This is a genomic window from Roseibium sp. R5, assembly GCF_055755305.1.
This window is the reverse complement of the sequence record NZ_CM146910.1, coordinates 3,644,322-3,701,808: the sequence shown is the minus strand read 5'-3', so window position 1 is coordinate 3,701,808 and position 57,487 is coordinate 3,644,322. Positions and strand designations below refer to the sequence as shown.

Here is a 57,487-nt window from a genome sequence, read left to right as displayed (position 1 = left end):
TGCGGCTCAAGGAAAGCTTGATCCGAAATTGGCGGACGCGATTGAACGGGCGGCGTCGGAAGTTGCCGCCGGAAAGCTGGACGATCATTTCCCACTTGTCGTCTGGCAGACCGGTTCGGGCACTCAGACCAACATGAATGCAAATGAGGTGGTTGCAAACCGCGCAATTGAGCTGCTTGGCGGTGTTGTCGGCTCCAAAACACCAGTGCATCCAAATGATCACTGCAACATGAGCCAGTCTTCAAACGACACCTTTCCAACTGCCATGCATATTTCTGCAGCCACGGAAATCAAAGAAAAGCTGTTGCCCGCACTGGCACATTTGAAGTCCGCTCTTGAGAAAAAGTCTGAAGAATGGGCGCACATCGTCAAAATTGGCCGGACCCACACACAGGATGCAACGCCATTGACCCTTGGCCAGGAGTTCGGCGGGTACGCCGCTCAACTTGCCCTTGGAATGGAGCGTATCACCGAAGGGTTCAACGGGTTATATGCGCTGGCGCAAGGAGGAACGGCCGTCGGGACAGGCCTTAACACGAAAAAAGGCTTCGACACTGCATTCGCCGCCGAAGTGGCCGCGATTACCGGTCTCCCGTTTCGAACCGCATCCAACAAGTTCGAGGCGCTCGCAGCACATGATGCCTATGTCTACGCCCATGGTGCGCTCAATACGGTCGCAGTATCCCTGTTCAAGATCTCCAATGACATCCGGTTCTTAGGCTCTGGACCGCGATCAGGGCTTGGGGAGCTGTCGTTGCCGGAAAATGAACCCGGCTCCTCCATCATGCCGGGCAAAGTCAATCCGACCCAGTGCGAGGCCATGACCATGGTGTGCGCACAGGTTCACGGCAACCAGTCAACGATTTCGTTTGCCGGTAGCCAGGGGCACTTTGAGCTGAATGTCTATAAACCCGTGATGGCACATGCGATGTTGCAGTCGGTCAAATTGCTGGCCGATGCCTCCATCAGCCTCGCGGACCGATGCGTGTCCGGCATTAAGGCAAATGAGGATAATATCACCCGCCTGATGGAACGGTCCTTGATGCTGGTAACCGCACTCGCTCCCGCGATTGGCTATGACAAGGCCTCGGAAATCGCCAAGACAGCCCACAAGAACGGCACATCCTTGCGCGAAGAAGCGCTCAATCTCGGCTATGTAACGGAAACAGAATTTGACGCACTTGTGCGCCCTGAAAAGATGATCGGCCCGAGCGATTGACAGATATCGGCTGCGTCAGCAGACCTCGTCGCGATCACAATCAAAGAGAGTGGCGGAGGAGGTGGGATCACAACCGGATATTTCAGACACTTTCAAAGCGTGCCAAGTAACTGTTTTTAATATCTAAAAGAATAATCCGGTTTGACACGGCGTTTCAAATATGTTCAGCGTGGTTCCACCATTCGGCACCAATTCGGAACCGCACATGAGACTGACAGACAGCAAATGCAAGCGGCTGAGCTCCGGCATTCATGCGGACGGCGGAGGGCTATATTTCGAGATCTTGGCAAGCGGCTCAAAGCGCTTCATTTTCCGGTGGACTGACCCTGCCGGGAAGCGTTGCAAGATGGCGTTGGGCGCATATCCGGCGCTTACACTGGTGAAGGCGAGGGAGCGCGGCGCTCAGCTCCGGCAAGAGACCGCAGACGGCAATGACCCACGGCATATCAAGGCGAGCGCTCCCAAGGTCCCGACGTTCGGAGAGTTGGCGCTGGAATACATCGAAGACAACGAACCCGGCTGGAAGCACAAGGCGCACAAAGCGCAATGGCGGTTGACCATGTTAGGGCCATCGGAGACGCCAGCGAGGGGGCGTCAGAAGGCGCCGGACTATTGCGCGGCTATCCGGAAACTGCCGGTCGACAAGATCACCAGCGATCACGTTCTCGATGTTCTGCGACCGGTCTGGATGGAGAAGCCGGAGACTGCTAGGCGCATCCTGTCGCGCATCGCGAAGATCATGGATTACGCCAAGGCGCGAAAGCTCCGCGATGGTGATAACCCGGCGGATAAGAACGTGCTTAAACTCCTCCTGCCAGACCATAAGCCAAAGGACGGCCAGAAGCACCACCCGGCTATGCCTTTCGATCAGCTGCCGGGGTTTGTGGCTGAGCTGCAGCAAAAGGCCGGTGTGAGTTATCAGGCTCTGGAAATGCTCATTCTGACGTGTTTGCGCTCAAAGGAGATCAGGGAGGCGCGCCTATGCGAGTTCGATCTGGAGGCGCGAGTCTGGAGCATACCGGCGATCAGGATGAAGAAACCTGCTCCGCACACAATCCCACTGACTGACCGCATGATCGCCATAGTCGAGGAGCGCATCGCAGAGGGCGCGACGGATCTCTTGTTTGCAGGTCCGAGGTCTGACAAGCCGATCAGAGATGCGTCGATCTCAAAGCTTGTGCCGGGCGAGTACACCGTCCACGGGCTTCGGAGTACGTTTGCAGACTGGGTTGGGGATGCCACCGATTTTGACCCGTTTCTCGCTGAATATGCGCTTCACCATGCGGTCGGAAATAAGGTCATGCGGGCATACAGGCGCAAGGATGCGCTCGACCGGAGGCGCAGGCTTATGGAAGCTTGGGAGGCGTTTTGCCTGTCCGGCGTGAAGTAAAGCACAATATAATGTGCTGGTATTCTGTGCCAACACAACATGGTGTCGGGGGCGCCTTGATGTTCCGTTTGCAATCGGTTTCTAACAATTTGAATGAAACGCACGGAACCGAAAGGCAAATCAATGAAGCTCTTAACACTTGCACAAGTTGCCGAGAAATTGGCAATCAGCAAGACAACGCTCTGGCGTATGCGCCGAGATGACCAGCTGCCGGAGCCAGTCAAGGTGCGCGGTCAGATCCGCTACCGGGAAACCGATATCGAGGCGGCGTTTGGGGCATGACTCCACCCGAATCCTGATCGGTCTGGAGGGGTGGATCATTTCATATGCGCCGGGCGATTCTTTTCTGAGTTCAACACCAGAAAGGAGCCTGCCGGGCATGTCGGTTTACTGCACGTCAAAAAAAGGGTCGACTTAGACTCGTCACTGAGCCACCCGCAAACCCCGATGCGATCTTCTGGACACTGCCGGAGCCACCCGGCGCCAACCTGGAAGCGCTCCTGAAAGAGATCGATCTTGATCAGCCCGTGGGCGCGATCAAGCGCGCGTTGCGGGATCGGTCCCGGCCCTTGTGGGAAGCTCATAGGCGCGGGCGCAGGGACGCTCCTGAGACGATCTTCGAGCCGTTCAAGGAGGCTGCCGATCAGGTTGCTGACGCTTGGCTTGCGGGGCAGGAGCAGGGGCTTGTGATCCATACCATGCGCGCGATCGACTATTTCCACGTCGATAAAGACACCCTGATCTTGCTGCCATCTAAACGAGTGAAGAGCGGCGTTAAGCCCGCTGAGAGCCGGTTGCGCTGGAAACCCGGCGCGCAGTTGCGAGACCGCATCCTGATCGCATCGTGGGAAGATCTGCAGGCCATCGCATTGGACCGGCCGCTATCGCCCTATTGCGTGCTGGGAGAGGCCGCCACGGCCGCGCAGGAGGATCAACTGGTCGCGTTGTTCAAACGCTGCCCGGTCGCGGGTGCCTCTGAGTTTAGCTCATTTTTGGGCGAAAGCCGATCAGGAGAGGCAACTCCTGACCGGCCAGATCATCCAAAGTAAGGAACCATTTTGATGAACACTCAATATATCTCCGCAGCCGTGGAAGCGGCAAGCCCCTCATACGACACGCTTAGTGCCCTGATGGCGTACACTGTTTCAGCCATGACCGGCTATGGCGTCGGAGCCATGACGATCGCAAAGATCGGTTATTTGATGATGGAGTCATGTATAATTCCAGATTATTAAATATGGCAAAGTTATAACTTGTACTTATAACAAAGGGTTGGCCCCCTTCCGGTCGCTTGACCATTGTTATTCGCAACCCGCAGACTGATAAAACTTGATTGCGCGGTGGCCGGCAAAGCCCGTCAAAAGGAGGCAGCGCAGTCTCCCATTGGCCCTAAACGACGAAAGGCCCGCACATAGTGCGAGCCTCTCTCGAATAGGGTTCCTCGACAGCGTTGGCGCGCTTCAAGGAATGAGCCACAAACACACGGCTAAGACGTGACTAGAGAAATTATCGCTGACGGGACCGCACCCGTCAACCCCAACAAATCCGCCGATTCCTTCCTGTATCATTCCCGCGCTATGTTCGAAAACGGCTGGCGCGTTTCGCCGTTGTATCCGGGCAGCAAGATCCCCGGCATCTACCGGCGCGGTGAGTGGCAGAAAATGCCCCGCTGGGCGGATCACGCCACCTCGCAATCAGTCTATAAAGTCGAAGCCTTCCAGCGTATGGTCGAGTCCAGTGAGACTCCCGGCGTTGGGCTCTGCACCCTGATCACCCCCGATCTGGTATGGGTCGATCTCGACTCCACCGACACCAACGTTCGCGATGACCTTATTGGCGAGCTGCAGGAGCTTGACGGCGCTATCCTGATGCGCGTTGGCTCCAAGGGCTTCGCGATGCCGTTCCGGCTTGCAGATGGCCTTGAAGTCCCCAATGCAATCCACCTGGACGGCCATAAAGCGCTGGAGCTTCTGCAATACGGCAAGCAAGTCGTTTGCTATGGAGTACACCCTGACACCGGGCGGCCGTATGAGTGGCTTACAGATGCTCAGCCATGGAACACCCGCACCGATGAATTGCCGGTCTTCGATGAAGACGTTCTAGCCATCTGCGGCGACGTCTTGCGCTTCTATGGCAGCACCCGCACACCTGTCGCCCACCGCACCCGGCGCGAAGGCGACATCGAGGGTGATTACCATTACGCGCGCCTAGCAGACAAGCTCGACACATGGGCGCTCGATAACATTGGCGAATGGATTCATGGGTTGCCGATCCATGCCGTTGCAAAGCGCTCCGGTGGTTACGATTGCCTTGCAACATGGCGGCCATCGGAGAAGCCTCTAGCCCAGCGGCTGAGAGAGCCAAATCTTGGAGTCCACCGCAACGGCATTTCCGACTTTGGCGACAATGCCCGTGGTTACACGCCGATCGGTCTGGTGGCTGTGGCGTTGGGCGTCGATTACGAATCTGCGCTCTGGTGGCTGTATGAGGCCAAGCATGGGCCATGGCCGGACTTGCACCCTGATTTGCGGGGGCGGGGCTGATGGTTGCCATATCCCTGCAATCGGATCTCCTTTCCGGGGCTGCCGAGATCCCAAGCGTCAAGGCGCCTGATGCGCAGGCTCTGATCGGAGTCGCGCAGGCTCGCGAGGAGCTTGGCAGCGTTATCGAATCCGTTTTCTCAAGTGCATTGAACGCTTACGAGCGTCGCCAGATGCACTGGATCGAGGTCGGTGGAGTCCTGTCGAAGTATGAGCGGCAGGAGAGGGCAAGTCTTGTGCGTGTCACGGTCGGCACCGGCAAGACTCGCCAGACCGTCAAGCAGATCGTTCGAGCGCTGCAGGAAAACAAGTATTTTAGAGTCTTGATCCGCGTGAAGGATCACAAGATGGGTCGCGAGCTCGCAGCTGATCTTTCGGAAGCGATGTCCGCAGCCGGATTGAATCCAAAAGCCGAGCTTGCAGTCTGGCACGGAACGGATGCACCAGATCCTCGACCGACAGCGGAGGAGGGCGATCAGGCCTGCAAAAACCAAGAGCGGCTGAAAGAGGTCATCGAGGCGGGCGGCGGCGTTTCTGATGCCTGCAACGCTTGCGGCGGATGCCCGTTCAAGCCGGATCCGTCCGGCAATTTGAATTTGGGCTGTTATTACCGGCAACAGTACGCAAAGGAGTCGCGTGTCGTTATCGCTGCCGGGGATGTGTCGATCGAAAACTTGCCCAACTCCCTCCGGAAACCTAAGCCAACAAAGGAGGAAAGAGCTATTGCAAAAATGATGGGGGGCAAATTGCTCCGCCATATGGACTTTGATCTGATCATCCTGGACGAAACAAATCCAACTGATCTGATCAGTGGTCAGTCTTGGATTAAAGCTGATTGCCTTGTCACCGACTTGGGGCTGATGCACAAAAACGCAACCGGCCGTACGGTCGAGCTTGGCGTCGACACAAAGAAGAAGTTAGACCATAGCTCGATGCCGAGAATTCTAAGACATGTTCACACGATCATTCATGATTGCGCAGAAGCTGGCGAGCCGGTCACAGCTGGGCATTTCAAAAAGATCTTCATGAAGGCTGAAGAGCTCCGCGCTGCGATACGATATGCGCGCAAGCATAAGGTCGACATCAACAGTGATGAGCTCAAAGCGCTCCTCGCACCTGATGAGCTTTCTGCCATGCTGGCGAAGGCCGCGCCGGTCAATAATCTGATCAGCAATATTGTCCGGATCTTGAAAGCCTTGATCCAAGGGCTGGAGGATGCGGAGAAGACCCGCAAGACCGACGCGCCAATTCCGCAAATTTCATGTTACTTCAAACCAATCAAGGGCGAGAGGCATCTTGTATGCGTTCCGCGGCGGAGAATGGATATCTCTCCGCACCTGAAAACGGCGCCGATCTTGATCTTGGACGCAACGGCAGATGAGCAATTGCTCCGCCCATGGTTTCCGACGCTGGATCTGGTCGCTGACATCAAGGTCGAGGATGGTGCGGGCGTCTATCGCGTCCAACTGACTGACCGGGCCATGAGTTATCGCGAGCTCAAGCCTAAGACATGGGAAAAGGGAGAAGATCCCAGCGAGGCGCAGATCAAGGAGTGGCGCGCGAAGTACCGCAACGGCGGCCAGTCGGCAGATACTCCGGCGGAGAAAGAAGATCTCCGGCTCCTGAATAAACACGACTCCATTCGGGCGGCGGAGCAGAAGGTTAAAGATGTTGCAGCCTTGCAAAACTTTATGCGCGCTGTTTACGGCGGGCGGGTCGGTATTGTTGCGCCGAAAGGTATCGTTCCGATGCTCAAGCGGCTGGGCGTGGATTCCGATGACATCATGAATTTCGGAGCCTGTCGCGGTCAGAACCGTTTTGAAAAGGTTCGCGGGCTGATTGTTGCCGGGCGACCTTCTCCGCCAGTGGCAGATTGCGAGAACCTGGCAGCGATCATTTTCGGGCAGGATGTCAAGAGGCTTGATGGTCCCTTTGAAAGGCGCGCAGGAGCGATTTTTAAGCGGTCTGGAGTGCGTTCCATGCCTAACGTGGAGTTTCACCCGGATGAGCGCGTCGAGGCTGTGAGGCGTTCTATATGCGAGGCTGAACTTATTCAGGCGGTTGGCAGGGCAAGGGCAGTCAATCGCGGCTCCGGAGATCCGGTCACGATCGTGATCCTGACAAGCGTTCCGCTCGACGTGCCGGTCGATCAATTCATGAATTACGATTGCATCGACTCCATCGTGGGATGGCCCGGCGCTTGCGTGGCTGCAGGTATGTGGCCGAAGCAGGGAGTCTATGGTGCAAACTCATTGCGCGCTGAAATGATCCGCGCCACGGCAGAGGCGATGCCGGGCTATGGGGCTGCAATGGCGTTGGGTGACATCACAGACAGCCAATTGCGACAGCACGTAAAGGACACCCTCCGCAAAGATGTTTTCAAAGATCAGATCAGGGTGATCGATGATGAGTTTGGCGCCGGAGGCGGCGTCGACTTTTTCGGGCTGCCATTGTCGGCGGAGCGTTTCGAGCATGGTGAGGCGCAAACGCTGGATATGCGATCGCCTTGCGCTGCCATGTATGCTGGGAAGCCGGAAGCGTTTCAGGGCTCTGGCATCGAGGGCAATGGCTGGTCATGGGAGAAAATCGAGTTGGACTCCGCGAGTTGGACTCCAAAAAGCCGAACAGTGGAAAAGCTAATAGAAGAGTATACTAATAGCTATCCCACCGTTCGCGATGAGCCGGAGTCCAACTCAGAGTCCAACTCGCCGGATAGGGCGGAGCCTCTGGTCGAGTTGATGGCGGAGCGGGGGTTCATTCCGCTGAACACGTCGCACCTGATGGCGTTGGGCGTCTATGCCAGCAAGGGGGCGGCGAGCAAGGCGCTAAAGGATGTTGAGCCTGCAGAGGGCGAGGTCGAGGTCGCTTACAAATGGGGCGCTGGTCGGCAGAAGACCAAAGGCCGCGCCATCGTTCGTGCTGATAGCCTAGAAGCTGCCCGCGAAATCCTCCTCGACCAACTGCCCGGCTGCCAGCTGATTTGATGCCCGGCGCTGAGATGATCATCTGATCTCCTGATCGCTTACTGAATTTTTAGTAAGCGATGGGCTGAGTGGATGGGATTGCAATTTTAACGTTGTGGTATCATATTCTGATATCATATACAGGGTAGAGGGCGATGAACGGAAAGCAGCGCAGAACGCTCAAGGCGATTTTTGAAAAACCTAATCGATCGGATATCGCCTGGAAAGACGTGGTGACGCTGTTCGAAGCGATTGGCTGCGAAATATCTCAGGGAAGCGGTTCAAGGGTGCGTGTAAAGCTGAAAGACAGGAGAGCCGTTTTTCACGAGCCGCACCCCGATCGTGTTATCTGTAAGGGTGCTGTGGGCAGCGTTAGAAAATTTTTATTGGAGGCTGGCATATCGCCAGAATGACAATGGCCGGATTTGTGAAGCACAAAGACTATATCGGCGCGATTGATATCGATGTCGATGCTGGTTGCTTGTATGCGACCGCAATCGGGATGCGTGACGTGATCACCGCGCAGGGCGCGACAGTAGCTGAGCTGAATACCGCTTTTGCAGAGTCTGTCGAAGACTATCTTGCGTTTTGCGAGGAGGATGGAGTCGCTCCGGAGGCACCTGTATCCGGAAAGCTACATGCCCGCATTGGCGCGACTATGCACTACCGCCTGAAACGCATTGCAGGCGGACGTGGTGCGTCTATGAACGATGAGCTTGTGCGCCTGCTTAGGGCGCAGATAGAGCGCGAGGAGGATGATCTTGGAATCGGGCATGATGTGCCGGAATCGATCCTCGCCATGGAGGCTGCAAGAGCCTAACCAATCCTCTAAATCAGAAACGAAGACCCGGCCATCGTGCCGGGTTTTTATTGTTTGCTCTAAGTAGTTTAGTATTAATCGGATACCCGTTTTAGGGGATGTTGCTGAAGCATGAAGCTCAAGAACATTCTCAAACGTCGGCAGTAGCCGAAAACGACACTCGCCGACCTTGGCAGGCGTGGCCGCGAAGATACTGCAGACCGCGCGCCGGGGGAGGGGCAGCGAGCGCTGGTCAGTTGGCTAAAAAACTCGGGTCCTCCGCCCCGTACTGTTTTACTGCGGGCCGAACGAGCCGCTGGGGCTTGCTGCCGTATAGATCTTGAGAGTGGGTTGGCGGCTTGTTGCTTTCTGCTTTCAAAAAAATATGAAGTAAAATTTAAGCGGGGTTGTCGCATCCTCCGTTATCCATGCAGAAGCCTATGATAGCCACCAGAGCTTCCCTGATTGTCCTCCGAAATTCTCCGAAAAAACTGATCGGATAGCTTTCGAGGGTTAGTTTGTCGCGGCTTTCCAGGATAAACTGAAAGGAGGTTGGGGGTCTTATCCGTCCGGTGGTGGGAATCTAGGATCCGCGTTCCATACCCCAAGTTATGCGAGTCCGGCGTGGCTGATGGAGGCCTCTTTCGGCCCATGGCTGACGTTGGAGCGGATTGCGGCACATGGCCGAACCTGAGCCCAAAGTACTTCGTTCTGCGCGACGAACGAAGGCCGGCTTACCCATCGCAGCCGTTGTGGCGCCGCCACATAATTGGGTCGTGCCCTTCCGGGACTTTGGCACAGGGATCATCTGAGTAGCCGCGCAATATGCTGTATCTTCGGACTTGTTCATCGCTCAGAAGAGCAGGTGTTGCGAGATGTCTGGACAAATGAACCAACCGCAAAGCAGCTCTGGCTTTGGCAGCTGTATCCAAGAGCCTTGCGAGCTCTTCTTGCGACACTTCGGCATCTTCGAAAGCGGCGCTCACGGCTGCCTCAGCTGAAATAAAGCGCTCGCCTGCGGCGATGGCTTCCACTCGCATCTCTTCAAACAACTCGGTGATCGCAGCAACTTGGCCGCTCGAAAGCGCGAGTTCTTCCTGAAGCTCCAGCAGATGGGCCGGGCCGGGAAGGCCGTTTAACTCCGCAGGAAGAGCCAGTCCCCAGCCACCGCCACGGCGAAGCTCAGCTATGTCTTGATCGGACAGGCTTTTGATCTCACGTGCCTCGAACCCGGCATACGGTGTGCCACCATGATTATGCCCGTGATCCTGTGCGAACGCCGACACAGGCATGGCAAGCAAAACAACTGCCGTAAACAAAATATCCTTCATCAGCAGTCCACTCCAACGAGATCGCGGCATTGGCCATTCCAACGACAGTATCGGCTTTTCTGCGCCGCACACAAGCCGACCTTGGTGCAGCCGCAGCGAATGCCAACTTGGTCCCGCGGCACAGACCTTCGTCCACGCCGCGCAGGCCCGCTTTCCCGCCGATTCCGGGAGAAGGCACTTGCTGGCACTGCGGTCGTTGCTCATGGACGCATTCAATGGCCGTTTCGCGCCGGCATTCTTGTCGTTCGCTGCGTTGAACCATGAGCCCAACTGCAGACACCAGTCTGATAAGCGCCAAATTGGCAGGAACTTGAGTTAAGCGGACAGTCTTATGCAACAAAAGAATTGTCCGCTTTCCACCAAGAGCCGGAGCCTGCCTTCGTCGGTTGAACAGGCCCTAAACCCAAGTCTAAAACGACATGACGCGCGTGTTGTCTGCCATGATGGCAGCGGCCATTGCGGGCGGCTTGGCGACGGTGATCCCATCCAGAAGCGCGTCCGGCCCAGCCCCCTTGTTGGGAAGGTAGATCGCGCAGACTTCAACTTTGCCACCAGCTTGCATGATCTTCTGCATCAGACCCTGCGGGCTCATGTCTTTCGGTGCCAGACCGGTTGTCGCGCTTGCGGGGGCGTCCTTGAGGGCCAAATCGCCAGCCGGGCCACACAACAGGATCTGGGCAGATTTTTCTTGCTGGATTGACTGCATGGTCAGCACCATGGCCATCAGTTGGGTTTGCGGCTCGGGCGCGGTCAGGATCGTCACCAGTTTGTCTGGCCCCTCGGCCTTGACCGGTGCGAGGGCAAGCAGGAAGCTTCCTGCAAGAGCGGCTGCAAGAGTTTTCAGTTTCATCGGTTTCTCCTTTTTGAAAGACAGATTATTCCGGCAGGCAGATTTCTTTGCGGGCGATCGCTTTGCCTGTGCGCACCAAAAGAAGGGCAATGATCGCAACGAGCAGGACGAGCACCAGGGTTCCGAGCCCGCGGTAGGCGGCTGATCCCGTTTCCCCGGCATGGACGAAGCTCGCGATCGACAAGGCGGCAACGGGGAAGGACAAGGCCCACCACGACAGGGCAAACGGGATGTCTCGGAAGCGCTGCGCCTGCGTCACGACGATCAGGAAAAAAACATAACTGAGGCTGAGAAGGATCTGTCCGAACGGCCCTGGATCCGGCACCAGATGGCTCCAGGCCACGTAGGCGATCGCCGGCGGGGCAATCAGGATGGTCAGCGTTGGCACAAGCCGCCCGGGCAATGGATCATGAAAAACCAGGCGGTTCATGACCAGGGTCAAAAGCACCAGCCAGAACAGAAGGCCCGCCGAGAAGAACAGCCACGACAGGTCGACGTAGCCGAGTTCGACCCCGGCCACCGGCACCAGCACATTCCCAACCGCTGGGATGAACCAGGCCGGGGACAAATGCGGTGTCTGGAAGGGGCGATGGCTGATCCAGCTTCCAATCACGGCCAGCGACAGCCCCCCTTGCACACTCACACCAATCAGCCAAATCGCCGCGGCTGCGACCGGAAAAAGCGGCAGGAGCGCCGTTCCCAGCAGGATCGTCGAGATGGAGATGGCCGGGAAGAAGGCAATCTTGACGGGATGGTGCCACTCGGCAACCACGGCCGACGGCATGTGGATCGTCTTGGCCAGATAGCCTGCCGCAACAACGGCCAGCAGCAGACTGGAGACAACCAGCGCGATTTCGGCCAAGGGCAGCGTTAGGTCCCATGCGCGCTCTGCGCCGCGCAAGGCGAGCGTTAGTCCCAGCAGGCCCATGCCGATGGCAAAGAAGGTGACGGGATAATGCTCCAGACGGGTCAGGGCCCCGTCCGGAAGCTGGGTATTCGGGGTGGCGGCTGTCATGGTTCGCCTCACCAGCGCGGCTGGGGTTTACCACGGATCAGAGACTGAAGCGTGTAGACCAGGATTGCCATTCCGATTGCGCCAACCGCCCCAACGGCGAGATAGACAATCACGTCGATCGGGCCGCCCAGGTCGCTTATGCCCGAATGGGTCATCACCTGCACAAACCAGATCGCGGCCACGGCCCCGACCGGCATCGACAGTTGTGCAAGTAGAAACTTGCGCATGGACATCGACCGGTCGCGGATCAGGACATAGAAATAGGCGATGGTGATCGCGATCGCGGCAGCCACCATGGCCCAGAACACAATCGGTCCGAATATCTCCTCGAAAACGGCAATCATCATGCCGGGGGACAGTTCTTGCATGGGATCGTTCCTCCTCTACTCAGTCGGCTGCGGTCAGGCGCGGCCGCGCAGCATGGCGTTGTAGGTTGCCTTGAGCGCGACCTCCTTCATCAGCCAGGAAACCCACAGCTCTTCCAGCGGCGCGATAAGACCCGGAAAGGATGGTGTGAGATTGTTCTGGTAGTCGAACTCCACCAGCATGGCCCGGCCGATCTTGGTGATCAGAGGACAGGAGGTGTAACCGTTATAGGTTTGCGTGCCCTCTTTGCCCTGGATCTGCGCAACCAGGTGATCCTCGACAACAGGAACCTGCCATTTCACGCTGGCCGCGGTCTTCCCCTTGGGCACACCCGCCACGTCGCCGACGGCAAAGACATTTGCAAAGCGGGCATGGCGCAAAGTGGCCTTGTCGACCTCTACCCAGCCTTCTCCGACCCACTTGCCCGTCTTCCAAGAGAGCGGGCTGTCTTTGACCACGTCATGGGCGCGCATCGGTGGGATCACGTTGGTGAAATCAAAGCCGATTTCTTGTGGGCCGTCAGGGGTCTGGAAGGTCGCAACCTTCCGCCCCGGATCAATGGCGGTCATGACATGGTCGTAGACACTCTTGACCCCGCGCTCGTCATACAGCATCCGCACCTTCTCATTCACGATGGGAACAGAGAAAAAGCTTCCGCTGTGGGCGGCATAGAGCATCTCGACCTTGCCGCGATTGCCCTTGCGCCGCGCGTAGTCGTCGGTCAGGAAGGTGTATTTAAGGGGCGCACCGGCGCACTTCATTTCTGTTGCCGGACGCGTAAACAGCCCGGTGCCGCCTTCATCGGTGAAGCGGTCCATGGCTGCCCAGGTTTTGGCGGCGTACTCCGGCCCGGCATACACGGAGCCGATGCCGTTGGTGCCGATCAGATCCAGTGACATGCCGTCGATGGCATCGTAATCAAGCTTGAGCCCGGTCGCGACAACCAGATAGTCATAGGCGAGTGTCGTTCCGCCGGTCGTCGTCACCGTCTTGGCGTCCGGGTCGATCTCGACGGCGCTTTCTGCAATCCAGTTGACTGACCTGGGCAGCCAATCCGACGTCTTGGTCACGGAGTAGCCGGATGGCTTGAGACCGGCAGCAATCAGCGTGTAGCCAGGCTGATAGTAATGATCCTGACGCGGATCGAGCAACGTAATCTCAGCGCCATTGAGCCGGTCAGACAGCCGGTTGGCCAGCGCCGTCCCGGCAGCACCAGCCCCGAGAATGAGGATCTTGGCGCTCGTCTCAACCGGGGCGGCAGACGCGGATTTGGCCGTCAAACCAGCTCCGGTGCCCGCAGCACCGGCACCGAGCGCGGTGAGCTTTAGAAAATTACGCCGATCGATCGTAGTCTTATCCATGATGCAGCCTCCCATCAGCGGAGGACGCACCCTTTGACCGAGCGTTGGCGAAGACGGCATTGTCTTGTTGCAGCTCAAGCCACATCGCGTTTACGACGGCGAACATGGCGGCAGCGAACAACCCCAATATCCAAGCAAAATACCACATCGTTTTATCCTCCTTATTTAGTAAACGGTGTCCGTGTTCGACCGCACATCTTCCTCTGTGACCTTGCCCCACAGCACCTTGTAGACCCACGCGGTGTAGGCCAGGATCAGCGGCATGAAGATCACCGTCGCCACCAGCATGACAAACAAGGTCAGGTGTGATGATGAGCTGTCCCACACCGTGAGCGAGGAGTTCGGGTCGATCGATGAGGGCAGGATGAACGGGAACATCGTCAGCCCAACGGTTGAGATCATGCCGAGGATCGCGATCTTGGATGTGAGCAAAGTCGAGACTTCCCGGCCAGCCCGCAGACCCAGAAAGGTCAGGGCCGCGCCGGCAATTCCCAGAACAGGTGCGATCGTGATCCAAGGCCTGACAGCGTAGGCGGTCAGCCAGCTGCCGCCCTTTGCGACCTCGGAAAAGAGCGGGTTGGACGGGCCATCCGTCACGCTGGGGCTTGTAAACGCATAGCCGTCCAACCCGATGGCCAACCACAGACCGGCGAGGAGAAAGCCGAGCAAAGACCCGGCTGCCGCGTAGCTGCCATAAACACGCGCCCGCCCGGCAACGACACCGTCGGCCTTGAGCGACAGCCAGGCCCCACCATGCATGATCAGCATGGCCAAGGATGTGAGCCCGGTCAGAAGCGCAAATGGATTGAGAAGTCCAAAGAAAGAGCCCTCATAAAGCGGCATCAGATCTTCGGTGAACCGGAAGGGCACGCCCTGCAGGACATTGCCGACGGCCACGCCAAAAATAAGCGCCGGTACCGCACCGCCAATGAACAGGGCCCAGTCCCATGTCTGCCGCCATTGCGGATTGTCCCGCTTGGACCGGTACTTAAAGGCGACCGGCCGCAGGATAAGGGCGGCGAGCACAAGGAACATCGCCATGTAAAATCCGGAAAAGCTCACGGCATAGAGCGGTGGCCAGGCGGCGAAAATCGCGCCGCCCCCGAGGATGAACCAGACCTGATTGCCTTCCCAGACCGGGCCGACCGTGTTGATGGCGACCCGGCGCTCGAGGTCGGTCTTCGCAACGAAGGGAAGCAGGGCGCCGACCCCCATGTCAAAGCCATCGGTCAGGGCAAAGCCGATCAACAGCACGCCCAGCAACAGCCACCAGATGACACGCAGGACTTCGAAATCAATAAGTTCGTGCAAGATCATGGACCTTACTCCGCTGGCTGGAGACCGGCTGCCGGAGCAGACCGTGAAGCTGAAGGGGCGGAACCGGCGACCGCTGGCTTTTCCGGCACGTCGAGATAAGGTCCCTTGCGGATGTACTTGATCATCAGGCCCATCTCGATGAGGAACAGGACGCTGTAGAGGGCAATGAAGCCGGCAAGCGTCATGGCGACCTGGGTTATGCTCAGGTGCGAGACGGAGAGCGCCGTCGGCAGAACGCCGTCCACGGTCCAGGGCTGGCGGCCATATTCGGCAACGAACCAGCCAAGTTCCGCCGCGACCCAGGGCGCCGGGATCATGATGACGGCCAGATAGAGGGCGGGCCGGGGGAAGGTCATCTTCTTGAAGCTTGCAACATAGAAGAAATAGGCCATGACACCGATGAAGGCGAAGCCGAGACCGACCATGATCCGGAAGGCCCAGAACAGCGGCCAGACGGTCGGCACCGTATCTTCAGCCGCCTTGGCAATGTCGGCCTCGGTGGCCTCCCGCGGATCATCCACATAGCGTTTCAGGAGATAGGCGAAACCGAGATCTTTGCCGTGCTGCTCGAACAGGGCGGTCGCGCTGGCCGGCGCATGGTTCGGATCCTTGCGGATCTCCTTCAGCGCATCATAGGCAATGATCCCGGAGCGGATGCGTGTCTCCGCATCCTCGACAAGCTCGGCAATGCCCGGGATTTCATCGGTTAGCGAGCGCGTGCCGATCAATCCCATCGCATAAGGGATGTGCAGCGCATAATGCGTTTCGCGCGCCTCTTGGTCTGGAAAGCCGAAGGCCGTGAACGACGCGGGCGCTGGCTCGGTCTCCCACATGGCTTCAATGGCGGCGAGCTTCATTTTCTGGGAATGGGTTACCGAATAGCCGCTTTCATCCCCCAGCACGACCACCGACAGCGCTGAGGCCAGACCGAAACTCGCAGCCACGGCGATCGACCGGCGGGCCAGCTCCGAGTGACGGCCTTTCAGCAAATACCAGGCAGAAACACCCAGCACGAAGACGGCTGCCGTGACATAACCGGCCGACACCGTGTGCACGAATTTCGCCTGTGCCACTTCGTTGAAGACAACATCGTAAAAACTCGTCATCTCCATCCGCATGGACAGCGGATTGAACTGAGCGCCGACCGGGTTTTGCATCCAGCCGTTGGCGATCAGGATCCACAGGGCTGAAAAATTGGACCCGATCGCGACCAGCCAGGTGACCGTCAGGTGACCGACCTTGGACAGCTTGTCCCATCCAAAAAAGAACAGGCCGACAAAGGTCGCTTCCAGGAAGAAGGCCATCAGCCCCTCAACGGCCAGCGGCGCTCCGAAGACGTCCCCGACATAGTGGCTGTAATAGCTCCAGTTCATGCCGAACTGGAATTCCATCGTGATCCCGGTCGCAACGCCCAGAACGAAGTTGATCCCGAACAAGGTGCCCCAGAACTTGGTCATCTGCCGCCAGATGAGACGGTTGGTCATGACATAGACCGTCTCCATGATGGCGACGAGGATCGAAAGACCGAGGGTCAGGGGCACGAAGAGGAAGTGATACATGGCTGTCATCGCAAATTGCAGGCGCGACAGCTCGACGACATCGAGTTCCATAGAGAGGCTCCGCTTGAATATGTATTTCAAATACACCTTTAAGAGCTTTGCTAGCACTCACCCAAAATTTTGGCTATACGTAAAAACATTCATATCTACGAAAATATAAAGCCAAATTGACGCACTATGGCTTTGCGGTTGTTTTTATTGTTGAATATAAAATTTGGCGCCACCCTCTGGAAGGAGGTATATGTCGGCGTGGTGCCCTTCAAATATGTCAAGGGCTCTGGATTGTCTGAAATTTGCTTAAAATCCAGAAAAGATGTATCCAATTTATGCATTAAGGAGAGAGGGAAACCATGCGCTTGACGACAAGAACAAATCTGGCGATGCGCACCCTCATGTTTTGCGGGGTTCATCCGCAAAAAGTCGTGACAAAGGGCGAGATCTCCAGGGCCTGTCATGCCAAGGAAACCCATATCGCCCAGGTGGTGAACCTCTTGTCGCAAAAGGGCTATCTGAAAACGACACGGGGCCGCGGTGGTGGGATCTTGCTGGCGCGGACCGCTTCGGAAATCAATGTCGGTGAGGTGATCCGGGCCTTCGAAGACACCACGGCCTTCGCAGAGTGTTTTCAAGGCGCGCAAAACACCTGCCCATTGACACCGGCCTGCCGCCTTAAATCGGCCCTGTCGGTCGCGCTTGGGGCGTTTTATGGCGCGCTGGACGGTCTGACACTGGAAGACCTTGTGGGCGGCAACACCGCGCTTGCCGATCTGCTGGTCCTTAAGCCATCCGCAGGGGCGGCAGCCTGACAGCACTGCGCGCACGTGGCATTCGATCAGCTTTTCGCAGACCTTTGTGCGCCGAGAATCTCCGTCATTGCCGCTGCCAGGCTTGCGATATCCTGCTTTCGGGATGAGTGCTTGCGGCACGCCAGCGCAACCGTCCGGGGCAAGGCGCCTTCTAACGGCACAAGCCTGACATCATATCCCTGCGTGACACCTGCGCGGATCGCCAGATCCGGGAGCAATGTCGTCCCAAGCCCTTCTGCCACCATCGCAACAAGGGTAGGCAGGCTCGTAGCCTCGAAACTGTGGTCCTGCACCGGCCCGTCGTGACCGAACGCGGACAATGCATGCCGCTGTAAGCAATGCCCCTTTTCCAGAAGCATCATCTCAAGCTGAGAAAGGTCGTTCTTGGCAAGGCGTGCGCAAGCAGCCAGCTCATGTGATGCTGGCACTGCAAGTTGATAGCCATCGTCAAACATCGGAAAAACGGCCAAATCACCCAGATCATACGGCAAGGCAATCAAAATGGCGTCGAGCTGCCCACTTTGAAGTGCTGCAATTAGGTCATCTGTGACCGCCTCGCGGAGGTACAGGCGCAAATCCGGATACCGGTTTCGAATATCCGGCAGAACCTGCGGCAGAAGGTAAGGCGCCAGGGTCGGGATGGCTCCAACCCGGACATCGCCGGTCAAAGGCCCTTTCTGGCTGTGCGCATAGTCAACAAAAGCGCGGGCGTCGGACAGGATCGAACGTGCCCGGCGCGCCAACTCGCGGCCGACCGGAGTGAGTTGCACACTGCGCTTGGTTCGGTCCGCAACGCGGACACCGAGCCCAGCCTCCAGCTCCTTGATCCCCACACTCAAAGTGGACTGGGTCACGCGGCAGCGCTCGGCCGCCCGCCCGAAATGCGCCTCTTCGTCAAGAGCTGCCAGGAATTCCAAATGCCGGATGTTTGGTCGATACATGAGCTAACTAATCGAATAAATTGATCACAGTATTAATTTTAATTCGTTTCTTTTTATTTTCAAATTCCTGCAAGTTCAAGCCATCAATCACAAGTGATGGAGTCTCCCATGACGAACCAAACCGATATGCGTCCCGCGTTCCCGGAACTGAACAAGCCAGCTCCAGCGTTCACGGCCCCAACGACGCATGGGCAAATCAGCCTGTCTGACTATCGTGGAAAATGGCTGGTGCTGTTCTCCCACCCGGCCGACTTCACGCCCGTCTGCACCACCGAGTTCATTGGTTTTGCGCAGGCTAAGCCTCAGTTCGACCGGTTGAACTGCGCATTGCTCGGACTGTCGATCGACAGCCACTACGCACACATTGCCTGGATGCGGAACATTGCAGAAAAATTCAATGTTGAGATTCCATTCCCGATCATTGCGGATTTGTCCATGCAGGTCGCCAATGCTTACGGCATGATCCAGGTTGGCGCATCCGACACATCGGCTGTTCGTGCCACCTTCATCATCGACCCGGACGGGATCTTGAGAGCGATGGCCTACTATCCAATGACCAACGGCAGGTCTGTTGCCGAATTCGTCCGCCTGGTGGAAGCACTTCAAATTTCAGATGCCAATAAGGTCGCAACACCGGAAAACTGGCAACCGGGCCAAGACGTCATTGTTCCGCCACCGGCAACCGCGGATCTCGCGAAGACCCGGGCCGGCGAAGGCTACGACTACGTCGATTGGTACTTCTCCAAGCGGGCTCTGTAATCCCGCGACATCCCTATGCTTGGCTGACACTCAGGCCTAATGGCTGAGCGCGGGCATTCAACACTGTAACGTTGGGTGCCCGTTGCATGCCGCCATTTTCGGCAAGGGTTCTAAGACTTAACAGCGGCTATGCCGATCCTATAGCCAAAACCTTTCAGTCCGCTTCCCCCCATTCCGGGAGAAGACACTTCCGGCCCGCTCCGGTCATTTGAACGGACCGCAGCGAAGGACTGCTCCCCGCCCATTCCGCCTACAGCCGTTACCCATCTTAACGACTTGAGGGGCTCGTTTTCGAACTTCGTTGGCCTCATGCTGCACGCGTTCGGCTTCAAGGTGCTGGACAAACCGCGGCCGTTCGGTCCGGCTTCACCAGAATTTCAATCGCCTTTGAATGTCAGGCTGAACCCGCCGGGTCATCGTGGGCTGAAGGCCGGGCGGTGCGGTGTTGTTGCAGAGCTCGGAATACACTTCTTTAATACAAGTGTCTCAACACTGGTTACGCTACGTAATAAATAAACATCAAAACAAGAAGGCTTCCCATGAAGCTGGCACGACCCCAACGGTTCTTTGCCGCGCTTGCAGGCGCTCTCAGCGTTTTTGTTGCGGCACCGGCCGCTGCAAGCGAAGCGCGCCTTGCGTGCCCGCGGGAAATTTCCTTTATCGAAAAGCTGCCGATCGCAGAGACGGTGCTTGACCTCCTGCGCAGCCTTTACGCGGAGATCGGCTGCGATACGCAGTTTACCGCCTATCCGGGGCGCCGCTCTGTCCTAATGTTCAACGCCGGGAAAATAGATGGCCAGTTCGCCCGCCTGCCCATCATCGAGGCGGATTACCGACGCGCGTTTCTAAGATCAGCTCTTCCGGTCAACGAGGCACGGGCGATCGTTTGGCAGCGCAGCTATAGTCATGTGGGAGATGCCAAACCGATTGGGTACACGATCGGGGTCAAGTGGCAGGATGCCTATGACGTTCGCGAAGACGCGACACGCGGTTTTTATTCAACCGTCGAAAAGATTAGGGCCTACGAAAACGGAGCGATCGACCGGTTCATCGAGACGGATCAAAACGTTGAATTGCTGGTGGCTGAGGGGGTGCTCAAACGCCGCCCTGATCCAGTGACCGTGATCAAGGAATTCCGTGCCTTTCATTATGTCGGAGCGGAATTCTCCGAGTTCATGGAGCGCTTTGATGCCGCGCATGCCGCCCTTAAGAAACAGGATCTGGAACGCAGACTTACAAAATTGCACGCACGCCCGGAAAACCGATGAACCTTGCCAAGTGCTGCGGCCCTGTTCCTCCTATGAAAGCCAACCCATTTTACAAAGAGGTCCGCGCGCGGCGATTTAACCCGTCGGCGTCACCCGGTGGCAATTGCGGCCGTTTTCCTTGACCTTGTAAAGTGCCGCAACTGTCTGAAAGCAAACGGCAAGTCATGAAGTACTCCCAGTCAAAATACGTGTAGTCATTTAAAAACAGCCAGCGCCGGTTGCATTGGCTCATAAAAATAAACCCCGCAAATTCTGCCGATCAAAAAAGGTTTTGTTAGGTGGCTTATAGTATTTGAAGACATGTGAAGTCTGCGCAGTCCTGATCGGAGCGGTGGGCGGCCTTGTTTGGCCGGGTCTCGGATCTGGACATCCAGGCTTTCGTTCATCGGGTGCAACAACGGCAGGACTTAAAAACCATGTTCTTGAGGGTTCTTGACAGCAAATTTCCCTACACAAGTGCCCTTCGCCTGGTTGAAGACAGATACGGTTTCTTCGACATCGATATTGAAGACACGATCCAGACATCCGAAGCAGAATACCTCTCGCTTGTCGTCTTTGATCTCAAGATCAACTCCGACCATCAGCGCAGGCGTGTGCAGGACCAGTTGCGCGCGCTGGGAGACGTGCCGATCGTCGTCATTTGCGACGTGAAGTCCCAATCCGAATGCGCCTTCTGGAAAGGGGCGGGGCAGAACACTCTCATTCACAAGAATGAAAAACCCGCCAATATCATGGCCACCATCAGCAAGGTCATGGAAGACTACATTCACGGCATTCGCAACGCGGACAACGCGCCTGACATTGCCATGAAAGCCGCCAACGCCGCCTTGACGAGCATGGCGGAAAGCGTGCGGTCGCGAGAGGCACTCAAAGATCAGATGCTTGATGTTGCGGCCCAGCACATTGTTTCGCTGCTCAACAACAATCGAGCCAGCGACTGGCTCAGCATTGTGGAGATGCATCACAGCCAGACCTTTCAGCATTGCATGACAGTTGCGAGCAACCTCACGCTTTTTTCCATCGGGTTGGGCCTGTCGCCCAAGGAACATTGCCACATGACCAAGGCGGGTCTGATGCACGACCTTGGCAAACTCTTTGTGCCGCTCGATATCCTCGACAAGCCCGGGAAGCTGTCGGCCGAGGAATACAGCGTTGTCAAAGAGCACCCGCGCACCGGGGCCGACTTCTTGTCCGAACACAGCTGTCTGCCGCAGTCGATCATCGACATGACCCGGTCCCATCACGAGTTTCTGGATGGATCCGGCTATCCGGACGGGCTGTCGGCCGATGAGATTTCGCCCATGGTCCGGATGATGACGATTGCCGACATCTTTTCGGCCCTGACCGAAAAACGCGCCTACAAAGAGGTCTACAGTCCCCGGGTTGCCATGGGCATGATGTGGGACATGAAAGGCAAACTAGACCCCGAATTGCTCAAGCAATTTGCCAACATCGTCTGCGGGACACGGGTTGGCAAGGTTGGTGCGCGCCGCAGAGGCGCGGCCTGACGGGCGTTTTCCAGACTGTGCGGTGCCAGACGTTTCGGGCTTCGAATTGCAAGACCTCAGCGGCTCGGATGACCTGTGCGCAAAGAACGAGGACGCCCGCGTGTGACCCGGACATGTGACCAGGAGCTGGACACCATCAAGCGACAGGGGATGGCGCGCGACCCCGAGGTCTGTGCGTGTCCTGATTGTCGTTTGGCCGAACCGGCGTCAGACATCGCAGTGCGTTGCGGCTGCTGGAGGTCCGTGTTTGCCATCTTTGAGGACTGAATTGTCTATGGTTTCGCGTATGTTAGGCTAGCAAGGGTAAGAACACCGTACACTTTGCATCCAAGAGACTTCAAGGTCGGGGCACTCGAGACACTTCCAGCGCTGCCGCAACCAGCGCCTGTCGGGCGTCAAATGTAGATAGGCCTTTCCGGGGGAACAAATGAAAATCGGTCCATTTGTCGGCGCGGCCGTTGTTGCGGTCTTGATTTTATCGAGCACCGCTTCCGCTAAAGGAAAACTTAGCTGCAGTGACCTCACCACTGCAATCATTCAACTTGATGATGTCATTACGCAGTTGACTGACCGGGACATGGTGATCGAAGGCAGCGGCTATGACCGGTCCTTGCGGATCGCAGCTGAAACCGCGCTCCGGTTGGCACATATCGAAGGCAACAGCGCCCTTCAGCGCTATGCCCAAGGCATGATTTCAGGTTGGGAGCTGAAAGACATCGATCGATATATCGCCAATGGTGACGAGATGATCATTCTTTACGACCACCTCTACCGTCGCGATTGTTGAGTCGTCTCCAGCGACGTGTTCCGCTGGTGCGGATCGTAAACCGGAGTGCCGATCCGGCTAACGGCAGGCCCAGGCAGGAAAGTCTCACGAAGACGCATCAAAAACGCCAGTCTGTTCAATTCTTCCCAGCCCATCTCCAAACACCTTGAAAGGCGCCGTCACATTCGAAACACCATGTGTCTTACCTTTCCAAAGTCCAGGGTCGGCAGATGGAGCGTCCCAATTCAGCCGTGGTGCTTCAAACCCCTCTATGATGCACTCCGGTTTTCAGGCGCAAGATAAACAGTCAGTTGGCGACGCCGACGAGCCGAACGGGGAGGGCGGCAAAGGCTTGTCAAACTCCAAGACCACAGATGACAGCTCACAGCTGCTTATTCTCAAATCATACCCAATGGCGGCCGAGTGCGTCGGCTCAGCCGAAAAAAATGAGGTTCTGGAGGTCGGCCTGCACGTTGCCCATGGTGGATTTAATCGAGCGGGTTTCCGACTTCAGGACATTTGTCGAGGCCTTGATGCTGTCGGTCTCGCAGGCGAGCGTGGTGATGTCGTTTTTCAGAGCTGCCAGTTTTGCATCCACGGACACAGCGCCAAACACCGTTTCGTTCAGATTGATTTCCTTGCCGGTCAAACTGAACTCGAACGCGGTGATGCCAACGTCAAAGAGGCCGATGTTGATGTCGAGCGCTGTTGCAATGTTGAGTGTGGCAGCGGCCCGGTAGGAAAAGCCCGCGCCGAAATAAAACTCCAGGAACGTGCCGCGGAAAATCGAGGTGTTGTGGCCCCAGATGTCCTCGAAATTGTCGGCCCGCATGATGGTCGAGTTGTTTTGCGTGATGTCGGCTGTACTGGTGCCGTTGACCTGCAGGTAGAGCGAATTGCCCTCAATATAGACATCAGAGTCTCCATCGTTTGCGATGATTTCGATGCCCTTGTCTCCTGAGTTGTTGACCCCCCTGGCGGTGTAGGTGTCCGGGTCTCCAACACCGGAGCGCAGGCTGATTTTCTTTTTGGCCTTGACGGTGAACTTGTCCCCGGATGTGTTGTCGATCGCACCATTGACCGTCACGAGGGCCATGTTCTGATCACTTTGGATGTGGATCTGTTCGGCCGCATGCACATAGATCTTTTCCCCGGATCGCACCAGAATGCGCCCGTCGCAGGCCAGCAAGATCCCTTGCCGTTTTGTCACGTCGCCGTTTTCGCCAGTTGTCTGCTTGCCCGGTGCGTTGAGGTGTGCCTCGGCGCCGGTCTCATCGGAAATGTGCTGCGCCGGATAGACGTCGGACTGGACCGTGGCCAAGACCCCCGCGCTGTGTCCGGCCTCGGCATCTGCCGGCTCTTCCAGATCCGAGTATCCGCCCAGCCTCAACACCGCGCCGAGCCCCATGTCATCGGCGATTGTTGCGTCGGAGCCAAAGTCTGCCGGAACATAGAAATAGGTGTAGGTGTTCTGGTGATGGGTCCCGGTGCCCTGCGGTTTGACGTTTTTCTTCTCGGGCGTGCCGATGACTTCACGGATCCTGGAGATTTCATCTTCCGTCAAGCTCATGGTTGTCTGTCTTCTTTGAAAAAACCTTGAAAGTTCCCTAACGGTAGATCCTATCGTTCTTGAGCCGGGAAACAATGTTTTATTTCATAAAACTGAAACAATTGTCTTTGCTCCGGAGTCTTAACAATTCGCACTGTCCTTCGGGCCGGGGGGGCTGGACCCAAAGGCGGTTCCGTAACTGGCAGAAGCTGTGGGGTGTTGCAGGCGGTTTGGTCTGCTTCGGTATGGGAGCGCTCTGTCGCCAGACGCATGAGAAAACGGCAGGTCTTCGTCGCCGGATGTCTGGACGGGCAGGGGAGGGCCTTTATTGCAGCTCTGGAAACGAATGGCTCCCCGATACGGTCGGGGATGACATCAGAATTGGGGGCGGGGTTTGGCTTTCGAACTTCGGCTGAAGGCTGCGCTCCTGCGGTGCGTTTGCAAACGCCATTTCGATTGATTTGCCGGCAGAAGTGTCCTTATGTTTTTGGTCACATGGGCTTTTGGACGTCATTCATTGCCTGCGTGCAGGTGACGCTGCTCCAAACCCGGGTTTTCCGTACGTTTTGCTCACACAACAGGGAGCCTTCGGTCCTTGATCACTTCTTGGGAATGTGCCTGCTTTTGTCGGAAACGCAGCCAAATGGTCCCAGTTTCCATGCCGAGGGTGTCAGGGCTCGAATGTTGAAACATGTCAGACTATTTCGACCTTGGACGCTATACGCGGCCTTCAAGTGATGTGGCAGACGCGCAAATCTGGCTGGACCGCGGCCTTGTCTGGACGTTTGCCTACAATCAAGAAGAAGCGATCGCCTGCTTTGAAAAGGCGTTGAGCGCAGATCCTGCCTGTGCGCTTGCATGCTGGGGCATCGCCTATGCAATCGGTCCGAACTACAACAAGGCCTGGGACGTTTTCACACCAGAGGAAAAAGCACCCTCCCTGGCAAAAGCCCATGCGGCCATTGCCGCCGGATTGCGCATTGAAACCCTGATGCCTTTGGAGCGGGCGCTCCTGGAGGCCCTTTTCACGCGGTATCCACGGGATCCGGATCTGGAGGATTACCAGCCGTACACCGATGCCTTCGCCAATGCGATGCGGGAGGTCTACGCAGCCTACCCGAACGACCTTGATGTTGCCTGCATTTTTGCAGAAGCCCTCATGAACCGGACCCCTTGGCAACTCTGGGACTTTCACAAGGGTCTTCCAAACCCGGAAGCGTCGACGGTTGAGGCCATGGACGTTCTGGAACGCGCATTTGACCACATGCCAGGCGCGTGGGACCACCCGGGTTTGTTGCACATGTACATTCACCTGATGGAAATGTCGCCCTATCCGGAACGGGCGCTCCGTCATGGGGACTGTCTCACAGGCCTTGTCCCCGATGCCGGTCACCTGGTTCACATGGCGACCCATATCGATGTCCTGTGCGGTGATTACAACAACGTCCTGTCGCGCAACCTTGCAGCCGTTGCCGTCGATGACCGCTACAAGGACTATGCGGGTGCGGCGAATTTTTATGCCCTTTACCGCATCCATAACCTGCATTTTGCATCTTATGGTGCCATGTTCCTTGGTCAAAAGGCGGCGGCCCTCAAGACGGTCCTGCGCCTGCGGGACGAGGTTCCCGACGAGGTCGTCAGGTCCTATCCGGATATTTTCGAGACCTTCGTTGCTGCCGCGCCGCATGTCTATGTCCGCTTCGGTCTCTGGTCAGAGATCCTGGATCTTGAGCAGCCGGCGGACACGGACCTTTATGTGACAACCCATGCCTTGCTGTATTACGCAAAGGCTGTGGCCTACGCGAATCTTCACCGGCACGCAGAGGCCGAAGAGGCGGCAAAGAATTTCACGGACGCCTATGCGCGGGTGCCTGACACGCGGCTGCTCTTCAACAACACGGCCCGTGATGTTCTGGCCGTTGCCGAAGCCATGATGCAGGGGGAGCTTTCCTTCAAGGCCGGGGATCACCAAGACGGACTGGCGCATCTGCGCCGGGCCGTCGCGCTGGAAGACACTCTCATGTACGAGGAACCCTGGGCGTGGCCGCAACCGACCCGCCATGCCCTTGGCGCCTTGCTGATGGAAGCGGGAAACCATGCGGAAGCCGAAGCGGTTTACCGGGCCGATCTCGGCCTGGATGGCAAACTGCCACGTCCCTGCCAACACCGGCGGAATGTCTGGGCCCTTCACGGATTGCATGAGTGCCTGTTGCTGCGCGGCGAGACCCTCGAACGGCCGCATGTCGAACTGCTCCTGCAGCAGGCCACGGCCCGCGCCGATATTCCCATCAAGGCCAGTTGCCTTTGCCGGCATCGCGCGGCTTGACCGAGCGCGCCCGTGGCCGGTGGACAGAGGGGTTGTGCCGTCTTGGCCGACGGTCTTGTGGCACTGCCGAGGTCCTTCAAAGGTCTGAGGGAGGCATGGGTATCAGCGGGCCGTGAGTGCGACGCCGTCGATTGGCGCTCTTAGCCCAAGTCGGTTACGGGTGCAAACTTCGGTAACGGTCAGCATTAAGCCCATTTTGCCGGATGTTGCAAAATGTCCGAACGTCTTAGCCGACGTCCTGGGACAGTTCCAGCGAAACTCGTCCCACTTTCCGACCAACAAACGCAATGCTAGCGTTGAGGCCAGGACCTGGGAGGATCAATCTATGGGCATGGAATATGACGATGCCGCAGCGGAGCGACTAGAGGCGGTTTACCTCGGGCCGGACGTTGTTTCGCAGCGGGAAGACACGCTCCAAAGGATCTCAGTGCAAAAGGGCGAGCGCGTCTTGGACATTGGAAGCGGACCCGGCTTCCTCGCTGCTCAAATGGCGGATCGAACAGGACCAGAAGGGGACGTTGTTGGCATCGACCTTTCGCCCCAGATGGTACAACGCGCTAGTGCACGAAGTCAGCAGGATTGGCTCAGCTATCGCTGCGCCGATGCGACCGCACTTCCGTTTGAAGACAACTGTTTCGATGTGGTCGTTAGCACTCAAGTGGCCGAGTATGTGCCTGACATTTCGAAGTTTTGCAGTGAGGTTTTTCGCGTTCTCAAACCCGGCGGGCGTGCTCTGGTCCTTGCCACGGATTGGGAGGGCGTCTGCTGGCACAGCGAGCACCCCGACAGAATGGAGAAGGTGCTTAAGGCGTTCGCCCCTCACTGTGCAGACAGTAAATTGCCACGCACCCTTGGCGCTCATCTCCGGAGGGCCGGGCTCATCCTGGAGGATGTCAGCTATTTCCCCATCATAAATGTCGACCGATATGACGGCTGTTACGGAGAAGGGACTGTGCCATTCATCGTGGCTTATGTCAGCGGACAGAGAACCGTGCCCGACGCAGAGCTTCGGGCTTGGGCAGATGAGCAAACCTCCCTCAACGCGCGAGGTGAGCATTTTTTCTCGACCGGCAGATTCAGCTTTGCCGTCCGCAAGCCTGTGTGACCCGCAAGCAGCCATTGGCGCTATCGCAGCGAATGCACATTTTGTCCGCAGTCCGAACCTCCGGGCAAAGCGCAGCGAAGACCTGATCTGCGCTGTTGGTCTTTGCGCTCAGTTCTCGAACGATATGGCGGCCCTTTGGCCCGTCGCCCTCGATGATCCCGTTCGGTCCTGACCGGTCACGGGTGCACCGTTTCAGTGAAGATCAACTCTGAGCCCGCTGTGACCAATGCTGCAAGGTCTTTAACAGTCCGCTTTGAATATCTGGGGCGATGTGCCAAATTTTTGCCGGCGCAAAAGCCCCAGGGACCCTGAGCCATGAAGACACACTTCTGCGAAACTTTTGGAATTGAACATCCGGTCGTCCTGGCTCCAATGGCAGGCGTGACCTCAGACGCATTGGTCGCCGCCGTGAGCAATGCGGGTGGGCTCGGTCTGGCCCCGCTTTGGCATGTTGGCGCAGACGCGCTTCGAACGTCCGTGCGCACGATCAAACACCTGACCGACAAACCGTTCGGCGTGAACCTCAACATGGCTTTCCCCAGCATGGCGCATCTCGACGCCTGCCTGGAAGAAGGTGTCGAGATAATTTCCCTGTTCTGGCGGCAGCCTGGAGAATTTATGGACCGCGCCAAATCGGCCGGTGCGAAAGTCATTTACAGCGCTGGCGACGCTGCGGATGCAAAAGCAGTTGCCGAACGCGGGGCAGACGCGATTTGCGCCCAAGGTTGGGAAGCCGGCGGGCATGTGCGCGGGACGGTCGCCAGCATGGCCCTCATACCAGCAGTCGTTGATGCGGTCGGTGACGTTCCGGTCGTGGCAGCCGGCGGAATTGCGGATGGGCGAGGATTGGCGGCCGCGCTTTCCCTGGGGGCCTCCGCCGTCTGGGTCGGGACCAGATTTCTTGCCGCATCCGAGGCCAATGTCCACCCGGACTATCTGTCCCACCTGATAGCCGCTTCGGAGAACGATACGGCCCATTTTGACAGTCTGTTCGAGATCGGCTGGCCGGAGGCGCCGCACAGGGTCTTGAAAAACAGCACAAGCAAACTGTGGGAAGATTCTGGATGCCTGCCGCTTGGCCAAAGACCGGGAGAAGGAGATGTCGTCGCCTCAACGTCAACAGGGGGCGACGTCTTAAGATATCAAAGCAAAACGCCTTCCGGTGACTTGACCGGGAACGTCGAGGCCATCTCGATGTGGGCCGGGCAGGGCGTTTCGATGGTCAGGGACGTGCAAGACGCAAGCGACATTGTTCTGGATATCGTCGAGGAAGCGAAGGTCACTTTGCAACGCCTTCGGTGTGACTGATTGCACGCGGTTCCAAAAGGCGGACGTCGGAGAAGACCCGGCGAAAGCGTGCCTTGTCCGCCGTCCGGACCCTCGTTCATACGCCTCCGAAGGCCTGATCTGCGTTGTCCGACCATTGACCTTTAAGACTTCACCGGCTTCGGGGGCGTTTTGAAGCTGCCTTGCGCGTTTCAAGCCCGGCTTGGGTGATCACCCGTCTTCCAATACCTTTTGGACCCGCGCGCGGCCGGCTTCCTTGGCTTCCAGTTGTGCGAGTTCGGTTTCCAGGCGCATGAAAAACGGCAGGTAATCGTGGCCGAATTTCTGGACCAAGAGGGGCGTCACCTTCAGGGCGGCCTTCAGACGTGCGGTGTCGATTGGCGCTCTCGGCCCTATGGAGACCTCAGATCATTAACTTGCGAAGGTCTGCTTTGCCGAGCGGACACGCTTGCGCACTTGGACATGAGAGTCCGGACAGGGCCAGCGGCAAAGCGCAGCTGCGCCGCTTGCCAGCTCTGTCTTTCTAAGCTCAAGTGAGCATCAGAACGACGTCACCGCCCGGATCGAAAACACATGCGCGCTGTCAAAGGCGCGCGTACTGGCCGGATTGATGACGGCTTGATAGGCCAGTGTCGTGTCGAGATCCGGCAAAAGCGGGAACCGGTAGAAGGTCTCGATGCTGTATTCGTCGCGCGTTCCAGGAGAGGCTGAATCGATCCAGTTGAATTGCGCACCGATGACGTCATCGTCGAAGGAGTATTGCCCGAAGGGCTGGTAACGCAGCAGCGCCAGCGCCGCCTGGTTGTCATAGGTTGCGGCACCGTCAAAGCTGCCGCCGTAGCGGCCGACAACAACTGTTTTGCCATCCGCCGTCAGTTCCTGCGACAGGACGGCTGCCATACCCCAACCGTCTTCCCCCGTGTTTCCGTTGCTTGGGGCACCATTGAATGTTCCGTCCGTGTGCCAGATCAAAAATTTCGAATAGCTGGCCTTGTCGGTTCGGGGGAAGAGTTTCAACCCCACTTCCGCGGCCTTGTAGAAGTCGCCCTGGTAGATCTTGCCGAAATTGAAGCGGTTTCCATTGGCATCTCCAATCAGACCTGCGATGTAGGCCCGCTGATCGGCAAAATAGTAAGCGGCCGCGGCGCCCAAACCGGAATCCGCGTAGCCCGCAACGAACTGTCCGGTGCCGGCATTGGACAAAAAGGTTGTGTTCGGTGTGATATGCCGGTTGGTCTGCAACATGGCATCCATTGTGATCTTGCCAACGCGAAACACCCAGCCAGCCTCGGGACTGCCCATCCGATAATACAGGTTCCGGAGGATGAAAGCCTGGGGTTTGTAGGCTGCGAAGGAGTTCGCCGTTCCGCCTGCTGTGCCCACACTTGCAAACCCCAGGTTCTGCGGTCCAATCGGGCCGTAGTCCCAGCGGCCCTCAACTCCGAAGGTCACCGCGCCCTGAGTCGGCTGCCCGCGGTTGAAGAGTTCCCAGGTGCCGACAAAATCCATGTCGGTCGCCCCGCCATGGCGCGGCGTGCCTTGAATGTTGTTGGTTGTGTATTGCCCGACCGTGTGGAAGGAGAGGCCGAGCCTGAGGCCAACCGCCTCATAAATCGAATCCATCGCGGAGGCATACGCATCCCGGAACGGTTGAATCGGAGAAACAGGAATCACACCACGGCGCGGGGTGCGGCTGGCCTCAATCTGGTTGAGGAGAATGCCGGGGTCTTGGTCGCTTTCCACCCAACCCACAGCGATCCGCTGGTTCGGCGTTGCAATCGCCTGCGCCTCGGTCTCCTGACCAGCAAGAGCCGTGCTGTTCGCTGATAACAGGCCAACGCCCGAAACAATTGCCAGCGACAGAACACGAACGGGCAAATTCCACTTGATGGCTTGCTGCATAAAGATCCCCCAATCCTGCATTTGCTTCAGCCTTTTCCTGCTGCTGTGGCCAGCATCAGATAGGACAGGCCGGCCCCAAGAAGGTTCACACCGACCAAAAGGCCGATGGCCCATGCCGCCGTGCTCGGCAGACCGGCGATCAGAAGCACCCCGGCCAGAATGGCGACAAGGGCGCTGAACACGATCCAGCCCCAGCCGTCCATCGGTTTGAGCTTGAAGCCCATGGCCAATTTCACGGCGCCTTCAAGGATGAACAGGAAGGCCAGCAGAAGCGTCAGCGAGATGATCCCGGTGAGCGGGAAGAAGGCGAGCCACCCACCAACAAAGACATAGAGCGCGCCCACCAAGAGGTTGCCGAGCAGGCTCTTCCAGGTGTTCATTGAAAACGACCGGACAATTTCTGCAATGCCGCCGATCAGGAACAGCCAGCCGATCATGATTTTCGCGGCGATGGTCGTTGCAAACGGAAATCCGATTGCAACAATTCCCAGCACGATCAGCAAAATGCCGAACCCGATGACCCAGCTGCGATTTTCGCGAATTACGGCCAGGATTTCGGCCGCCTCGCCAGCAAGTGCCAGTTGTGCATCTGTGTTTGCCATGAATGCGCCCCCGCTCCGATGCCCGCGTCTGCAGGCCGTTTCAAAGCCTGCAGGCCGGTTTAAAGCCTGCAGGCCGGTTTAAAGCCGGAGATCGCCAGGCTGGTCCGCCGGCCGATCCCCGGTCTTTGATGCGTCAGCCGACGGTAACGGTGCCGTCCTCGGCAATGGCGATCTTGTCGCCGGTCTTGACGGCTTCGAGGAAGTCGTCGCCGAGCTGGTCGACGGTGATGACCCGCCGGTCGTACCAGATGTCATCAATAATGAGGCCGCCGGCCGCGACGCTGTCGATGTGCTCTGAAAACAGCATCGCCTTGAGACCGAGCCCGAGCGAGTTCATCCCCATCAGCGTCAGCCCCCCCAAGGTGGAGCCGACGGTCTGTGTTGTGCACAAGATCGCGCCCTTCAGCTCCTTCTCGAACAGCTCCGGGTTGTTGGCGTCGGTGCAGGGCGCGGTCTCGCTGTTCCCGCCAAACATGTTTTCCATGTAGGAGCCGCTGGTGTTGAAGGCTTGCTTGGAAACGAGCGCTTCACCTTCCAGGCTGCCTGCGAGGACTGGACGTCCTTTGAAAGTCGTTGCCATTGGTTGATCTCCAGTCAAATTACGAAATTCAGCGCCAGGAATGGACCGTCCGGCGCCGAGTGAGGCCTCACCACCTAGGCCTTGCCGGTCAGGATGATGTCCACGAGCTTGTCGTCCGGGAAATACCGGATCGTCGAGTAGTTCCGCGTCTTGGCCGAGTTCGTCACCCCGCGGATCCGCTCCGAGAATCCCTTCATGCCCGAGTAGCTGACGGCACACATATTGGTGTAATGCATGCCGGCCCCGAGCGCCTTGCCCGCGAGTTCAGGATGCTCCAGCAGCATGCGGGTGCGAATGACTGTAGGCATGAACATGTAGACCGGGATCGCCGTCTTTTCCTGCCCCGCAGTGTCAAGGGCTTCCGTGACCATGGTCGTCCAGCGCACCACTTCCTGGTAGGTGTTGTGCGGGCAGCCGATGAAAACAGCATTGGGATCACCGTCCGGGTCTTCCCAAAGGTTCTCGAAGGTGTCGATGATCCGCTGCTGCTCGGCATCGTCGTAGACATAGGTCTCAAAGCCTTCGACGAGCATGTCGCGGCCCTTTTCCTTGGGCTCGGGCGTCACGCCTTCCACGTGATAGCAGCCGACAGCTCCCGAGGAGGCGGTTGCGCTGCCCATGGCCTTCAGCTTGTGCATGTTGTCGTTTGTGACTTCACCGCCGAAATAGTCTTCCACCCCGGCGACATAGGGAATGTCCTCGACGCATTTGCGGCCGATCGCCGTGCCGAGCGCGCCCCAGTCGGGCTCCTGAGACGTCTTGACGTCGATCAGCCATTTCGCCTGGCGGCCCTCGTCGGTCATCAGCCCGAAGAGCGGTGCCTTGCCAAGCAGCGCGCTGACCATCTCCATGCCACCGGCATTGCGGTTGGTGCGGATGCCAAGCACGGAGTTGCCGTAGTTCACTGCCGAGGATTCACACCAGGCGACATAAGTGCCAGGCTCGGGGGCATTGCCGACCTCGTCCAAGTAGCAGGCACAGGTCCGGAAGTTTAGATCAGGGGCTCCGAGCCGTGAGTGCATGTAATCCAGCTTGGCCTGAAGCGGATAGCCCTCATAGATGAGCTCCATGTCCGTCGGGTTGTTCTGGACGTTATAAACGTCATAGGGCCGAGGATTGACCGTATAGGGCGCGTAGGACTTAAGGCCCGCATCCGCGCACTCCAGGAGCATGTCGATGAGAGCCCCGAAGTAAGGCGCCCCCGTGTACATGTTGCTGTGCGGTGCCCCGCCGAGGTCCACCAACTTGGTTGCGCCGAAGGTCTCGCCGAACTTGACTGCGATCTGCATGAGCTTGGCTTTCTCGGGGCCATCGCGCCCATCCAAAATGGCCTGCTCGTCTGCGGTCAGCTCCATTTTCGCGGGCGCGTCCCCAGCGGAGGAATCGGCCTTCGAGGCGCCATGGAAGGTCGCGGTCTGACCAGTCGGCTTTCCGTCAGGACCGGTCCCGTTCATGTCCGAAGTTCGGAAATACTGCGCCCAGTCAGGCAACGTGTCCGCGCCGCCGGCAGCCGACTTTGCCGCGGGGCTCGTGCCACTCGCCTGCGCGACCCTGATTTCCTTGGCCGTTTCGGCGGCTTCGGCATCCTTTGCCAATACTGCAGGCGCTATCACACCGGCGACGGGCACCGCGGCAGCGGTTTTCAAAAACTCGCGTCTCTTCATGATATGTGGCTCCCTCTCTCCTCATGTGGAGCTCAGGCTAGCTCTATTGCCATCGTAAAAAGTAACCATTTTACGCCACTTTTGATTGTTTTTTTGTAATTACAAGTACTTACAAACCAATAGGTTGAATTTTTTTAGGTGTTAAGTTGTGAAGTTCGGCGGGTAAAATACCACGGCCCGTACCTGTGTTCAGGGCAAGATTCGGGTCGGTGACTTTGATACAATGTGAGCGGGTATTTATTGGGTCGCTAGGGTCATCTTTCGATAGGCCCCTGGTGTCATGCCGGTCCAGCGCTTGAACGCCCGGATAAAGTGTTGCGGATTTTCATAGCCAGCGAATTCTGCAAGATCGGCAATCCTCACATCGGGATCCGTCATCAGGTCCATGGCGACCATATAGCGGGCTTGATCGAGGAGCTTGTGGAATGACTTGCCGTCGGCCGCCAGCCGCCGTTGCAAGGTTCGCGCGCTCAAGCCGGAAACCTCCGCGATGGCCTCAAGCCGGATCCGGTCCTGTTCGCCGATGCGGATGAATGAACTCAGCAGCTCCCGGATCGCTGGGACAAGATCCAATTGAGCTGTGGTTTCATCCCATTTCCGGCGCTGTTGCTTCAGTTTCGCAGGTGCAGGCAAAGGTGGCAGGGGCTCGGACAAGACGCTCGCCGGAACGAAAATTGCTGAAAATGGCGTTTCAAAATGGACCCGTGTATCAAACCGGTCTGCCCATTTCGTTGAGATGTTCCCCTGAGCGATCGACATACACATGGCCGAAGGTTGCCACTGCGGGCCCGCACCAAGACGAACGATCTGGGTTAGCAAGGCCAGCGTGTATTGCTCCAGAACATGAAGGGCGTGCTCGATGTCTGGTTTGGAATACAATTGCTTTCGGCAAAACAGATACCCGTCCTCGTGCGGCTCGAGCCAGAACCGGAGGGTTGTGACTTCTTTCGGCACAAGTTCACAGGCTGTTTGCATGCCATCAAACACGGTCAGGGAAGAGGCAACGCTGCGCCCGAAGGCCCCGAGATCTGCGACGTCAATTCGTTCGGCAACCATGCGACCGATCAAATCTGACCCGGCAATACCTGCTGCCACGTCAAATACTTTCACGAAGTCGGCGAGCGGAATGAGGTCCTCGTCGTCGCCATATTGCCAAGCGGGTATCCCGAATTGCGAGAACCTCCGCGTCACATTCACCCCCATTTCATCCAGCGCGGTAACGAGTTGGAAAAAGGGCTTTTGACGGATCATGGGCATTGCAATCGTCATTGACACCTCCCATACGATCAGAGGATGCCATCTTGAGATTTTTCTACGACTTGAAGATATGATATGTATCAACTCAAGAAATATTTTGCAGATATTTCCCAGAGTACACCTGATAACTACTATCCAGCACTTTTTAATAAATATGTTTCGCTTAATTCTAATGAACCTATTCGTTTTTATGGGAACGCAATAATCGACTGACCGCGCCCCGTCAGGACCGAAACCGCATCCGGGATCGCTTGAAGGGCCGCGCGGCTTGGGGGCTGCACAAACGAGTCCCCCTCATTCATACGCTGACCGATCAACTGCACGATCTCCGGTGCATCTGCAAACTTGGTGTGATTGAGACTGGATGTGTCATCGATCTTGGTCAAATCGATTACGGTCACGCCGAGCTTTGCCAAATCGTCGGCCGGCTCATCGCCAACACGGTCTATCCCACCGGCAATCCGGCGGGAGACTGCCAGCGCTTTGTCGTTTGCTGAGATAAGGACATAGAATCTCCGCGCTTCTTTCGGGAACGGCTGAATCTGTTTGGCGAAGAGTTGCGCGTCAATGTCCGGCGAGGCGAGAACGATGGACCGGATCTTGCGGGAATTGTTGAAGCCCCCCAGCAATTGGTCCTGACGCATGGCTTCCACAGTCAGGAGATTGCCCATGGAATGTGCGACGATGTTCAGGCCGCTCGTTTGTGTTGAGGCAGCCAATTCGGCCGCCACGATCAGATCATCCCGCGCATGGAGCGCACTGTTGAGATCATAGACATACTGTAAGGTCTGTCCCCTGGAGGGCCAGGCAAAAACAATCGGAACGCCTTTGAACCCGGAATCATGAGCAAACTGCGCGGTCCGTAAAATCGCTGCTGGCAGGTCGGTGTTGTAACCATGCACGAAAAGCATGGTCTCGCGTCGGTCTCGCGGGCGGCTGGCCAGATTGCGATCTATGGCGCGTTTGAAGGCCCCCCCGTTGTCATACGTGACCGGATCGAGGACCACAAAGTCTTTTCTCGCATCAGGTGGAACTGACCTTGGCCGCTGCACGGTTCCTACCTTACGGCCTGGCGGGATCGAAACAATAACTTTTGCGAAATTCAGCCCGACAGGCTCCCGGTCGGCAGTGAAGAGCAGAGTAGGATCGTCGGATTGCTGCCTCGTCGTGGCGACATAGACCGTTTGGAAAGCCGCCCCATCAACCGAAGTGGCCGGGGTCATCGGATTGTCAACACCGATGATGTTGGCCGGCGGGCTGCCGCACGCGGCCAAAACGGCACATACTCCCGCACAGATCATCCAGCGCAGCACAGCGTCGCCCTCCAGCCCGTTTGCCCGCAATGTATGCGCGAACCTTACTTGGCAACCGCGACGTTTGTTAAGCTCCTTTTACCAGAAATCATGGAACCGCCGGTTGAACCGCTGACCCTGACCCCGTTTCCCATGGCTCGCCAAAGCGGAGCCGACCTGAAGAAAAGCCCCGGCTAAAGAGTGCCCGCACCGGTCTGCGACTGCGCCCTGATCTGTGCACGCAGGTGCCGGCTCCAGACAGCCGCGTTTTTAAACGCCCAGGGCGGTTGTAAATTGGGCCCAGTTTCCGCTGCACGATCAGGTCTTCTTCGAAGACACTGGCGTTAATCGGGCCGCGTCGACGTCAGCGAAGTCGCTCACACACAAATAGCTAACCACGCCAGCCACTGGCGCCCTCTAATCTCTTGGTCGCCGCCGGCATACACGCGCCCGTCATCTCGTCGTCCGGAAACTGCGCGAAAGCCTTTCAAAAGGTCTCGATCTCAACAGCCATGCGCATGACCACCTCACGTTGAGAAATGCAGGTTGTCATTTACCAGAGGTGGTTCAATTCCCAAATCGGCAGAGCGGACATTGGTGCGGACCGCAACGAAGGTCCGCTTCCCGCCCGAATTAGCCGTTCAGTAAAGGTGACTAATTGCTAAATTTGACAGTACAATTATTGCGAGATTAGACTTGAAGGCATCTTCGGGTTTGCTTGCCCTAATCTGGACCAGGCTCAAGCCTCGCGTTTCCCGGCGCCGGGCTCTTTTAGAGCTTGCTGTAAGGTTTTAGTCAGATGGGTCTCCAGCCAGGGCAGGAGGCTTTTCAGCTCCAGCGGGTCGGCCGGATCCTCGGCCTTGGCCATCAGTAGATTGTAGGCATTGGCGAGTTCCGTGGCCTGGGCGTCCGCGGGCAGGCGGAAATTCGCACAGCCAGTTGCTTGGGGCTGACAATATTATCATTAGCCTATTCATTGAGCGGGGGCGCGGGGCACAGTTCGGCTTCTGGGTGAATAGGGTAGCTATCTGATTTAGATACGGCCTTGGAAAGACGGCAATAGAGCCTTTGGGGTGCTTTTGAGATTTTCTGCCAACTGACGGGGGGGGCATCCAAGCAATAGTATGCTTACGGGTTGCAAATCACAAAACGGCTGCGGCATGCGGCGGTCCATGCCATCTAACCATCTCACAACCAAGGATATAGACTATGCCATGGCGCTATAGCGATTTTTTGAAGCTAATGTCGTGTTCAATCAGGGAATAAGCGCTCCTCTGATACCGGACACAACGGAATTACCCCTGTATACTGGCGTGATGAACCGGATTGAGAACGTGACGGGCTGGACATATAGACCCAGCATGCTCAGTGATAGGGGGCTGGGTAATGATGCCTATGAGGCCACGCAGAACCTATTCATCGGTCCGGATCCGAAAGCGGTGATCTATACCCCTGTTTCTGACATCGCCAATGATCGGTAGGCTGCTTACCTCGAAAGATTCTCGAACGCGGACGGCCTGTCGACGGCTTGGATGAAGACCTGATCTTTTCTAATTCCGGATATCCCATATGGAAATAGTTTTACGGTCGGACTGTCGCATAATTATATTTATATCAATGGGTTATTCTGAATTTAGGTTGGCTTTGGGAGTTAGCGCGACGGGTGAAACGGAAACGGGACGTTTGCGGCTTCATTTCGACCGCACACCTTTGATCCTGCTCAATGCAGGAAGACTAATATTCATATATTCGAAACTACAGTTATTGCGGGGTTTGCGTTTCAGGCGCACGGCCGCTCATTGCATGACTGGAGACCAGAATGTGGAAACTGGCGATTATTTTGTTCATCATCATCGGACCGACGCTGGCCGGCTTCGGCGCGCTCGTTCCGCTCACCATTTACGGTGTTAATGATTTTAACGCGTTGTTTCTGGTGGGCTCTGCCATCGCAGGGGTTCTACTGGCAATACCGGTAAGTTACTTTGTCGCTATGCGCATTACAACGCTGATGGGCCAAAGCGCCGCGCCGCAGCGCTAATCACCTTTCTGGACCGCAGCCGGCGTCTCTAAACCATTAGGGGGTGAGACTAGGCCGCTCGCTTCGAAAGAGGCGGGCGGTTTTTTGTCGGCACCAAATTCGGACCCACAAGACCTCCTATTCGGGAGAGCCTAATATTTTTCAATAATTTACTAAAAAGAGTGGCGGAGGGGGTGGGATTCGAACCCACGGAACGCTTGCACGCTCGACGGTTTTCAAGACCGTTGCAATCGACCACTCTGCCACCCCTCCGGCGCAGAGCAAAAGCCTGAAAGGCTCATGCGAGAGCACCCGTTTCTCCGGTCTTGCCTTCAAAGTCAAGCAGGGAAATCATAATTCAGGGTGATTGCCCACAAGACTGTCCATCGACTGCCATTGCCCGCGCGCCTTATGCCGGGCCGAAACACGCGTTCGTAAAACAAAGCTGAGACAGTTTGGACCGTCCCGAGCGTTGATTGAAATGGCGGCCTGGATGGGGGGGCTGTGAGGCAACCATCTAAAGACCAACACCCGGGAGGGTCGAAGGGGCCGCCGGTCCAGTGTCGTGGGCAGGGGTCGAACCGGCGGCCTTAAGCTGGAGGTGGGTCCAGCATTGCTTGTGACAGGGCGGTCACCAGCAATGAACACACCTTACGAGGCAGCCCGAATGCACGTTGTGATGTGTGTCACATCCTGTCCATTTGGCGATAAGTCTGAGCCCGTGACCTTTGAGCAACAACCTGTAGCACTTCAAGATCCACATAATTTTGGGCGCCTTTGCAGGCACTTAGGGTTCGCGGCTTTGCTTTTCCGTCAAACGAACCGGTGGAAAGGTTCCTCCGGCGTGCGTTCAGCGTTATTGCAGGGTCGACGGGCGGTTTACTTTGAAGTAAGACGTTTGCCGTTACATGGCGTGTGGTTAGGGATGCATCGCGGGGGCAGTGCGTCTAAAATTCCGGCAAGTTGCCGGGCACACCTTTGAAACCGGTTGCCGGACGGCCGGATCAATAGTCGCGTGAGCTCAGGGGCTGCCAGCGCGTTGTGAGTAGGATGGCGGGATGCATGGGATCGGCGGGCAGACTTGGCGCTCGGATGACAAGTCTATCGAAGACACTGGCATTGTTTCTTCACGAAATGACCGAACAGGTTCTGTGATGCGGCAAGTGCGCACCATTTTGATGGTTGCAGCCGCCGCCGGATTTGTCGCCGCCTGCGGATCCGCGCCACAAGAAAAAGCGAAATTCAGCCCGAAAAAGTATGGCGTTAAAGGCAGCCCGAAAGTGGTTGCCGCCGGAAAGCCTGTTCCCAAAGGTGGTGGCCGTTACGTCGTCGGCAAGAAATACAAGATTGCCGGCAAATGGTATTACCCGAAACACGAGCCGAACTATAAAAATGTTGGGCTGGCATCTTGGTACGGGCCGACCTTCCATGGCCGTAAAACCGCGAACGGTGAGGTCTTTGACCGCAACGCACTGACAGCTGCGCACACCACCATGCCGCTGCCATCCTACGCCCGTGTCACCAACATGAACAACGGCCGGTCCATGATTGTACGGGTCAACGATCGTGGTCCATTCCATGGCAACCGCATCATCGATCTGTCTGAGCGGGTTGCGAACATGCTGGACACCAAAAGTGCCGGTGTTGCCAAGGTCAAGGTCGAGTATGTTGGCCGCGCGCCGCTTCATGGTCAGGATGAAACCTACTTGATGGCGTCGTATAACGGTCCAGGCGCTGTTCAGCCCGGCACCAGCCGTCCGGGCACTTTGATTGCCCAAAATGCTCCGCGGCTTGTTGTTGGGCCGACACAAGCGCCACCACCGCGGCCATACAGGCCGTCTGCAACGCTTGCGTCCGTGGCAACACCTGGAACCACGATTGCTGCCGCGTTTGATCCGGCAATCGCTTTCGAGGCGGGCTCCAGCAATGTCCAGGTGGCCGCCAACAACCGATTTGAGCCGCAACCGGCAGCTTATGCGCCGGAAAGCGGCGTGCTTGGCACGTTGACCGTACCGGCTGAGCAGGGTCTGACCCCAGGCAGTGCAATCTCTTCCTACATGGCGAACCGGCGTGTGTCGGATGCTCATGAGATGCTCTCCTTTGCCTCCGGGTCCGGTTTGTCCTTGAAATTGCTTGCTCGCCAGGCAGCTCTGGATTGATTGATCGGGGCTGGTGATGCGACGTATCTTCAGCCGCATGCCGCATATCCCAAACCTGATACCAAACTGCTTGTCCGCCCTTAAGAGGTGTTCTGTTGCGGTTTTGGTGTCTTCATTTGCTATTGTCAGCGTTCAGGCAGAGCAGCTCACCACGAAGGCGCCGAAAGCGCTCCTTTATGAGCCGGCATCCGGCACAGTTTTGTTCGCGAAGGATGCGGACGTTCCCTTCGCGCCGGGGGCTTTGGTCAAGGTCATGACCGCGGCGACGGTCTTTCAGGCGTTGTCGGACGGCGAACTGACGCCGGACCAACTGTGCACTGTAAGCGAACATGCATGGCGGACAGGCGGTGCCCCGTCTGGCCGGGGGGCTACTATGTTCGCCGCAATCAAGTCAGAGATTTCCGTCGAGGACCTGCTGAAGGGTCTTTTGGTTCATAACGGCAACGACTCTGCGATCATTCTGGCTGAGTGTTTGGACGGCTCCGAGGCCGCCTTTGCGGACCGCATGAACACGCTCGCTTCCGAAATCGGTATGGCGAACAGCAGCTTTGGAAGTCCAACAGGATACGAAGAGGCCTTCAGCACGACGACAGTGCGTGATCAGGTGCGTCTTGGCGAATACATCGTGGAAGAGCATCCCGACCGGTATGCGATGTTCGCAATCCCCGAATTCACCTGGAACAACATCTTCCAGCGCAACAAGAACCCGCTCCTTGGGGAAATCCGCAACCTTGATGGACTTGGCGGCGGCGCACATTCGGAAGACGGTTTTTCCGGCCTTGGATCCATTGATCGAAATGGCCGCCGGATCATAGCCGCAGTTGCTGGCCTGACATCAGACAATCACCGCCTGGCCGCCTTGAAAGAAATCTTCGAGGGAACCTGGGAATTTTATGCCGTTAAAACCGTCTTTCCAGCCGGAGAAAAGGTGGCTGAGGGGCGTGTCTTTGGCGGTGTCGACGGCACTGTCCCGCTAATTTCTGAAGCAGATATTGATGTATTTCTGCCGCGCGGCGGAACCCTGGAATACCGGCTGCGCGTTGTGTATAAAGGGCCACTTGTTGCCCCGATTGCAGCTGGCGCCGCTGCCGGAGAACTTCAGGTAATCGGCCAGGACGGCGTCGTTCATAGGGCACCGCTCGTTACCGGCGCATCCGTTCCGGAAGGTGGACTTGTCGGCAAGGCGCTGGACAGCGTGCAGGAACTTCTGTTCGGCTGGATCGGATAACAAAATCCTGAAACCCGCCGGTTGACACCCCCCCCTTCCGCCCGGCAAGGCAAACAGCGGAAAAAGAAAACAGGGCCGGAACCAAGTGCAGGGACACTTTATCAGTTTTGAAGGCGGTGAGGGGGCTGGCAAGTCCACCCAAATTGCCCGGTTGAAGGCTTTTCTGGAAAGTCTGGGTAAGACGGTCATCGTTACGCGTGAGCCAGGCGGGTCGCCCGGCGCCGAGAAAATTCGCGCCATGCTCCTGTCCGGTGAAGCTCGTGATCTCGGTCCACGCGGCGAAGCCATGCTCTTTGCAGCGGCACGCGCCGATCATGTGGATACGTTGATCAAGCCAGCGCTGGAACGTGGCGATTGGGTCCTGTGCGACCGCTATGCGGACTCCACGTTGGTGTATCAGGGGGAAGCGGGCGTAGACCTGAACTATTTGAGGCTTTTGGAAACCGCAGCTGTGGCCGGTGTCCGGCCGGAACTTACAATCCTGATTGATGTGCCGGCAGAACTCGGCTTGGCGCGGGTGCAGGAACGCGCAAAGACAGACACAAGCGGTGGGCCGGACCGCTTCGAGGGCGAGGCACTTCGCGTCCACGAAGGCCGCCGGAAACGGTTTCTGGATTTGGCAACGGAAGAATCTTACCGCTTTGCCGTCATCGATGGATCGAAGGATTTGGAGACTGTCAGCGCATCCATTCAATCCGCTGTGGAGGCTGCCTTTCAGGATCAGTTGAGCACAGACACCCTGGCGCAGGAGGCCGACTGACCTTGGCGCGGAGAAACGAACCTGTTGAAACTCCAGAGGTCGATGCCCTGCCGGGTATTCCACTGCCGCACCAGCGCAACGTTCTGATCGGTCATGGTGAGACGGAGAAGAGCCTTCTGGAGGCTTACCGCTCAGAGCGGCTGCACCACGCCTGGATCCTGGGCGGGCCGAAGGGTATCGGCAAGGCGACACTGGCATTTCGTTTCGCCAAGTTTGTTCTGGCCAATCCGGACCGGTTCGGACCGCAAGCAGCGATGGTGCACGATCTCAGTGTTCCGGAAGACCATCCTGTCGTCCGGCAGGTCGCTGCAGGCGGGCATCCGAACATCTTGCATTTGCGCCGGCCCTGGGATGACAAGGGCAAACGGTTCAAAGCCGATCTTCCCGTTGATGAGGTTCGCCGAACCGTTAGTTTCTTCGGAACAACCGCATCTGCGCGGGCCTGGCGGGTCTGTATCGTTGATGCTGCTGATGATATGAATGCAAGCTCTGCCAATGCATTATTGAAAATACTTGAAGAACCACCTGAACGGTGTTTGTTCCTGGTCTTGAGCCACGCGCCGGGCCGATTGCTCCCCACTATCAGGTCCAGATGCCGCCGGTTGGACATGGCACCGCTTTCTGAAACCGACATCGCCAACGGCCTGCGCGATCTTGCCGGACATGCGATCCCGGATGCCAGCGGATTAGCTGAAATCGCCCAGACCGCGGATGGCAGCTTAAGATCTGCATTGACCCTGTTGGCTGGCGATGGTTTGGCGATCGCCCAAGGCACAAGGAAACTCGCGGAAGCCGGCAGTCAGATGGATCTGAAGGCTCTCCATGCCTTGTCCGATCTGGTTGCCGCCCGCGGTCAGACCGACAACTGGGAAAGCTTTCAGCACGTTGCAGAAACCTGGCTGCATGGTCAAATGCGCCGGTCGATTGCAGCCGGCACCGGCGGCGCCTTTGCCTATGTGAAACTCTGGGAAGGCACACAAAAAGCAATTGCAGAATCTGATGCGCTTAATCTCGACCGCAAACAGGTTGTTCTGGATTTCTTTTTGAATCTCCGGTCCGTGCGGACCTAACTTGCGTAAATTTGTTATCTGGTTTTTCGATCAACAGAACCGTATGTACCTTTTTGAAAACACCACCTGAAACGTTCAGAACGGCAATCCATGATAGTTGACAGCCACTGCCACCTCGATTTTCCAGACTTTGAAGGCGAACGTGACGAGCTTATCGCCAGGGCAAAAGAAGCGGGCGTTGAGTTGATGGTGACGATCTGCACCCATATCCGAAAGTTCGATCAGGTGCGCGCCATTGCCGAATCCTACCCTGAGGTTTTCTGTTCCGTTGGCACTCATCCGCACAATGCCGGTGCCGAGCGCGGTATCCCGGTGGAAGAGATCGTCAAACTGGCTGAACATCCGAAGGTCGTCGCCATTGGTGAGGCCGGGCTCGATTACTTTTATGACAAGGCGCCGCGGGACGCTCAGGCAGAAGGCCTGCGGATCCATATCGAGGCAGCGAGGCAGACTGGTTTGCCTTTGGTCATTCATTCCCGCGATGCGGACGACGACATGGCGACGATCCTGCGCGAGGAAATGGGGAAGGGGGCCTTCCCCGCCTTGCTGCACTGTTTCTCCTCCGGTCGCGATCTTGCCCTCACCGGCATTGAATTCGGTCTCTACGTGTCGTTCTCCGGCATACTGACGTTTAAAAAGTCCGAGGAGTTGCGCGACATCGCCCGGGAGCTGCCGGCCGATCGGCTGCTTGTGGAAACCGACGCCCCTTACCTTGCCCCCCAGCCACGACGCGGCAAACGCAATGAGCCCGCTTACACTGCCATGACGGCCTCTGTTCTTGCGGAGGTTCGCGGCGTGAGCGAAGAAGAAATAGCCCGTCAGACCACAGAGAATTTCTTTCGTCTTTTCAAAAAGGTACCAAAGCCGGAAAGTGTTTCCAACGAAGTCGCGGGCGCAGCATGAGTGTCCGGCTGACGATCCTCGGCTGCGGGTCTTCCGGCGGCGTTCCACGGATCGGGAACGATTGGGGAAAGTGCGATCCTAAGGAGGCTAAGAACCGGCGGCGGCGTTGTTCACTGCTTGTGGAAAAGTTTGGGGATAACGGCTGCACAACGGTGTTGATAGACACGGGCCCGGACCTGCGCGATCAGCTTCTTGGTGCTGATGTTCAACGCATGGATGCCGTGCTTTATACCCATGCGCATGCCGACCATCTTCACGGGATTGATGATCTAAGGGCGTTCATGGTCCGTGATCGGCGGCGGATCCCGGTTTACATGGATATCCCGACATTCGACAAGGCAATGGCCGCCTTCGGCTATTGTTTTGAAACGCCCAAGGGGTCCAGTTATCCACCCATTCTCGAACGGCATGGCATGACGGCGGCAACGCCGGTTGTGATCCACGGTCCGGGCGGTGAAATTGAGTTTTTACCGATAGAAGTTACCCACGGCGAAATCAATGCCCTTGGATTTCGGATTGGAAACACAGCATATGTGCCTGATGTTTCGGATATTACCCGTGAAAGTTTTGATCTATTGACCGGGTTGGAACTGCTTATTTTGGATTGTTTGCGCCGCAATCCGCACCCCAGCCATTTCAATTTGGACGACGCGCTCAGCTGGACAAAGGACCTTGCGCCCAAAAAAGCGATTTTCACCAATCTTCACAACGATTTGGATTATGAAACGCTGAAAGCTGAGCTGCCGGATGGCATCGAGCCGGCTTTTGATGGTCTTCAAGTTCTGATCGACGGTGCATTGGCGGAAACCATGCCCAGGATCGCGGCGGATGCCGGCTGAACGGCGATACAAACTCCCGACAGAAGACCGATTGACCCGGTCGGCCGTTCATTATCTTGAGCGATACGCAAGCACTGAGGCCAATTTGCGCAAAGTGCTTGAGCGTAAGGTTTCCCGCGCGTGTAATGCGCTCGATTTGGTAGCGGATGAATACCGCGATCTCATCGAAGGCATCGTCGCCAAATGCGTCCGCAATGGCATGGTCAATGACCGTGGGTTTGCAGAGATGAAACTGGCGAGCCATAGGCGCAAGGGCCAATCGAAGAAGAAGATAGAAGCACAGCTGCGGGCCAAAGGCGTTCCAGCACATATTATCGCAGCTGTTATGGCCGAAGACACGTCGGAAGATCGGACAGCCGCGATCGCTTATGCAAAGCGCCGGCGGTTCGGACCGTTCCGTGACCAGGCTAAACGGGATGACCGGCGCTTAAAAGACATCGCTGCGATGTGCCGCGCTGGTTTTGATTACGAGACCGCTCGTCAGATCATTGACGCAGACCTGGACGATCTCTGCGCATAGATCCAGAGCGTGGATTGTTTCAATGTGCGATGCGGAGGTGATGACTGCAAACCAGCGTCGATATCACACGATGAGAATTTTCGTTCCAAAGTGTCCAGTTGGACCGTGACTCCGCTGTTTCTGTGGCTATATAAAATGTTCCATAATATTGATTATGCGTATTTAGCTACGATGTGGCTGAACTGATGTGTCGATGGATGCAGATCCCTCCACATACGCTCTTGCCAATTATGCTGAATGGTCCGCACACCGTCTTCTTGCGTAACCAGACCATATCTTTCAATCACACCACGACATTGGATGGAATGGTCATGATGATAAGATCGCTTTTGGTTGCCCTGCTGCTGTTGGGTTCGCTGCCTCAAACGGCCGTTGCAAACACGCTCACAGCGCGCGAAATCCAGAACGAGATGTTGAACAAGACGATTATCACGCACCGGTTCGGCATGCGGGTCACGATGCGTTATATGCCCGGTGGAGTCGTATCCGCCAAGGCGCTGCTCGGATCGGTCGACGGCACTTGGCGGGCGCGCGGAAACCAGATCTGCTCGACATTTCCAAGAGGCCCGGCAAAAGGCACCAGCTGTGTCAGCTTCAAGCGGCTTGGTGACAATCGGTATATCAGTTCCGAGGGCGTCCGTTTCCGGGTAGTCGACTAGTTTGGACGTATCAAACTGCCGATCCGTTTTGACGATGCGCGGCGTCTGCTGCAGCCGTATTTTCTAAAAATTGGTCTGTACAGACCGCCCAGCTTTGGCTGAGGGCCGTAGCTCGGCAAACAGCCCTTGGAATGTCGAGCGCGGCCAAAGCCGCTTCCCGCAAATCATCGGACAGTATCCCCGCTCCGCTGTCGCCGATGACATCCACCGGCCCCATTACGGGGTACGCGGCAACCGGAACTCCGCATGCAAGGGCTTCCAAAAGCACAAGGCCGAATGTGTCAGTCCGGGATGGGAACACGAACGCGTCTGCGCTGGCATAGTGCCGCGCCAAATCTTCTCCGGTCTTGGATCCGGTGAAATGGACATCTGGATAGTCCCGCTTAAGGGTTTCCAGCTGCGGTCCGTCCCCAACGACGACCTTGGAACCGGGCAAATCCAGATCCAGAAATGCGGAAATGTTTTTCTCGACCGAAACCCGGCCGACATTCATGAAAACTGGCCTCGGGAGATCGGACGGCAGGACACTGCCCTCATAGTGTTTGAAGATGTCTGTATCGACACCGCGGGACCACCGCATCAGGTTTTGAAACTTACGGTCCCGAAGGCTGGTTTCCAACTCGTCCGTCGCGACCATGCACCCGGATGCGGAATTGTGAAACCGCCGGAACCAGGCATAGAACGGCGCTTTCGGTAAAGGCACGCGGGCTGCGACATATTCCGGAAACCGGGTGTGATAACTTGTTGTAAAAGAGCGCTTTTCCTTACGCGCGACCTTGGCTGCAAGCAAGCCTAACGGGCCTTCAGTTGCAATATGAATGTGGTCGCAATCGAAGTGCTTGATGTGCTGACGAACCCTGCCCCTTGTGGTCAGCGCAAGCCGGATTTCCGGATAGGTTGGACACGGGATTGTCGTGAAGCCGTTCGGGGTCAGGTACTCAACGCGAATGCCGCGTTTTTCCAGCTCTCGAGCCGTATATTCCAAGGTGCGGACGACGCCATTGACCTGCGGATGCCAGGCATCCGACACAAAAAGCAGTGATTTCATGCAGCGACGGTCCGCTCTCTTTCAAGTTTTCCGGCCGATTTAAAGGCCCTTTTCCCGTCTGAATTTCCAGCATCAGGATGCGCGCCGCTGTCCCGCCAGCGAACGATCTCCAGAACACCGTCATGGGTTTCAACGATGGCCGTGCAGCTTTCCACCCAGTCACCGGTATTCAGATAACGCGTACCATTCATTTCCTGATCGGTCGCATGGTGAATATGACCGCAGATAACGCCGTCCAAACCACGATCCTTGATAGCCTTGGTCACTTCACCCTCAAACGCGCTGATGACGTTGACGAACTGTTTGACATGTTGCTTGGCAAAAGCCCCGAGCGACCAGTAGTTCAAGCCCAATTTCCGGCGGATATTGTTTACCCACGTGTTCGTCCATAGGGCGAATGCATAAAACTGGTCCCCAAGGAAGGCAAGCCACTTGGCCTTTTGCACAATGAGATCGTACTGATCTCCATGGAGTACGAGATACTTGCGTCCAGCCGCGGTCTCAAACTCTGCGGTTTCCGTAAACTCGACGCAGCCAAACCGTAGCGGCTGAGTGTCCTTCAAGAATTCGTCGTGGTTTCCGGGCAAATAGATGATTTTTATGCCTGCCCTGCCCCGCGCCAGCAGTTCATCGATCACGGCTTGGTGGCTTTCCGGCCAGTATCTTTTGCGCTTCAACCGCCAGCCATCAATGATGTCGCCGACCAGGTAGATCGTATCGGCGTGGTGCAGCGCCAAAAAATCCAGCAGAACATCCGCCTGGCACCCGCGGGTCCCGAGGTGAATGTCAGACAAGAACAAGGTTCTTAAGTGCCTTATCCGGTTTTCGGTGTCTGCGGTATGCGTGCGAATGAGCCTGTCTCCCGGAAAGCGCGACGGCAAAGTATTTTCCGGAATACGAACCTGCGCAAGCCTTGGATGCATTGCAGCAACGTTTTACCGCATAGATTTACAGCAACACTGCAGGCAGAGCGTCGGGGATTTTGTCACAGTCACAAGGAAATCCTGCTCAAGCGACCGCATCGAGTGTGAGTGTGCTGTAGGCCCAAGTGATCTCCCGGGAGGTTTTGGGATCATACATGCGCATCTTGAAATCGGCTGCCGGACGGACACCGCCAATTGCCGGTAATGTTCCGCAGAGCATGGCGGTTCCGTCCTGGAAGTTTGCACCGTCCATGAGGTCCTTAAGCGGACGGATCGCGGCCAGTGTGCCGTCCTGATAGAGGGTCCACGCCCCCTCCTCCAGGATCCAGGATTGAAGAACAATCTCGTCCAGATGGTCTTGCACGCTGTCGAATGGCCAAAGTTCACCGGCAACCGGTTTGGCAGCGATTTGTTTTGAATGCGCCACAGAGTAGGTTTCAAGGGCGCGGTCCGTATGATCAGAGGCGAGGCCCAACCAGATGATGCCGTTCATTTTAATGAGAAACGGCTCTGCCTCACCAGAGGTGTCCTTGCCGACAACCTGAATTTGGGAAGCCTGGGTGAGAAGCTCCGGGGCGCATTGATAAAAGAGCGGAACGGTTGATGGCGCCGGAACGCCAATCGCTTCAAGTTCAGCAATATGGTGATCAACGGCCGCTTTGTTCCGGCCTGTCCATCCGGCAACAATGAGCCGCTGGGGCGTGCAATCCAGCACGCCTTCGCTTGTCGTGAACTTCATGAATTTCCTCAAAGTGTAGACGGAAGGAACAAGGCGATTTGCGGCATCAGGATCAACAAGCCAACCATGGCAAGCATCGCAAGCGCATAGGGAATGCAGCCGAGCATCACGTCTGAGAACCTGCCGGTTTTTCGGGCGGCCTGCACCACATAAAGGTTGAGCCCGACCGGTGGCGTGATGAGCGCCATCTCCACCAGAATGATCATCAGGATGCCGAACCAGATCTTGTCGTAGCCAAGCTGGACGATGATCGGCACAACAATCGGAATGGTCGCGACCATCAGGGACAGGGTCTCAATGAAGAAGCCCAGAATGATGTACATCAGGATGATCACCAGAAGCGTCTCCAATGGCCCGAGCCCCAATCCACCCAAAAGGTTTTGCAAGGACCGGCTGACACCGGCAGCCGTCAGAGCGAAGTTGAGGACATAGGCGCCGATGACGACCAGCATGATCATCGCCGACGTCTTGACGGCCCCGCGCAACGCTTCGGACAGCATCTCCCAATTGAGTGCCTTTTGATGAGCGGCTATCAGCAGAGCCAGCGCCACCCCGACAGTTGCGGCCTCCGTCGGCGTTGCCCAACCGGCATAGATCGAGCCGATGATTGCGGCGAACAGACCGAGGATCGGCAGAAGATCCCCGAGCCCGGACAGTTTTTCAGCCAGTGAACTGGGGCGTTTCGGACCGCCCAGGGACGGCTTGAAGATGCACAGGAGCACTGTGATCAGCATAAAGAGGCCGGCCAGCGCGAGGCCCGGAATAAGCCCGGCCAGAAACAGCTGCGGAATGGAGCTTTCCGTCAGAAAGCCATAGACGATCAGGTTGATGGACGGTGGGATCATGATCCCAAGCGTGCCGCCAGCCGCGATGGCACCCGAAAAGAGCTTCTGATTGTATCCAAGCTCCTTGGCTTGCGGCATCGCAACGGTTGCAACGGTTGCCGCAGTCGCCACGGACGATCCGGAGGTCGCTGAAAACATGGTCGACGTGGCAATGTTGGCGTGGATCAGACCGCCCGGCATCCAGGCAACCCATTTTTCCAGTGCAGAATAAGTCCGGCGCGCAACGCCACTGCGAACCAGGATTTCACCAAGAAGCACAAAAAGCGGAATGGCGATCAGGGTTGCGCTGTTTGAAGACGACCAAACCACCTGCCCCAAGCCGCGCATCAGCGGAAACGGGCTGAAAAACGTATCAATGCCGAAAGCTAGCAGGAAGAGGACGATGCCGACCGGGATGGACAGCGCCAGCAGGCCAAGGAGCCCGAAAGATGTGAACGCGATCATGCTTCCCCCCGCGCACCGGCGATTTGATCGACGGACTTATAATCTGACGTTGCGAACCGCACTGCGACGGAGACCAGGAGAATGGTGGCGGACACCGCAAACCAGACCCATCCAAGCCACCAAAGCGTCTGCGGGATCCAAAGCGGCGTTTCCAGCGGCGTGTTTGCCCGCGCCCCGGTGGAAAGCGTCTTTTCCAAAACGCCCCACCCGCGCCAGGCAACCACAATCGCTGTGCCAGCCAGACATGCCATGGAGATGACGTCGAAAACCGCACGTCCGAACGGGACAAGGCGCTGACGCAGCAGGTCGATGCGCACATGCGCCTGCTCCGTCAACGCGTAACTAATGCCCCAGGCAGTCGTGACAGCCATAACGTATCCGGAGATCTCGTCCACGCCTCCAAGGCCCGCCCCCAGCTTCCGGGTGATGATTTCGACGAGCGTGAAGGCCACACAGACCAGCAGCACAATGCCGACGCCCATCGCAACGCGGTCGTTTAATCGCCGCAAGAGGTGAACCAAGGAGGTCATGGAAAGATCCTTACTTCGCTTCCAGGGAAACGCCGGTGACTTTGCCGACGCTGTCGCTCCAGCGCTGTGCCCAGTCTCCGCCGGCCCGCTCAGCCCAGTCAGGCAGCACTTCAGAAATCAGAACCGCTTTCGCCTTGGCCTGATCTTCGTCTGTGGCTTCAACCAGCACAAGGCTACGCGCATCGCCATAAGGACACTCGCCGTTGCCGGTAAGGCAGGCAATGTCATTATTCAGTGCATTTTGAGCAACTTCCCACGCCGGGGCTTCGAGGTTCTCTTTCACGCCTTTCTCAAGCGCTGCTTTCTGTGCATCGCTCAGGGTGTTCCATTTGTCGAGATTGATCGCGGTCACAACCGGATCCCATCCCCCAAGCGGGATCGGCAGAAGATGCGTGGAGACTTCCCACCAGCCCGCATTGTAACCTGATCCGGCACCGGTGATTGCGCAATCAACCACGCCGCGCTGCAGGGCACCCGGCACCTCACCAAATCCGATGTTGACGCCCTCTGCGCCAAGAGCTTCCAGGAACTTTGCGGTCATCCGGCCAGACGCGCGCACTTTCTTGCCCTGAAGATCGTCCAGGGAGTTGATTTCGGCGTTGCAGAAAACAACTTGAGGCGGGTACGGCGCAATACCGAGGACCTTGGCGTTAAAGACATCCTTGTAGATATCATCGACCATCGGTCGGGCCGCATCGACCGCCTTTTTTGCAGTGTCAGCGTCGGTTGCAATCATTGGAACATCAAGCGCTTCGAGCGCAACACTGTCGGAAACCGCATAGTCGGCAACAGTCATGCCGACATCAAACACCCCTTGGGACATCATGCGATAGACATCGCCGCCGGAAATGCCCATCTGGTCATGCGTGGTCAATGAAGCGGACAGCTCGCCGCCAGAGACTTCTCCCAACTTGTCGTTCCAAAAAGGGGCTTCAAACTGCTTGTGAAGCGGCAGGCCGCTCCAGCTGCCGACAACAGCAAGTTCTTCGGCTTGTGCCGTTGTGCCCATTGAGAGCGCGATTGCGGAGACGGCGGATAAGATAGTGAGTTTTTTCATATCTCTAGTTCCTCTGGTGCGGTTGGTTTTTAGTTGTCGTTGTAAGGGTAAAGCGGGGCTGTCTGCTCACTGACATCAGCAATCAGCATGGCTCCGGGAGCGTGAGTGATCGAAAGGGGCGGTTTTGCTGTCATGATGGCAACTTGCGGCGTTACTCCACAGGCCCAAAACACCGGCACTTCCCCATCCTCAATGGGAACCGGGTTCCCCCAATCCGGGGCATCGATGGTCAAAATGCCGATCTCGGCAGGATCGCCAACATGCACCGGCGCGCCATGTGCCAATGGATACTTGCGGCAGATTTCATAAACTTCGTCGATCCGCTCTTCCGCAATGGGGCGCATGGAAACCACCATCCCGCCGCCAAACGGGCCGCTTTGATGTGTCTCGATCGATGTCCGGTACATTGGGACCGTACGGTCAAGATCGATATGGCGCATTGGTATACCTGCAAGCCTCAGAGCGTTCTCGAAGGTGAAGGAACATCCGATTGCAAAGGACACCAGGTCGTCCTGCCAGCAGGCGTTCAGATCGGACACTTGCTGGTCAAGTTTGCCATGCCGGTAGATGTTGTAGCGGGCGGCATCTGTGCGAATATCAACTTCTGCACCGAGCTCGGAAATCACTGGTTCGCCTGGGTTTGAGACGCCGGCAAGCGGGCAGGCCTTTGGATTAAGCCGGCAGAACTCATGAAATGCATCTGCATATTCACCCGGGAGGATCGCAAGATTGCACTGGAGTTTTCCGTGCGCCAGTCCGGCTGTGTGCCCCGAGTACCGTCCTGAGCGGATGGCGGCGCGAACCTGCCCCATGTCCGCACCGGCCAATTCAGAAAACTTTGTGAGATCTTGCTGCATCGGTTGCCCAATTCCTTGTTGGCAAAAGGCTGCAGCGGATACATTATCAAGTCAAATCGTGTTTTTTTGCAGAAAGTGATCCAAATTCCTGATCACATTAGCAATTGGGTCACAATGTCATGACACTTGAACAGCTTAGAGCTTTTTTGGCGGTTGCGCGCATGGGCGGTGTTCGCAAGGCCGCCGAACAAATGAACATCTCACAGCCGGCCATTTCTGCCCGTATTTCCAGCTTGGAGGACTATCTCGGCACGCGCCTCTTCAGCCGCGAAACAACTGGGGTCTCGTTGACCGCAAAGGGCGTGGTTCTGCGGGATTATGCGGAGCAGATCATGGCAATCACGGAGCGCATCAAAGGCGATGTCATGTCCGATGACAGTATCAGCTCCCTGCTCCGCTTGGGCGTTGCAGAGACCATCGCCCAGACCTGGCTGCCGGATTTTCTTGCAGCGCTTCACACCACGTTTCAGCGGCTGAACATCGAGGTTACGGTCGATACATCGTTCAACCTTCGGGAGATGCTGCTCGACAGGGCCCTCGATCTGACAATCCTGATGGGGCCGATTTCCGAATACAGCACCGACAACCTGCCGCTTCCGCCCTTTGATCTTGGCTGGTACAGACCATTGGATCTTGAAGAGCCGGACCTCTCCCAAGTACCGGTCATCACCTACAACCGCAGCTCCCGCCCCTACCGCGAACTCGTTCAAAAACTGCGCGATCTTTATGGCATTTCGACGCAAGTTTTCCCGACAAACTCTCTGTCCACCGGGTTTGAGATGGTTGCGTCCGGGATCGGCGTGGGCATCCTGCCCAGTGTGCTGGGGCGCCGTTTGGTAGCCGAAGGCCGGATTGCGTCATTTGATCCCGGGTGGCAACCAAGCCCACTGGTGTTCACGGCCACCTATGTTGGAGAACCGCGCAACGAGTTGATTGCAAGGGCGGCGAAAATTGCGCAAGAGATCGGCATCAGCCACGCAAAACAATTCGACGATGTCTGACGTTACTATAGAGTCTGGCGTAAATGGCACCTCAGACGGTCACTCGTCTCATGCTTGACGCCTGAGCTAGTGTATCATCTGTTCGGCAGACAGCATCTCTTTGAGAAACGGCTCGACAACGCCCTTAAGGGTTTTCGCCGACAGCCGGTGCCCGCACTCGAGAACCTTCAAGACCACCTTCCCGCCCGAGTTTTCAAGCGCCACCGAGAATGCTTCGGCTTGTGCAACAGGCGCCCGGTCATCATGGCGGCCATGCAACAGCAGCGTCTCAGTGGTGATTTTGTCGGCATGAAACAAGGCGGAACGTTCGTGAAACGCTTGAGCCGACTGCCCGGCCTCCGTCTCAATTGCTATCCGCAGCCCATCCGCACAGTCCATATGAAATGCGTTGAGATCATACACGCCGCTTGAGAGGACTACCGCTCGCAATCCGTCATACCGGGCGGCAACCATACCGGCTGCCACCGCGCCCCGGCTGTGGCCGTAAAGAACAATGCGCCCCGGGTCGATAGATGGTTGATTTTTCAACGCGTTTAATGCGGCGATGATCGCGTCTTGCGTGTTGGGACCACAAAAATCACATGGACCATCAGACGCCCCAAAACCGGGTTGAGACACAGCTGCCGCGGTGACGTTCATGGCAACAGCAAACCGGCTTAAGGTTCCCCGGTCCACGAGCTCGCGGGCGCCGGTGAGTTGACCTTCTTGGTTGCCATGCACAAACAAGATCGCACCGGCCGGCTCACCGCTTCCGATGGGATGCGCCTGAAACAGTTCCACCGCGGCGCCATCGCCGCGGTCGATGATATGATGATTTATGGTCGTCATGATGATCCCCAATCACCGCTTGGATCAGGATAAAAGCGTGGCGCACCATGTCAACAAACACGCTCGTCTAAGATCACCAAACCGCTCTGTCCCCTAGATCGTTTCGCCGATCCAGCTCCTGATTGCCGCGGTCAACCGGTCTGGGACATCATGCTGCACAAAATGGCCGACACCGGACCAGGCCCGAATGGTCAAACTGCCGTCCACGTACTCCCACAAACTGTTATGGCCCGCGGTCAGGACATAAGGGTCTTCTGTCCCATGAACGACCAGAACCGGCACTTTGATTGGGGGCGGGGTATCGGAGCGTTCGGTGTAAGGTTCGGCAGGAAAACACACCCGGTAATAGTTGAGCATACCTGTGCGATTAGACCTTTCCATCGCTGCCATATGCCGGGTGCGGAACGCTGGATCATGGATCCAGGTGGAGAGCCGGTCAAAATCCAGTTTGGATTCAGAGCCCGGCTGCTGGAACACCCGCGCATATCCGCTGGCCTTTTGTTGATCCGGATTGTTGGCAAGTTCGCGTGCAATGGCCCAGGGATGCGGCAGGTTGACGATCCCGAGGCGCTGCACCCGGTCTGGAAACAGCATCGCCGTTTGCCAGGCGACAAACCCGCCCCAGTCATGACCGATCACAACAGCGTCGCTTGCACCGCAGGCGTCTATGACCGCGCAGACATCTGAGGCCAGGGTTTCCGGTGTGTAGGCAGATGGATCTTCCGGATGATCGGAGAGATTGAACCCCCGAAGGTCCATGGCAACGGTGCGGTGGGTCTTTGACAAAGCCTCCATTTGTTGCCACCAGGTGAGCCAGTGGTCCGGGAACCCATGGATAAACACGACCAAGGGCCCCTCGCCTGAGCTGGCAAAATGGATCTTGGTGCCGTTATTTTCGGCAAAATGATGGCTGACCCGAGCCTCAAAGGTGGCCAACCTGGCTTCGTTGTTAACTGGAGACATTTTATCCTCTTGCTGTTTGAAAATTGTTTTTGGTGAAGTGTCCGAGCCATACGGCCAACAGGCAACCGGTCAACGCAATCGCGGTTCCTATGGCTGGCGCGGATGCAATGCCTGAAAGATCCAGTGCGGCAGCGCCGAGCGCAATTCCAAGGCCCTGACCAAAGTAAACCATGGATGCATTCAGCGCGAAAACAAAGGTCGCCGACGACCCGGCCAAGGCGGCAAGCCGGGCTTGAACGGTCGCCCCAATGGCAAATTGGGCTACAGGTCCAAGGACCACACTCACGAAGATGGTTCCTAGTCCGATACTGCCGGCCTGTTGAAGTCCAAGCGATGGAACGACAACGGCCAGTGACACAGCCAAGACCAAGAACAGGACTGCAAGCAACGATCGGTTTTGCCCCATCGCGTATCTTGCCCCGAGCCTGATCCCGGCGAGACTGCTCAGCCCGGCAATGACTTGAAGCACAGCAATCCCAGGTCCTGAATACCCGGTCAGCGCGCGGATAATCGGTCCCAGCAGCCCCACCAGTGTAAACAAGGCCGTGGAGGCAATCAGCATGATCCCGAGGTGAGCCACGATGGACGCACCAACAGGCTCATGGCCCCCGGCGGTAGGCTGCTGCATCGGAATTTTGGAGGGCACACTTACCAAAACCAGCGCGAAGGCGATGGCAGAGACGATACCCGTTGCAGCGAAACAGGCCTGCCATCCGATGGTATTCCCGAGTATGGATCCAAACGGAATACCGATGATCATGGCAAGAGGAATCCCGGCGTAGACCTTGGCAACAGCCGCCGGTCTACCGCTGTCGGTAGCGCCAGCTGAAGCAATCGCGGTTGCAAGCGGAAAGGCCAATGCACCAACCCCTCCAACTAAGACTCTTGAGACCATCAGCGCGCCATACACCGGCACTACAGCCGAAAGACCGTTGAGTAACGTCATCAACATCAAGACCGTCAGCAGGAGGGGCTTGCGGGGAAGAGATGATGTCAATTTGGCAAGCATCGGACCGCAAATCGCGCAGGCGATTGCGAAGCCGGACTGCAGCGCCGCGGCTTCGCCGACAGTGACACCAAGACTTGCTGCCATTGGTACCAAGGCGCCAGAGAACGCAAAAGCACCCATGGTGAACGCAAAGGGGCACAACAAGAGAGCAAGGCTCATCATAAGAAATTATTCCTATCATCTTGCCAAAGCTCGCCGTACCACCCGACCGCAATCGGCGGGTATTTCTGCCGGCAAGTTTTGGAATAGGGATTTGAGAAACGAAGCGCTGCGATTACGGCAATTGAATTGCAATCGCGGTTGCTTCACCGCCCCCAATACACAGGGACGCGATGCCTTTTTTCAGCCCGCGCGCCTTCAGGGCATAAAGTAGTGTGACCACGATACGGGCTCCGGTCGCTCCAATGGGATGCCCGAGAGCGCAAGCACCGCCGTTCACATTGAGTTTGTTGCGCGGGATCCCCAGTTCCTTGGCAGCGGCCATGGCGACGACGGCGAACGCTTCATTGATTTCAAACAGATCCACGTCTTCAACCGTCCAGCCAATCTGTTTGATCAGTTTCTGAGCCGCCGGAATTGGTGCTGTCGTGAACCATTCCGGTGCTTGGGCGTGCGTCGCATGACCGACAATATGGGCCAGGACCGGCATTTCATGCTCATGTGCCGTTTCGCTGCTGGTGAGCACCAAAGCTGCCGCGCCATCTGCATTGGCGGACGAGCTTGCTGCTGTGATCGTTCCATTCTCCCCAAAGGCTGCCCGCAAATC

General features: G+C 57.0%; 54 protein-coding genes and 1 tRNA gene (2 of these 55 only partly in view). 26 read left to right on the top strand and 29 right to left on the bottom strand.

Translation table 11 applies throughout. From position 1 onward, the window contains the following. The 8 genes from fumC to AC0J4F_RS17370 form a co-directional block, all read left to right on the top strand. Window positions 1-1,219: the 3' portion of a class II fumarate hydratase gene (gene fumC / locus AC0J4F_RS17405; RefSeq protein WP_473024166.1), read on the top strand. Its footprint begins 179 nt before the window's first position; only the last 1,219 of its 1,398 coding nucleotides appear in the window; its start codon lies off the left edge, out of view; it ends in the stop codon at window positions 1,217-1,219. A 205-nt stretch (window positions 1,220-1,424) separates the two neighbouring features. Beyond that, a complete protein-coding gene (locus tag AC0J4F_RS17400; protein ID WP_473024165.1) occupies window positions 1,425-2,609 on the top strand; it encodes a tyrosine-type recombinase/integrase in 1,185 nt (394 codons plus the stop codon). A 123-nt stretch (window positions 2,610-2,732) separates the two neighbouring features. Beyond that, complete coding sequence (locus tag AC0J4F_RS17395) at window positions 2,733-2,891, top strand: helix-turn-helix transcriptional regulator (RefSeq protein WP_473024164.1); 159 nt, start codon at window positions 2,733-2,735, stop codon at window positions 2,889-2,891. A gap of 245 nt (window positions 2,892-3,136) precedes the next feature. Next, window positions 3,137-3,658, top strand: coding sequence for a hypothetical protein (locus tag AC0J4F_RS17390; protein ID WP_473024163.1), 522 nt, complete (start codon window positions 3,137-3,139; stop codon window positions 3,656-3,658). A gap of 444 nt (window positions 3,659-4,102) precedes the next feature. Further along, complete coding sequence (locus tag AC0J4F_RS17385; protein ID WP_473024162.1) at window positions 4,103-5,152, top strand: bifunctional DNA primase/polymerase; 1,050 nt, start codon at window positions 4,103-4,105, stop codon at window positions 5,150-5,152. Further along, entirely contained in the window at window positions 5,152-8,133 is a 2,982-nt protein-coding gene (locus AC0J4F_RS17380; protein WP_473024161.1) for a hypothetical protein, read from the top strand. The genes AC0J4F_RS17385 and AC0J4F_RS17380 overlap by 1 nt, the downstream gene beginning before the upstream one ends. A 134-nt stretch (window positions 8,134-8,267) precedes the next feature. Then, window positions 8,268-8,525: a type II toxin-antitoxin system HicA family toxin gene (locus tag AC0J4F_RS17375; RefSeq protein ID WP_473024160.1), complete on the top strand. Its 258-nt coding sequence runs from the start codon at window positions 8,268-8,270 to the stop codon at window positions 8,523-8,525. A 2-nt stretch (window positions 8,526-8,527) separates the two neighbouring features. After that, entirely contained in the window at window positions 8,528-8,932 is a 405-nt protein-coding gene (locus AC0J4F_RS17370) for a type II toxin-antitoxin system HicB family antitoxin (protein WP_473024159.1), read from the top strand. Window positions 8,933-9,645: 713 nt separating this feature from the next. Here the strand turns inward: AC0J4F_RS17370 and AC0J4F_RS17365 are convergent. The 8 genes from AC0J4F_RS17365 to AC0J4F_RS17330 form a co-directional block, all read right to left on the bottom strand. Next, a complete protein-coding gene (locus AC0J4F_RS17365) occupies window positions 9,646-10,242 on the bottom strand; it encodes a hypothetical protein (RefSeq protein ID WP_473024158.1) in 597 nt (198 codons plus the stop codon). 409 nt (window positions 10,243-10,651) lie between these two features. Then, window positions 10,652-11,092, bottom strand: coding sequence for a DsrE family protein (locus AC0J4F_RS17360; RefSeq protein ID WP_473024157.1), 441 nt, complete (start codon window positions 11,090-11,092; stop codon window positions 10,652-10,654). Between the two features lie 25 nt (window positions 11,093-11,117). Next, window positions 11,118-12,107, bottom strand: coding sequence for an SLAC1 anion channel family protein (locus tag AC0J4F_RS17355; RefSeq protein ID WP_473024156.1), 990 nt, complete (start codon window positions 12,105-12,107; stop codon window positions 11,118-11,120). Between the two features lie 8 nt (window positions 12,108-12,115). Then, complete coding sequence (locus AC0J4F_RS17350) at window positions 12,116-12,475, bottom strand: DUF5368 domain-containing protein (RefSeq protein ID WP_473024155.1); 360 nt, start codon at window positions 12,473-12,475, stop codon at window positions 12,116-12,118. A gap of 33 nt (window positions 12,476-12,508) precedes the next feature. After that, a complete protein-coding gene (locus AC0J4F_RS17345; protein ID WP_473024154.1) occupies window positions 12,509-13,834 on the bottom strand; it encodes an NAD(P)/FAD-dependent oxidoreductase in 1,326 nt (441 codons plus the stop codon). After that, a complete protein-coding gene (cydX, locus tag AC0J4F_RS17340) occupies window positions 13,827-13,982 on the bottom strand; it encodes a cytochrome bd-I oxidase subunit CydX (RefSeq protein ID WP_306150552.1) in 156 nt (51 codons plus the stop codon). Before cydX ends, AC0J4F_RS17345 begins: the two co-directional genes overlap by 8 nt. Window positions 13,983-13,999: 17 nt before the next feature. Continuing rightward, window positions 14,000-15,151, bottom strand: coding sequence for a cytochrome d ubiquinol oxidase subunit II (gene cydB / locus AC0J4F_RS17335; RefSeq protein WP_473024153.1), 1,152 nt, complete (start codon window positions 15,149-15,151; stop codon window positions 14,000-14,002). Window positions 15,152-15,156: 5 nt separating this feature from the next. Further along, a complete protein-coding gene (locus AC0J4F_RS17330; RefSeq protein WP_473024152.1) occupies window positions 15,157-16,761 on the bottom strand; it encodes a cytochrome ubiquinol oxidase subunit I in 1,605 nt (534 codons plus the stop codon). Window positions 16,762-17,060: 299 nt separating this feature from the next. Between AC0J4F_RS17330 and AC0J4F_RS17325 the strand changes: the two genes are divergently transcribed. Next, the gene (locus AC0J4F_RS17325; protein WP_473024151.1) at window positions 17,061-17,516 is read left to right on the top strand and encodes an RrF2 family transcriptional regulator; all 456 of its coding nucleotides are present in this window, start codon (window positions 17,061-17,063) and stop codon (window positions 17,514-17,516) included. A 26-nt stretch (window positions 17,517-17,542) separates the two neighbouring features. Here the strand turns inward: AC0J4F_RS17325 and AC0J4F_RS17320 are convergent, their stop codons facing one another. Beyond that, window positions 17,543-18,457 (bottom strand): hydrogen peroxide-inducible genes activator, encoded by a 915-nt coding sequence (locus AC0J4F_RS17320; protein WP_473024150.1) that lies wholly within the window; start codon window positions 18,455-18,457, stop codon window positions 17,543-17,545. 108 nt (window positions 18,458-18,565) lie between these two features. Between AC0J4F_RS17320 and AC0J4F_RS17315 the strand changes: the two genes are divergently transcribed. The 4 genes from AC0J4F_RS17315 to AC0J4F_RS17300 all read left to right on the top strand — a co-directional run bounded on the left by AC0J4F_RS17315 (window position 18,566) and on the right by AC0J4F_RS17300 (window position 22,779). Then, a complete protein-coding gene (locus AC0J4F_RS17315) occupies window positions 18,566-19,216 on the top strand; it encodes a peroxiredoxin (protein ID WP_473024149.1) in 651 nt (216 codons plus the stop codon). Window positions 19,217-19,755: 539 nt separating this feature from the next. Then, the gene (locus AC0J4F_RS17310; protein WP_473024148.1) at window positions 19,756-20,484 is read left to right on the top strand and encodes a hypothetical protein; all 729 of its coding nucleotides are present in this window, start codon (window positions 19,756-19,758) and stop codon (window positions 20,482-20,484) included. A 341-nt stretch (window positions 20,485-20,825) separates the two neighbouring features. Beyond that, window positions 20,826-21,992 (top strand): HD-GYP domain-containing protein, encoded by a 1,167-nt coding sequence (locus AC0J4F_RS17305; protein ID WP_473024147.1) that lies wholly within the window; start codon window positions 20,826-20,828, stop codon window positions 21,990-21,992. A gap of 427 nt (window positions 21,993-22,419) precedes the next feature. Further along, window positions 22,420-22,779 carry a hypothetical protein gene (locus AC0J4F_RS17300; RefSeq protein ID WP_473024146.1) on the top strand — a complete coding sequence of 120 codons (360 nt, stop codon included), beginning with the start codon at window positions 22,420-22,422 and terminating at the stop codon, window positions 22,777-22,779. Between the two features lie 412 nt (window positions 22,780-23,191). Here AC0J4F_RS17300 and AC0J4F_RS17295 read toward each other — a convergent pair whose 3' ends face one another. Continuing rightward, window positions 23,192-24,328 (bottom strand): hypothetical protein, encoded by a 1,137-nt coding sequence (locus AC0J4F_RS17295; RefSeq protein ID WP_473024145.1) that lies wholly within the window; start codon window positions 24,326-24,328, stop codon window positions 23,192-23,194. A 670-nt stretch (window positions 24,329-24,998) separates the two neighbouring features. Between AC0J4F_RS17295 and AC0J4F_RS17290 the strand changes: the two genes are divergently transcribed. The 3 genes from AC0J4F_RS17290 (at window position 24,999) to AC0J4F_RS17280 (ending at window position 29,046) form a co-directional block, all read left to right on the top strand. Next, a complete protein-coding gene (locus AC0J4F_RS17290) occupies window positions 24,999-26,633 on the top strand; it encodes a hypothetical protein (protein ID WP_473024144.1) in 1,635 nt (544 codons plus the stop codon). 325 nt (window positions 26,634-26,958) lie between these two features. After that, the gene (locus AC0J4F_RS17285; RefSeq protein ID WP_473024143.1) at window positions 26,959-27,738 is read left to right on the top strand and encodes a methyltransferase domain-containing protein; all 780 of its coding nucleotides are present in this window, start codon (window positions 26,959-26,961) and stop codon (window positions 27,736-27,738) included. A 315-nt stretch (window positions 27,739-28,053) separates the two neighbouring features. Then, window positions 28,054-29,046 (top strand): NAD(P)H-dependent flavin oxidoreductase, encoded by a 993-nt coding sequence (locus AC0J4F_RS17280; protein ID WP_473024142.1) that lies wholly within the window; start codon window positions 28,054-28,056, stop codon window positions 29,044-29,046. A gap of 189 nt (window positions 29,047-29,235) precedes the next feature. On the opposite strand, the gene AC0J4F_RS17275 is transcribed toward AC0J4F_RS17280, so the two are convergent. The 7 genes from AC0J4F_RS17275 to AC0J4F_RS17245 form a co-directional block, all read right to left on the bottom strand. Then, window positions 29,236-29,370, bottom strand: a complete 135-nt coding sequence (locus tag AC0J4F_RS17275) for a hypothetical protein (protein ID WP_473024141.1) — start codon at window positions 29,368-29,370, stop codon at window positions 29,236-29,238. 195 nt (window positions 29,371-29,565) lie between these two features. Then, entirely contained in the window at window positions 29,566-30,927 is a 1,362-nt protein-coding gene (locus AC0J4F_RS17270) for a carbohydrate porin (RefSeq protein ID WP_473024140.1), read from the bottom strand. A gap of 26 nt (window positions 30,928-30,953) precedes the next feature. Then, window positions 30,954-31,529 carry an HdeD family acid-resistance protein gene (locus AC0J4F_RS17265; protein ID WP_473024139.1) on the bottom strand — a complete coding sequence of 192 codons (576 nt, stop codon included), beginning with the start codon at window positions 31,527-31,529 and terminating at the stop codon, window positions 30,954-30,956. 133 nt (window positions 31,530-31,662) lie between these two features. Continuing rightward, window positions 31,663-32,109, bottom strand: a complete 447-nt coding sequence (locus AC0J4F_RS17260) for an aconitase X swivel domain-containing protein (RefSeq protein WP_473024138.1) — start codon at window positions 32,107-32,109, stop codon at window positions 31,663-31,665. A 74-nt stretch (window positions 32,110-32,183) separates the two neighbouring features. Then, a complete protein-coding gene (locus AC0J4F_RS17255) occupies window positions 32,184-33,773 on the bottom strand; it encodes an aconitase X (RefSeq protein WP_473024137.1) in 1,590 nt (529 codons plus the stop codon). Window positions 33,774-34,010: 237 nt separating this feature from the next. Further along, window positions 34,011-35,042: an AraC family transcriptional regulator gene (locus tag AC0J4F_RS17250; protein WP_473024136.1), complete on the bottom strand. Its 1,032-nt coding sequence runs from the start codon at window positions 35,040-35,042 to the stop codon at window positions 34,011-34,013. Window positions 35,043-35,218: 176 nt separating this feature from the next. Then, window positions 35,219-36,343: an alpha/beta hydrolase gene (locus AC0J4F_RS17245; protein ID WP_473024135.1), complete on the bottom strand. Its 1,125-nt coding sequence runs from the start codon at window positions 36,341-36,343 to the stop codon at window positions 35,219-35,221. Between the two features lie 1,798 nt (window positions 36,344-38,141). Between AC0J4F_RS17245 and AC0J4F_RS17240 the strand changes: the two genes are divergently transcribed. Continuing rightward, a complete protein-coding gene (locus tag AC0J4F_RS17240; protein ID WP_473024134.1) occupies window positions 38,142-38,360 on the top strand; it encodes a hypothetical protein in 219 nt (72 codons plus the stop codon). Window positions 38,361-38,522: 162 nt separating this feature from the next. On the opposite strand, the gene AC0J4F_RS17235 is transcribed toward AC0J4F_RS17240, so the two are convergent. After that, a tRNA-Ser gene (locus AC0J4F_RS17235) sits at window positions 38,523-38,612 on the bottom strand. A 785-nt stretch (window positions 38,613-39,397) separates the two neighbouring features. Between AC0J4F_RS17235 and AC0J4F_RS17230 the strand changes: the two genes are divergently transcribed. The 8 genes from AC0J4F_RS17230 (at window position 39,398) to AC0J4F_RS17195 (ending at window position 46,477) form a co-directional block, all read left to right on the top strand. After that, entirely contained in the window at window positions 39,398-40,498 is a 1,101-nt protein-coding gene (locus AC0J4F_RS17230; protein WP_133947413.1) for a septal ring lytic transglycosylase RlpA family protein, read from the top strand. 106 nt (window positions 40,499-40,604) lie between these two features. After that, window positions 40,605-41,726, top strand: coding sequence for a D-alanyl-D-alanine carboxypeptidase family protein (locus AC0J4F_RS17225; RefSeq protein WP_473024133.1), 1,122 nt, complete (start codon window positions 40,605-40,607; stop codon window positions 41,724-41,726). Between the two features lie 85 nt (window positions 41,727-41,811). Next, a complete protein-coding gene (gene tmk, locus AC0J4F_RS17220; protein WP_473024132.1) occupies window positions 41,812-42,486 on the top strand; it encodes a dTMP kinase in 675 nt (224 codons plus the stop codon). Window positions 42,487-42,488: 2 nt separating this feature from the next. After that, window positions 42,489-43,556: a DNA polymerase III subunit delta' gene (locus tag AC0J4F_RS17215; protein WP_473024131.1), complete on the top strand. Its 1,068-nt coding sequence runs from the start codon at window positions 42,489-42,491 to the stop codon at window positions 43,554-43,556. A gap of 90 nt (window positions 43,557-43,646) precedes the next feature. Continuing rightward, on the top strand, window positions 43,647-44,459 hold the full coding sequence (locus AC0J4F_RS17210) for a TatD family hydrolase (RefSeq protein ID WP_473024130.1): 813 nt from the start codon (window positions 43,647-43,649) through the stop codon (window positions 44,457-44,459). Further along, window positions 44,456-45,298, top strand: a complete 843-nt coding sequence (locus tag AC0J4F_RS17205) for an MBL fold metallo-hydrolase (protein ID WP_473024129.1) — start codon at window positions 44,456-44,458, stop codon at window positions 45,296-45,298. The genes AC0J4F_RS17210 and AC0J4F_RS17205 overlap by 4 nt, the downstream gene beginning before the upstream one ends. After that, window positions 45,288-45,818, top strand: a complete 531-nt coding sequence (locus tag AC0J4F_RS17200) for a regulatory protein RecX (protein ID WP_473024128.1) — start codon at window positions 45,288-45,290, stop codon at window positions 45,816-45,818. The genes AC0J4F_RS17205 and AC0J4F_RS17200 overlap by 11 nt, the downstream gene beginning before the upstream one ends. A 311-nt stretch (window positions 45,819-46,129) precedes the next feature. Then, on the top strand, window positions 46,130-46,477 hold the full coding sequence (locus AC0J4F_RS17195) for a hypothetical protein (protein ID WP_133947401.1): 348 nt from the start codon (window positions 46,130-46,132) through the stop codon (window positions 46,475-46,477). 10 nt (window positions 46,478-46,487) lie between these two features. Here the strand turns inward: AC0J4F_RS17195 and AC0J4F_RS17190 are convergent, their stop codons facing one another. The 7 genes from AC0J4F_RS17190 to AC0J4F_RS17160 form a co-directional block, all read right to left on the bottom strand. Beyond that, a complete protein-coding gene (locus AC0J4F_RS17190; protein WP_473024127.1) occupies window positions 46,488-47,525 on the bottom strand; it encodes a glycosyltransferase family 4 protein in 1,038 nt (345 codons plus the stop codon). Beyond that, the gene (locus AC0J4F_RS17185; RefSeq protein WP_473026446.1) at window positions 47,522-48,325 is read right to left on the bottom strand and encodes a UDP-2,3-diacylglucosamine diphosphatase; all 804 of its coding nucleotides are present in this window, start codon (window positions 48,323-48,325) and stop codon (window positions 47,522-47,524) included. The genes AC0J4F_RS17190 and AC0J4F_RS17185 overlap by 4 nt, the downstream gene beginning before the upstream one ends. A gap of 208 nt (window positions 48,326-48,533) precedes the next feature. Then, window positions 48,534-49,187 (bottom strand): DUF2848 domain-containing protein, encoded by a 654-nt coding sequence (locus AC0J4F_RS17180; RefSeq protein WP_473024126.1) that lies wholly within the window; start codon window positions 49,185-49,187, stop codon window positions 48,534-48,536. An 8-nt stretch (window positions 49,188-49,195) separates the two neighbouring features. Beyond that, window positions 49,196-50,476 carry a TRAP transporter large permease gene (locus AC0J4F_RS17175; protein WP_133947393.1) on the bottom strand — a complete coding sequence of 427 codons (1,281 nt, stop codon included), beginning with the start codon at window positions 50,474-50,476 and terminating at the stop codon, window positions 49,196-49,198. After that, entirely contained in the window at window positions 50,473-51,006 is a 534-nt protein-coding gene (locus AC0J4F_RS17170; RefSeq protein ID WP_473024125.1) for a TRAP transporter small permease subunit, read from the bottom strand. The genes AC0J4F_RS17175 and AC0J4F_RS17170 overlap by 4 nt, the downstream gene beginning before the upstream one ends. Window positions 51,007-51,016: 10 nt before the next feature. After that, on the bottom strand, window positions 51,017-52,063 hold the full coding sequence (locus AC0J4F_RS17165; protein ID WP_473024124.1) for a TRAP transporter substrate-binding protein: 1,047 nt from the start codon (window positions 52,061-52,063) through the stop codon (window positions 51,017-51,019). A gap of 29 nt (window positions 52,064-52,092) precedes the next feature. Further along, window positions 52,093-52,920 carry a putative hydro-lyase gene (locus AC0J4F_RS17160; protein ID WP_133947389.1) on the bottom strand — a complete coding sequence of 276 codons (828 nt, stop codon included), beginning with the start codon at window positions 52,918-52,920 and terminating at the stop codon, window positions 52,093-52,095. A gap of 119 nt (window positions 52,921-53,039) precedes the next feature. Here AC0J4F_RS17160 and AC0J4F_RS17155 point away from each other — a divergent pair, with 119 nt between their 5' ends. Then, on the top strand, window positions 53,040-53,921 hold the full coding sequence (locus tag AC0J4F_RS17155; RefSeq protein WP_473024123.1) for a LysR family transcriptional regulator: 882 nt from the start codon (window positions 53,040-53,042) through the stop codon (window positions 53,919-53,921). A 66-nt stretch (window positions 53,922-53,987) separates the two neighbouring features. Here AC0J4F_RS17155 and AC0J4F_RS17150 read toward each other — a convergent pair whose 3' ends face one another. From AC0J4F_RS17150 to AC0J4F_RS17135, 4 genes are all read right to left on the bottom strand, one after another. Beyond that, window positions 53,988-54,749, bottom strand: a complete 762-nt coding sequence (locus AC0J4F_RS17150; protein ID WP_473024122.1) for an alpha/beta hydrolase family protein — start codon at window positions 54,747-54,749, stop codon at window positions 53,988-53,990. Window positions 54,750-54,842: 93 nt separating this feature from the next. After that, a complete protein-coding gene (locus AC0J4F_RS17145) occupies window positions 54,843-55,712 on the bottom strand; it encodes an alpha/beta fold hydrolase (RefSeq protein WP_473024121.1) in 870 nt (289 codons plus the stop codon). 1 nt (window position 55,713) lies between these two features. Continuing rightward, window positions 55,714-56,883: an MFS transporter gene (locus tag AC0J4F_RS17140; RefSeq protein WP_473024120.1), complete on the bottom strand. Its 1,170-nt coding sequence runs from the start codon at window positions 56,881-56,883 to the stop codon at window positions 55,714-55,716. A gap of 112 nt (window positions 56,884-56,995) precedes the next feature. Further along, window positions 56,996-57,487, bottom strand: partial view of an acetyl-CoA C-acyltransferase gene (locus AC0J4F_RS17135; RefSeq protein ID WP_473024119.1) — the final stretch only. It continues 702 nt past the right edge of the window; only the last 492 of its 1,194 coding nucleotides appear in the window; its start codon lies off the right edge, out of view; it ends in the stop codon at window positions 56,996-56,998.

Bases quoted from the DNA above. Each gene is read 5' to 3' on its own strand.
- AC0J4F_RS17345 (WP_473024154.1), bottom strand. From the start codon at position 13,834: ATGGATAAGACTACGATCGATCGGCGTAATTTTCTAAAGCTCACCGCG.
- AC0J4F_RS17255 (WP_473024137.1), bottom strand. From the start codon at position 33,773: ATGAAGAGACGCGAGTTTTTGAAAACCGCTGCCGCGGTGCCCGTCGCC.
- cydX (WP_306150552.1), bottom strand. From the start codon at position 13,982: ATGTGGTATTTTGCTTGGATATTGGGGTTGTTCGCTGCCGCCATGTTC.
- AC0J4F_RS17350 (WP_473024155.1), bottom strand. From the start codon at position 12,475: ATGCAAGAACTGTCCCCCGGCATGATGATTGCCGTTTTCGAGGAGATA.
- AC0J4F_RS17190 (WP_473024127.1), bottom strand. From the start codon at position 47,525: ATGAAATCACTGCTTTTTGTGTCGGATGCCTGGCATCCGCAGGTCAAT.
- AC0J4F_RS17150 (WP_473024122.1), bottom strand. From the start codon at position 54,749: ATGACGACCATAAATCATCATATCATCGACCGCGGCGATGGCGCCGCG.
- AC0J4F_RS17165 (WP_473024124.1), bottom strand. From the start codon at position 52,063: ATGAAAAAACTCACTATCTTATCCGCCGTCTCCGCAATCGCGCTCTCA.
- AC0J4F_RS17325 (WP_473024151.1), top strand. From the start codon at position 17,061: ATGCGCTTGACGACAAGAACAAATCTGGCGATGCGCACCCTCATGTTT.
- AC0J4F_RS17180 (WP_473024126.1), bottom strand. From the start codon at position 49,187: ATGAAGTTCACGACAAGCGAAGGCGTGCTGGATTGCACGCCCCAGCGG.
- AC0J4F_RS17330 (WP_473024152.1), bottom strand. From the start codon at position 16,761: ATGGAACTCGATGTCGTCGAGCTGTCGCGCCTGCAATTTGCGATGACA.
- AC0J4F_RS17140 (WP_473024120.1), bottom strand. From the start codon at position 56,883: ATGATGAGCCTTGCTCTCTTGTTGTGCCCCTTTGCGTTCACCATGGGT.
- AC0J4F_RS17300 (WP_473024146.1), top strand. From the start codon at position 22,420: ATGAAAATCGGTCCATTTGTCGGCGCGGCCGTTGTTGCGGTCTTGATT.
- AC0J4F_RS17230 (WP_133947413.1), top strand. From the start codon at position 39,398: ATGCATGGGATCGGCGGGCAGACTTGGCGCTCGGATGACAAGTCTATC.
- AC0J4F_RS17395 (WP_473024164.1), top strand. From the start codon at position 2,733: ATGAAGCTCTTAACACTTGCACAAGTTGCCGAGAAATTGGCAATCAGC.
- AC0J4F_RS17290 (WP_473024144.1), top strand. From the start codon at position 24,999: ATGTCAGACTATTTCGACCTTGGACGCTATACGCGGCCTTCAAGTGAT.
- AC0J4F_RS17160 (WP_133947389.1), bottom strand. From the start codon at position 52,920: ATGCAGCAAGATCTCACAAAGTTTTCTGAATTGGCCGGTGCGGACATG.
- AC0J4F_RS17365 (WP_473024158.1), bottom strand. From the start codon at position 10,242: ATGAAGGATATTTTGTTTACGGCAGTTGTTTTGCTTGCCATGCCTGTG.
- AC0J4F_RS17145 (WP_473024121.1), bottom strand. From the start codon at position 55,712: ATGTCTCCAGTTAACAACGAAGCCAGGTTGGCCACCTTTGAGGCTCGG.
- AC0J4F_RS17280 (WP_473024142.1), top strand. From the start codon at position 28,054: ATGAAGACACACTTCTGCGAAACTTTTGGAATTGAACATCCGGTCGTC.
- AC0J4F_RS17355 (WP_473024156.1), bottom strand. From the start codon at position 12,107: ATGACAGCCGCCACCCCGAATACCCAGCTTCCGGACGGGGCCCTGACC.
- AC0J4F_RS17360 (WP_473024157.1), bottom strand. From the start codon at position 11,092: ATGAAACTGAAAACTCTTGCAGCCGCTCTTGCAGGAAGCTTCCTGCTT.
- AC0J4F_RS17175 (WP_133947393.1), bottom strand. From the start codon at position 50,476: ATGATCGCGTTCACATCTTTCGGGCTCCTTGGCCTGCTGGCGCTGTCC.
- AC0J4F_RS17155 (WP_473024123.1), top strand. From the start codon at position 53,040: ATGACACTTGAACAGCTTAGAGCTTTTTTGGCGGTTGCGCGCATGGGC.
- AC0J4F_RS17380 (WP_473024161.1), top strand. From the start codon at position 5,152: ATGGTTGCCATATCCCTGCAATCGGATCTCCTTTCCGGGGCTGCCGAG.
- AC0J4F_RS17195 (WP_133947401.1), top strand. From the start codon at position 46,130: ATGATGATAAGATCGCTTTTGGTTGCCCTGCTGCTGTTGGGTTCGCTG.
- AC0J4F_RS17260 (WP_473024138.1), bottom strand. From the start codon at position 32,109: ATGGCAACGACTTTCAAAGGACGTCCAGTCCTCGCAGGCAGCCTGGAA.
- AC0J4F_RS17250 (WP_473024136.1), bottom strand. From the start codon at position 35,042: ATGACGATTGCAATGCCCATGATCCGTCAAAAGCCCTTTTTCCAACTC.
- AC0J4F_RS17285 (WP_473024143.1), top strand. From the start codon at position 26,959: ATGGGCATGGAATATGACGATGCCGCAGCGGAGCGACTAGAGGCGGTT.
- AC0J4F_RS17310 (WP_473024148.1), top strand. From the start codon at position 19,756: ATGAAGCTGGCACGACCCCAACGGTTCTTTGCCGCGCTTGCAGGCGCT.
- AC0J4F_RS17270 (WP_473024140.1), bottom strand. From the start codon at position 30,927: ATGCAGCAAGCCATCAAGTGGAATTTGCCCGTTCGTGTTCTGTCGCTG.
- AC0J4F_RS17200 (WP_473024128.1), top strand. From the start codon at position 45,288: ATGCCGGCTGAACGGCGATACAAACTCCCGACAGAAGACCGATTGACC.
- AC0J4F_RS17295 (WP_473024145.1), bottom strand. From the start codon at position 24,328: ATGAGCTTGACGGAAGATGAAATCTCCAGGATCCGTGAAGTCATCGGC.
- AC0J4F_RS17205 (WP_473024129.1), top strand. From the start codon at position 44,456: ATGAGTGTCCGGCTGACGATCCTCGGCTGCGGGTCTTCCGGCGGCGTT.
- AC0J4F_RS17210 (WP_473024130.1), top strand. From the start codon at position 43,647: ATGATAGTTGACAGCCACTGCCACCTCGATTTTCCAGACTTTGAAGGC.
- AC0J4F_RS17170 (WP_473024125.1), bottom strand. From the start codon at position 51,006: ATGACCTCCTTGGTTCACCTCTTGCGGCGATTAAACGACCGCGTTGCG.
- AC0J4F_RS17320 (WP_473024150.1), bottom strand. From the start codon at position 18,457: ATGTATCGACCAAACATCCGGCATTTGGAATTCCTGGCAGCTCTTGAC.
- AC0J4F_RS17315 (WP_473024149.1), top strand. From the start codon at position 18,566: ATGACGAACCAAACCGATATGCGTCCCGCGTTCCCGGAACTGAACAAG.
- AC0J4F_RS17370 (WP_473024159.1), top strand. From the start codon at position 8,528: ATGGCCGGATTTGTGAAGCACAAAGACTATATCGGCGCGATTGATATC.
- AC0J4F_RS17240 (WP_473024134.1), top strand. From the start codon at position 38,142: ATGTGGAAACTGGCGATTATTTTGTTCATCATCATCGGACCGACGCTG.
- cydB (WP_473024153.1), bottom strand. From the start codon at position 15,151: ATGATCTTGCACGAACTTATTGATTTCGAAGTCCTGCGTGTCATCTGG.
- AC0J4F_RS17375 (WP_473024160.1), top strand. From the start codon at position 8,268: ATGAACGGAAAGCAGCGCAGAACGCTCAAGGCGATTTTTGAAAAACCT.
- AC0J4F_RS17265 (WP_473024139.1), bottom strand. From the start codon at position 31,529: ATGGCAAACACAGATGCACAACTGGCACTTGCTGGCGAGGCGGCCGAA.
- AC0J4F_RS17400 (WP_473024165.1), top strand. From the start codon at position 1,425: ATGAGACTGACAGACAGCAAATGCAAGCGGCTGAGCTCCGGCATTCAT.